Genomic DNA, 48,224 nt, shown 5'->3' with positions numbered 1-48,224 from the left:
CGCGAGCAAGCTCGCTCCTACAGGGGCTGCCGTGCAAAAAGCCGCGCCCAGGCTCTGCAACGGGCCCTGCGCGTGACCGGGCGGTCCATCCCCGATAAATTCAGGTAGTCCGTTCACAGAAGCACTACCAAGGTCGCTTGGCCCCACGGACATGCTGCGTTACCATCCGCCCGCTATTGCACCAGCCTGCCAACAAGAGCCGACCAGGACGCCGCGATGAATCGAGTGTTGTACCCGGGTACCTTCGACCCCATCACCAAAGGCCATGCCGATCTGGTGGAACGCGCCTCGCGACTGTTCGACCAGGTGATCATTGCCGTCGCCGCCAGCCCCAAGAAGAACCCCCTGTTCCCGCTGGAACAGCGCGTAGAGCTGGCCCGCCAGGTCACCTCGCACCTGCCCAACGTGGAAGTCGTCGGCTTCTCGACGCTGCTCGCCCATTTCGCCAAGGAACAGAACGCCAACATCCTGCTGCGCGGCCTGCGCGCGGTGTCGGACTTCGAATACGAGTTCCAGCTGGCCAACATGAACCGCCAGCTCGCACCTGATCTGGAAAGCATGTTCCTCACGCCGTCGGAGAAGTACTCCTTCATCTCCTCGACCCTGGTGCGCGAGATCGCGGCGCTGGGCGGCGACATCACCAAGTTCGTCCATCCCGCGGTGGCCGGCGCCCTGGCCGAACGCTTCAAGCGCTGATTGCCGAGCCGCCAGGGAAGGCGGTTTCCGTCCACTGACTCCCCCTTCGCGTGCACTAAACGCGCCGATGCGGCACAATTTCACTATTGTGCTACCGATCGCCATGGCTGCCGCCCTGGTTGGAGTTGTTCGATGTCCCTGAAAATCACTGACGATTGCATCAACTGCGACGTCTGCGAACCCGAGTGCCCCAACGCCGCGATCTCCCAGGGCGAGGAGATCTACGTCATCGACCCGAACCTGTGCACCGAGTGCGTCGGTCATTACGACGAACCGCAGTGCCAGCAGGTCTGCCCGGTCGACTGCATCCCCCTCGACGAAAGCAACGTCGAGAGCAAGGATCAGCTAATGGAAAAGTACAAGAAGCTCACCGGCAAAGCCTGACTTAGCGCGTTTCGACACTTTTTCATTGAGTTCTCACAAACCCCGGGCGTTGTGGATTGTCTATCCTCCACCTTCGCCCCATTCGGTTTTCCAGCCGGCCCAGCCGGCGGTTCGTGAGATGCCATGTCCCTGTTGAACTCCCGCTCCCGCGCCTCCCTGCTCGGCTTCTGCAGCTTGCTCCTGCTGAGCTTCGCCCTGCACGCCGCGGAACATCCGGCCCAGGCCAGCGTCGCCACGGCGCATCCATCGGCCACCGTGGCCGGCCTGGAGACCCTCGCCGACGGCGGCAATGCCTTCGACGCGGCGGTGGCCATCGCCGCCGCGCTCGCGGTGGCCGAGCCCTATGGCTCGGGCCTGGGCGGTGGTGGCTTCTTCCTGCTGCGCAAGGCCGGCAGCCCACCGACCTACCACTTCATCGACGCCCGCGAGCGTGCCCCGCTGGCGGCGCACGCGCGGATGTACGAGCGCAACGGCAAGGTTGACCCGCAGCTCTCGCTCAACGGCCCGCTGGCCGCCGGCATTCCCGGCCTGCCCGCTGCCCTGGCGGACATCACCAGCCGCTACGGCCGCAAGACCCTGGCGAGCAACCTCGTACCGGCGATCCGCCTGGCCACCGATGGCGTGTCGATCGACCGCGTCTACATCGACCGCGCCTCCTGGCGCCTCGACGCAATGCGCAAGGACAACGAGACCGCCCGCATCTTCCTCGACCAGGGCAACCTGCCCGAGGAATACAGCCTGATGCGCCAGCCGCAACTGGCCAATACCCTGGAGAAGCTGGCGCGCTACGGCCGCATCGGCTTCTACGAAGGCGATACCGCGCAGAAACTGGTGGAAGGCGTGCGCGCCGCCGGCGGTGTGTGGAGCCTGGAAGACCTCGCCAGCTACCGCACCGTTGAACGCCAGGCGCTGCGCTACCCGCTGACAGACGGCCGCGAACTGATCTCTGCGCCACCGCCCTCCGCCGGCGGCGTGGCACTGGCGCAAAGCCTGGGCATCTTGCAGCAACTGCCCTGGCAAAAGGCCGAGCCGGTGCAGCGCGCGCATTACGTGGTGGAAGCCCTGCGCCGCGCCTACCGCGACCGCGGTCTGCTGGGCGACCCGGACCGCGTCGCCAATCCGGTCAACCAGTTGCTCGCGCCGGACTACCTGAAGCGTCTGGCCACCGGCATCGATCCGCAGCGCGCCACGCCCAGCTCCGCCCTGCCGCCTGCCCCCGCCTGGCGCGAGGGCGACCACACCACCCACTTCGTGGTGATGGACGCCGACGGCAACGCCGTGGCGGCCACCCTGTCGGTCAACCTGCCGTTCGGTGCGGCTTTCACCGTGCCCGGCACCGGCGTGCTGCTCAATGACGAGATGGACGACTTCGCCACCGATGTCAGCGGCGCCAACGCCTACCAGTTGGCCGGCAGCCAGGCCAACGCGGTGGCCGCTGGCAAGCGCCCGCTGTCGAGCATGAGCCCGAGCTTCATCGAAAGCCCCACCGAACTGGCCGCCTTCGGCACGCCGGGCGGCAGCCGGATTCCCAGCATGGTGCTGCTGGCGATGCTGGACTACCTGGACGGCAAGCCGGTGCAGCGCTGGGTGTCCTCGCCACGCTACCACCACCAGTTCCTGCCCGACGTGATCGAGCATGAACCGCGCGCCTTCAGCGCCGCCGAAATGGCCGACCTGCAGCGCCGTGGCTACACGCTCAAGGACGTGGGGCGCGCCTATGGCAACCAGCAGGTGCTGCTGTGGAACAAGAAGTCCGGCGAAGTGCAGTCTGCCAGCGACCCGCGCGGCATCGGCCTCGCCACCGAGCTGGCCGCGCCGCTGCGCTGATCAGGGCAGGATAAGAGCCGGCTCGTCTGCTTCGCGGGTATCGAACAGGCCGTGTTCGGTGCCTAGTTGCAGCACGTTGCGCAGGCTCTGGATGATCCGGCTGACATAGCCCAGGTCATTCATCAGCGAACTCATCTGCAGGCCGTCCAGCTCCTGCCGGCGCACCGCCGCGAACAGACGCTGGCGGAACGCCGTATCGAACTCGGCAGCGCTCTCGTCAAGCAATTGCAGGCGCGCCACCAAAGCCTCTTCCGGCAGCTCGCCACCGAGCAGCGAGCCCAGCGCACGCACTTCGCGCAGCATGCCGATCAGGTGCCGACGCAGTTCGACATAGGTATCGCGTAGCGCCGAAGGCTCGCCGTGCAGGGCGTGGCCGAGATTCTTCTGCAGGTGCTTGGCGTCCTTCACCGCGTCCACCAGTTGCAACGCCACCACCTGGCAGGACAGCCAGAAGCGCTGGCGCTCCTCGTCCAGCGGCACCTCCAGGCGGCTCATGAAGCTCAGCAAATCGCCGTACACCCCCTTGATATGGCGCTGGTAAAGCACTTCCGCGGCCAGCGCATGGCGATCCGGCGCAGCCTGCAACTGGCTTTCGTCCACCCGCGGCTGGTTGAGCATCTCCACCGGCAGGTAAAGCGCGTGGCAGATCACCTCGATGCTCAGGCGGCCCAGGTGCCGCAGCTCCTGCAGCACCGCGCTGGCGGCGGCGTCGGCGGAATCCAGCGCGCGTTCGTTCAAGTAGCGCGCATGGGTGCGCTCGATGGTCGGCATGGCGGGCGCCATGTCGGTGATCAGCACCGCCGGCTCCTCGACGTCCGGCAGCCAGCGCACCAGCGCATTGGCCAGTGCGCCCTGGATCGGCCAGAACAAGGCCACGCCCATGCCGTTGAACAGGGTGTGGAACAGCGCCAACTGGATCATCGGGTTGTCCGCCAGCCCCAGCGGCGTCACCAGCCAGTGCACCAGCCAGGTCAGCGGCGCGAGCAGCAGGAATGCCAGGATGCCGGTCACCACGTTGAACAGCACATGCGCCAGCGCCAGTCGCTGCCCGCTGCGGTTACCGCCCAGGGAGCCGACGAAGGCGGTGGTCACGCTGCTGCCGACGTTGGAGCCGATGGCAATCGCCAGACTCTGGCCCAGCTCCAGCTGACCGCCGGCCAGGGCGGCGAGCGTCAGCATCAGGGTTGCGTGGCTGGACTGCAGCACCACGGTGACAAGGATGCCGAAGGTGGTGAACAGCAGCGCGCCGAGCATGCCTTCCGAGCGCAGCTCGCTCATGTCCATGGCGTCGCCGAAACTGCCGAAGCCGTCCTTGATCTGGTCGATGCCCAGGAAGATGAAGGCGATGCCCAGCAGGATGCGTCCGGCGGCCTTGCTCTTGGCACCGTTGAAACCCATCAGCACGCCGAACACCAGCAGCGGCAATGCCAGGGGGCTCAGGCTGAGGTTCTGCCCGGCCAGCGCCAGCAGCCAGATGCCGCTGGTGGCGCCCAGGTTGGCGCCGAAGAGGATCGCGATGCCGCCAGCGAGCTGGATCAGCCCAGTGCTGATGAAGGCGATGGTGAGCAGGGAAACCAGGGTCGAGGATTGCAGCAGGAAGGTGCCGAACAGGCCGAACAGCAGGCTCTTGCCGCGGGTCGCGGTGCTTTTTTCCAGCCAGCGCTCCAGCTGGCTGCCGGCGAGGTCGCGCAGCCCCTCTTCCAGGCACTGCATGCCGAACAGGAACAACGCCAGGCCCGCTCCCAACTGCAGCAGGCCTGCGCTGGACCAGAAGGTGTAGCCCAGGATGACGGCGACCAACAGCAGAAGCAGCGGACGCAGGTGCTTCTTCAGGCCGCTCAGGTTCATGGGCTACCCACAGGACTTACCCGGCAAGCCGGGCTGGCGGGGCGACCACGTCGCCCCGGAAAGGGACGATGGATCAGTCCTTCTTGTAGCCGCTGGTGGTGCAGCCCAGGCAGCGCACGAAGGCAGCCTTGCCCGGCTCGACGACCAGGGCCTTGCCCGCTTCGCCGATGTTGCCGCCGGCGGCGCTGAACGGCAGGGTCACCACGAAGGCCGCGGCGCCCACCACGGTGGCAGCGATCAGCAACGGGCGGGCGAAGATCAGGTCGCCCATCATCGCGTAGGCCGGCGGGGCCTCGACGGTGTAGGTCGGGTCACCGCTGACGTTGCTCACCGCGTCCTGGGCAACAGCCGGCAGCACCGAGAATGCACAGACCAATGCCATTGCAGTGGCGGTGGTGCGGAACAGGGTCATGGAAGGAAGTCCTTTTTTGTTTAGTTGGGCAGGCAGACTGCCATAACTATAACAGCGCTCAATGACTTGTCGCGTGACAGCCTTCAATCGCCGAAGAAAGCGTACTGAGGCTTTTTCGGTACAAAAGGCCGGTAGAAATCCAGCATGCGGCGCAGGTCGGCAGCCTCGTCGCCAGTGGGCCAGAATGGCTCGCCGATGACGATGCGCCGGCCCGGGTAGTCCAGTGCCGCCAGGACGATGGGCACGCCCGCGCCACGGGCGATGTGGTAGAAGCCCATTTTCCAGCGCTCGACCTTCCTGCGCGTGCCCTCCGGGGAGAGGATCAGCATCATCTCGCGGTTGTCGCGGAACGCCTGTATCGCCTGGTCCACGGTATTCAGCTTGAGGTGGCGCTGGATCGGGATGCCGCCCCAGCGGCGCAGCAGACCGCCGAAAGGTGCACGGAAAATGGTGTGTTTGCCGAACCAGCGGGCATTCAGGCGCAGCACGAACTTGGCCGCCAGAAAGAGGACGAAATCCCAGTTGGACGTGTGGTGCGCGCCGATCACCACGAACTTGTCGAGTTTGGGCAGGGCGCCCTCGATACGCCAGCCGGCGATGCGCAGCATGCTGTGACCGAGTGCCTCGGCGAACGGGTTGCGGGGCAGATAGTTGCCGGACATGAATCACCTGGAGGCCCCTCTGCGGGGGCCGTTGTTGTTATGGCAGGAGGTGGAACAGGCAGATCGCGGAAGCTTAGCGGCCGCCGCGCGCCTTCAGCGTTGGCAGCGCGGACAGTAGACGCTGGCGCGCTGGCCGAGGCGCACGTCGCGCAGGGTCGTGCCACAGACCTTGCATGGCTCGCCGCCGCGTCCGTAGGCGAAGAGTTCCTGCTGGAAGTAGCCGGGTTGGCCATCGCCGCCGACGAAGTCGCGTAGCGTGGTGCCGCCACGTTCGATGGCGGTGGCGAGGATCCGCTTGATCTCCTGGGCGAGTTTCACGTAGCGCGCCCGCGAGATGGTCCCGGCCTCGCGGCGGGGGTCGATGCCGGCCGCGAACAACGCCTCGGTGGCGTAGATGTTGCCCACCCCGACCACCACCGCGTTGTCCATGATGAACGGCTTCACCGCCATGCTGCGGTTACGCGACAGTTGGAACAGGCGCTCACCTTCGAAGGCGTCGGTCAGCGGTTCCGGGCCGAGGTGGCGCAGCAGTTCGTGCTCCAGCGGTGTCAGGCTCCAGAGCAGCGCGCCGAAGCGTCGCGGATCGGTATAGCGCAGCGCCATGCCCGACTCCAGCTCGATATCCACATGCTCGTGGCGCGCGGCGGGCGTGCCGCTTTCCACCAGGCGCAGGCTGCCGGACATGCCCAGGTGGCTGATCAGCGTGCCCACCTCGGCATTGAGCAGCAGGTACTTGGCGCGCCGCTCCACCTGCACGATGCGCTGCCCGGACAGACGCACATCCAGATCCTCGGGGATCGGCCAGCGCAACCGGCGCTCACGGACAACCACGCGGCTGACGCGCTGGCCTTCGAGGTGGGGCGCAATGCCCCGGCGGGTGGTTTCGACTTCAGGTAATTCAGGCATCGATCACAACTGCATGGGAGCGTTCTGTAGGAGCGAGCTTGCTCGCGAACGAATTGACCGGCAACCCCGGCATCAAGCGCGCTCCGACAATGGGAAGGAGCCCTCAGTCCAGGGCACGGGCCAGCTGGATCAGGTCCTCACGCCAGGGCGCCGCCTTGGGCAGCGCAAGGAAAGACGTGTTGAGGAAGCCTTCGCGCGCTTCGTAGGTGAAGGGCTCGCCGCGCACGTTCAGCACTTCGCCACCAGCGCCTTCCAGCACGCCCTGGGCGGCCGCCGTGTCCCACTGGCTGGTCGGCGCCAGGCGCGGATAGCAGTCCGCCGAGCCTTCGGCGAGCAGGCAGAACTTCAGCGAGCTGCCGATGTTGGCCAGGTCCAGCTTGCCAAAGCGCTGGGCGAGGCCGGACAGCAGGCTTTCCTGCTGAGCGCTGGAGTGGCGCTTGCTGGCCACCACGGTGAAGATATCGTCCGGCTCGGTGCGCACCTCGATGGCCTCGGGCTCGCCGTCGCGCTCCTCGCGCCAGGCACCCAGGCCGGTGCCGCCGTAATAGCAGCGGCCGCTGGCAGGAATGCCGACCACGCCGAAGACCACGCGGCCATGCTCGATGAGCGCCACGTTGACAGTGAATTCGTCACTGCCGGCAATGAATTCCTTGGTGCCATCCAGCGGGTCCACCAGCCACCAGCGGCTCCACTGCGCACGCTGCTCCAGCGGGATGTCGCAGTCTTCCTCGGACAGCACCGGAACGTCCGGCGCCAGCGTGCGCAGGCCGTCGGCCAGGACGCGATGGGCGGCAAGGTCAGCGGCGGTCACCGGCGACTCGTCGGATTTGTTCTGGACATCCAGGTCGCCCTGCCAGAACGGCAGGATCACATCGCCCGCCTTGTGCACCAGGTCGATCACGGCCGGCAGAAAAGCATTCATCACGGTTGGAATTCCCCTCGTTGGGTCAACAGGTCGCGCACCAGGTAGAGCGCCGCCAGGGCCCTTCCTTCACTGAACTGGGCATTCTGCGCAAGGCTGGAAAGCTCGCGCAGGCTGATCCTGTCCACGCCCATTGGCTCCGGCTCGTCACCGGGCAGCGATTCCTCGTAGAGGTCGCGGGCGAGCACCACCTGGATACGCTGGCTCATGTAGCCGGGCGACAGCGACAGCTCGGTGATGTACTCGAGCTGACGGGCGCCATAGCCGGCCTCCTCCTTGAGCTCGCGGTTGGCGGCGTCGAGGATGTCCTCGCCCGGCTCCACCAGGCCCTTGGGCAGCGACAACTGGTACTCGTCGACCCCGGCGCAGTATTCCTCGACCAGCACGGCGTGTTCGGCATCGAGCATGGCGATCACCATCACCGCGCCGTAGCCCTGCCCCTTGCCCACCAGGCGTTCGTAGGTACGCTCGACGCCATTGGAGAAGCGCAGTTGCAGCTCCTCGACGGCAAAAAGCCGACTTCTGGCAACGATCTCTCGGGCGAGGACCGTGGGTTTCTGACGCATGGGGCGACTCCTGGGGGTGGCCGGGTCGGCTATGATAACCCGCCTTTTCCGATTCTCCGTGTCAGATATCGCGCCGATTCCGTCCGCCGGCGGCGCAATTGCGACACTCTTTTGCGAAAGCCCAGCATGCCAAGCCTGCCCTGGAACCAGATCGACACCGTCCTGCTGGACATGGACGGCACCCTGCTCGATCTGCATTTCGACAACCATTTCTGGCTCGAACACCTGCCACAACGCTATGCCGAGCACCACGGAATCAGCCGTGCCCAGGCGGACGCCGAGCTGCTGCCGCTGTTCCGCGACAACGCAGGCCTGCTCAACTGGTACTGCCTGGACTTCTGGAGTCGCGAGCTGAAGCTGTCGATGCTGGACCTCAAGCACGAAGTTGCCGACCTCATCGCCCTGCGCGAGGACGCCGACCTGTTCCTCGCCGAACTGCGCCGCCACGGCAAGCGCGCTGTGCTGATCACCAATGCGCACCGCGATTCGCTGTCCCTGAAGATGCAGCGGGTGGAGCTGTCGCCCTGGTTCGAGCGCCTGATCAGCTCCCACGACTACGGCTTCCCGAAGGAAGACCAGCAGTTCTGGCAGGCGCTGCATGCGGACGTCGGCTTCGACCCGGCGCGCAGCCTGTTCATTGACGACAGCCTGCCGATCCTGCGCGCTGCGCGGACCTTCGGCGTCGCCCACCTGCTGGCGGTGCGCCAGCCGGATAGCCGCCAGGGGCCGAAGGACACCGAGGAATTCGACGCCCAGGAAGACTATCGGGCGCTACTCGAGGGGTTGTGAAACGCGAGCTGCAAAAACAGCGAGCCCGGCGCTGGGCCGGGCTCGTCGAGGTCATTCCGGAATCCGCAGCACCTGGCCGGGATAGATCTTGTCCGGATGGCTGAGCATCGGCTTGTTCGCCTCGAAGATCTTGTTGTAGAGGTTGGCGTTGCCGTACTCCGCCTTGGCGATGGCGCTCAGGGTGTCGCCCTTCTTCACGGTGACGAAGCGTGCTTCGGGTGCCGGAGCGGCGGCGGCAGCGACGGTGATGTGGTCTTCCACACCCGATACGCCGGCGACGTTGCCCAACGCGAGCAGAATCTTCTCCTTCTCCTCCTGGCTGGCTACTTCACCGGTGGCAATCACCTTGTCGCCCTCGACGCTGACCTGGATATTCGGATTACCCAGGCCAACCTTGGCGATGTGGTCCTTGAGCGACTCGGCGGCCTGCGCCTCCTGGCCCACAATGCTTTCCCACAGCTTTTCGCCGGCCTCCTTCACGAACGCAAAAATGCCCATTTCCAACCTCCCTACGGTTACAGTGATAGGCGGCCGGCATTGGGCAGACCGCGCGCCCCTGGAGTCTAGACGGCGACTTCCATGACGCCTGACGGAAAACTCCTAATCGCCTCCCGACCCGACAGAACGCCCCGGAGCCTTCCCGCCGATGGACATCAAGCAGCTGAAATTCCTCTGCGCCCTGGACGAGACGCGGCATTTCGGCCAGGCAGCGGCGCGCTGCCATGTCACCCAGCCGACGCTATCCATGCGCCTGCGCAACCTGGAGGAAGAACTCGGCCTGGAACTGGTGCGCCGTGGGCAGCGCTTCGAGGGCTTCACCGAAGCCGGCGAGCGGGTGTTGGCCTGGGCCCGCAGCCTGCTGGCGGCCCATGACGGGCTGTACGCCGAAGCGGCCGCCTGCCGCGGCCAGTTGGTCGGTACCCTGCGCCTGGGCCTGGTGCCACTGGCGGGGTTCGATCCCATGCGGCTGATCGAGCTGTTCGCCCAGCGCCATCCGGAGCTGCGCTTCCAGCTGTTCGCCCTGAGCTCGGAAAACATCCTCGAAGGCCTGGGCCGCAACCAGTTGGACCTTGGCCTGTCCTACCTCGACCGCCTCGACCGCGAGCACTTCGACAGCCTCGAACTGGCCGCCACGCGCATGGGCCTGCTGCACGACCGCCGCCACTTCCAGATCGACCACCCAACGCTGAGCTGGGACGCCCTCGCGGAGCTGCCGCTGGGCCTGCTTTCCTCCGGCATGCACTTCCGCCAGTCCATCGACCACGGCTTCCGCAGCCGCGGCCTGACCCCCCAGGCACGCCTGGAAACCGACGCCGTGCACCAACTGGTGCAGGCGGTGGAGCGCGGGCTTTGCTGCGCAATCATGCCGCTGGGCAGCGGGTTGGACACCCAGGGGGAGCATTTCGCGCTCACCCCGATAGACGACGCGCGCACCCTGTCGCCACTGGGCCTGATCCTGCGCCGCAGCGAACCGCGCTCGGCATTGGCCGAAGCCTGCTTTCGCGAAGCAGCGGCCCTCCGGGACGATTCCTGGAGCGACTGATAGAGCGCGTCGATCATTACATCGACAGCAGCCATTAGACGCTATGCCGGCATCGGCATAGGCTGGTCGCATTACTAGAACCACAGGGCTCTGCCCATGCCTTGCCTGATCACCCGCCCGGCCAGCGCCGCGGTCCGGGACGCCGCCGCGCCTGCCGACGGCTACAGCTACGCCGAACTCACCCCGGAGCACGCCACCGGTCACGCCGTGCTGGCCGGAGAAATCGCCCTGGCGATTGCCTACAACGGGCTGAACCAGGCGGTCATGATGGTCTCGCCGAACGACCTGGAAGACTTCGTCTACGGTTTCAGCCTCGGCGCCGGCCTCATCGAATCCATCGACGACATCTATGACGTGAACCTGACGCCCCACGACGATGCCATCGCCGCCGAGGTACAAGTCAGCAACCGCGCCTTCTGGGCCCTCAAGGACCAGCGCCGGCAACTGGCCGGCAATACCGGTTGCGGCCTGTGCGGCGTCGAGGCATTGGACCAGGCGCTGCCCGACCTGCCTGTGCTGCAGGGAGCGCCGTTGCCGTCTGCCGCGCATCTGGAACATCTGCGCGAGCGAGTCAACGCAGTGCAGGAGATCGGCCGCCGCAGCGGCGCCCTGCATGCTGCGCTGTTCGTCGATGCCGCCGGGGAAATCCGCCTTTGCCGCGAGGACATTGGCCGCCACAACGCGCTCGACAAGCTGGTCGGCGCACTCAAGCGCCAGCGCCTGGAACTGACAGGCGGCTTCGCCGTGGTCACCAGTCGCTGCAGCCTGGAACTTATCCACAAGGCCGTGCGCGGCGGGCTCTCGACCCTGGTCAGCCTCTCCGCGCCCACTGCGCTCACCGTGCAGTGGGCGCGCGAGCACAACCTGAACCTGGTCCACCTGCCCCACCGCAGCGCGCCGCGCATCTACAGCCCTGCCCCGCCAGCCGCCTGAACGCCCGCTTTCGAATAAAGAGACCCCATGAGCCTGCAGCAAGAGAATCCCCGTTACCAACCCTACAAGGGCGCCGCCGCCGGCTGGGGCGCGCTGATCAGCGTCACGCGCTTCTGGCTGGACAGCAAACAGCCGTTCAAGAACCTGCGCGCGCTGCTCAAGACCAACCAGAACGGCGGCTTCGACTGCCCCGGTTGCGCCTGGGGCGACTCGCCCGAAGACGGGCGGGTGAAGTTCTGCGAGAACGGCGCCAAGGCAGTGAACTGGGAAGCCACGAAGCGCCGAGTGGACCCGGCCTTCTTCGCCCGCCATAGCGTGAGCTCGCTGCGCGAGCAGAGCGACTACTGGCTCGAGTACCAGGGCCGCCTGACCGAACCGATGCGCTACGACCCGGCCACCGACCGCTACCGGCCGATCGCCTGGGACGACGCCTTCGCCTTGATCGCGCGGCACCTGAATGCGCTGGAAAGCCCGAATCAGGCCGAGTTCTACACCTCGGGCCGGGCCAGCAACGAAGCCGCCTTCCTTTACCAGCTGTTCGTCCGCGCCTTTGGCACCAACAACTTTCCCGACTGCTCGAACATGTGCCACGAGGCCAGCGGCGTCGCCCTGGGCCAGAGTGTCGGTATCGGCAAGGGGACGGTCACTTTCGATGACTTCGAGCACGCCGACGCGATCTTCGTCTTCGGCCAGAACCCGGGCACCAACCACCCGCGCATGCTCGAGCCGCTGCGCGAGGCGGTGAAGCGCGGCGCCCAGGTCGTCGCCTTCAACCCGCTGAAGGAGCGCGGCCTGGAACGCTTCCAGCATCCGCAGCACGCCCTGGAAATGCTCACCAACGGCTCCGAGCCGCTCAACACCGCGTTCTTCCGCCCGGCGCTGGGCGGCGACATGGCCGCCGTGCGCGGCATCGCCAAGTTCCTTCTGCAATGGGAACGCGAAGCCCGGGCCAAGGGCGAGCCGGCGGTGTTCGATCATGAATTCATCGCCGAGCACACCCAGGGCGTCGACGCCTACCTCGCCGCCGTGGACGACACCCGCTGGGACCACATCGTCCAGCAGTCGGGCCTGAGTCTCGAGGAGATCGAGCAGGCCGCGATCATGTACCGCCGCGCCGAGCGGGTGATCGTCTGCTGGGCCATGGGCATCACCCAGCACCACCATTCGGTGCCGACCATCCAGGAACTGGTCAGCCTGCAGCTGCTGCGCGGCAACGTCGGCCGCCCCGGCGCCGGCCTGTGCCCGGTGCGCGGCCACAGCAACGTACAGGGTGACCGCACCATGGGCATCAACGACCGCCCGCCGGCCGCGTTGCTCGACGCCATCGAACGGCGCTTCCAGTTCAAGGTGCCGCGCGAGAACGGCCACAACACCGTCGAGGCGATCAACGCCATGCTCGATGGCACGTCCAAGGTGTTCATCGGCCTGGGCGGTAACTTCGCCCAGGCGACCCCGGACAGCCCGCGCACCCACCAATCCCTGCGCAATTGCGCGTTGACCGTGCAGATCAGCACCAAGCTCAACCGCAGCCACCTCACCGTCGGCGGCGATGCGCTGATCCTGCCGTGCCTGGGCCGCACCGACATCGACCGCCAGGCCGGAGGCCCGCAGGCGGTGACCGTGGAAGATTCCTTCAGCATGATCCACGCCTCCTTCGGCCAACTGGAGCCATCGTCGACGCAGATGCGCTCAGAGCCCGCCATCATCGCCGGCATCGCCAAGGCCACCCTGGGCAACCATCCGGTGGACTGGGACGCGCTCATCGCCAACTACGACCGCATCCGCGACCTGATTGCCGACACCATCCCCGGCTTCACCGACTTCAACCGGCGGGTGGCCAACCCGGGCGGCTTCCACCTGGGCAACTCGGCCGGTTCGCGGCGCTGGAATACGGCCAGCGGCAAGGCCAATTTCCACCCTCATCCGCTGCCGGCGGACCTGGTCCACGCGAAGATCCGCGAGACCGGCCAGGAACCGCACCTGATCCTGCAGACGCTGCGCTCCCACGACCAGTACAACACCACCATCTACGGCCTGGACGATCGCTACCGCGGCGTGCGCGGGCATCGCGAGGTGGTGTTCGCCAACGAGGCCGACATCCGCCGCCTGGGCTTCGAGCCCGGCGAGAAGGTCGACATGGTCTCGCTCTGGTCCGACGGCGTGGACCGTCGCGTCAGCGGCTTTACCCTGCTGGCCTATGACGTTCCTGCCGGGCAGGCCGCGGCCTACTACCCCGAAACCAATCCACTGGTGCCGCTGGACAGCCACGGCGTGGGCAGCCACACGCCGACGTCCAAGTTCGTGGCCATCCGTTTCGAGAAGGCGCGGCCTAGTCAGCGCATCGCGTAATGCCGTTCACGGCGCTCCCACCGGAGCGCCGTCCCCGTTCGCGAGCTAGCTCGCTCCTGCAGAAAGCTCTCGTGCCTTTGTAGGAGCGAGCTTGCTCACGAAGCTTCTTGCGGACGCAACGCGACCACGTCCCGAAAAAAGTCTGCGGAATCTGCGCAACAGAAAGGGATGAAGGATAAACTCGGAAGGGCCAGGCCACTTTCGTGAAAAGCCATCATTTCAATGGCATTTTGTGATAAAAACACATCAAAAGCGGAACCCTGGAATAACACTCAGACCGCCCGAAATCGAAAAAGTTCTGACCACAAATCAAATACTTGCAATATTTGATGAAAGTCGTGTTACTCGTCGGAAGCCCCTTGTCAGAGCCTTCGCACGAACCGAGGATCGCTCCCAACATCCCCACAGAGAGATCCTCTCTATGAAGTACTCCTCGATGCTCCTGTTGTCCTTTGCGCTGGTCGGTGGCACCGCCTACGCGGACGGCGACACCCGTGCCGGCGTCGGTGGCGCCCTGGGCGGGGTATTGGGTTCGGTCATCGGCCAATCGGTCGGTGGCAGCACCGGCGCCGCTATCGGTAGTGGTATTGGCGGTGCGGCCGGTGGCGCGGTCGGTGCCCGCCGCGGCAACAAGACTGAAGCTGCCATCGGCGGCGGCCTGGGCGCAGCCGGCGGCCAGGTAATCGGCAACAAGGTTGGCGGCACTACGGGCGGCCTGATCGGCGCGGCCCTGGGTGGCGGTGCCGGCGGCGCGCTAGGCAACCACTATGCCGACAACAACCGCGACGACGATGACGACGATTACCGCCACGGCTACCGTCGCGCCCGCTACGACGATCGCTATGACCGCCACTGGCACGACAACGGTCGTCACCGCGGCTGGTACAAGCACAAGCACCACCGTCGCGACTGGGATTGATCTGCGGCATTGCTGACCGCGATCAGTCCACGGAAACGACGACTGACAGCCGGGCCTGATTGCCCGGCTGTTTTGTGTGCGGGACAATTCTCCCGATAATTCCTAAATTCAGGTTCGCAACATGCGTAAGACTCTTTCGGTTCTGGCATTGGCCCTGCTGGCCAGCCACGCAGTGGCCGACGACACCAAGACCGCCATTGGCGGCGGTGTCGGTGGCGCGCTGGGCAACGTGGTCGGCGGCGCCCTGGGCGGCTCCACCGGTGCGGCCATTGGTGCTGGCGTAGGCGGCGCCGCAGGCGGCGCGATGGGCGCGAAGAACGGCAACAAGACCGAGGCGGCCATCGGCGGCGGCCTGGGTGCGGCCGGCGGTTCGGTCATCGGCAACAAGGTCGGCGGCTCGACCGGCAGCGCCATCGGCGCGGGCCTGGGCGGCGCAGCCGGCGGCGCGTTGGGCAACCACATGGCCGACGACAACGACGATGACCACCACAGCAGCGGCCGCAGCCACAACAAGGGCAAAGGCCACTACAAGCACAAACACAAGCATCACGACGACTGACGGATGCCCGTGTGAAAAAGCCCGCCTATTGGCGGGCTTTTTGGTTCAGGCCTGCAGCCTGGCCACCGACGGCAATACCGAGAGCAGCGCACTCAGCTCGGCGGGTGGACGCCGCTCGATGCGCCAGTACTCCCCGCCGTCATCGGTGCGTGCGAGCCAGCCGCCATCCACCAGCGCTCTTCGCAGCAGCAGGTGGTCGCCCAGGCATTCCTGGGGGCGCAGCCGTTCGTTGAGCTCGCGCTCGCTCCAGCGCTGTCGGGCCGGCAATCGCGACCACAGCACCCAGAGGCAGGCCTCGCGGTGGCTGTGCTTCTTCGGCCAGCGCTGCAGGCAACCGGCGTCATCGAAATAGCATCGCCATTGCTCGACGCGGCGAAAATCCACCACCGTCTCGGGTTCGACCCCACGCGCCAAGCGCGTTTCGGCCTGATGGCTGGCGCGCAGCGCCTGGTAGTTGCGAAAGCCCACCGCGCGGGCGAGCAGGTTGAGCAGTTCGACATGACCGGGACGCTCGGGCGAGTCGTCCAGCTGGCGCGCCAGCGATCTGGCGAGGGCGGAGATATCGGGGGCGTGATAGGGCAAGCGTTGCCTGGACACAGTGCAATCCTCGTTGCGTGCCAAGACCTCGCGCGGGAGGTTATCGGGGGTCGCCATTCCGATGCGGCACGGGGAAGTGTGTCGGATCGTCAAAGTGCGGGGAACCGCGCGGCAGGTTTAGCGCTCTCCATACGGAGGCGGCGACGCCTGGGTGAACTGCCGACCGGCGGCCAGCATAGGCCGGACGCGTCATCCGGGACAAGCCCCCGTGTCATCCCGTCGGCCTGGTATAGGCTTGTGCGGAAGGGATCACTGGCTACAAGGAGTTATTCGTGAAAGCGCTTGCTGCCGCCGGACTGCTGCTGACGCTCTGCGCCGCACAGACCGCGCACGCCGGGGACTGGCAGGTCTGCCAGCTGGAAGTGGAAATCACCGGAGCGCTCAAGCCGCCCGTGCGCGGCCTGGAAGGCCGGGTCGAATCGGCCAGGCCGCGCTCGGCGGGCACCGAGTGTCCGAAATCGGGGGCGCTGATCGCCTTCGAACCGGAAAGCGCCGACTGGCAGAGCCGTATCCCGCGCAAGCATTGGCCACAGCCAGGGCAACGGGTCTGGATGCGCTATCAGTACCTGGACGGCATCTGCAAGGGCGACGGCAACAGCCGGCCGTGCCGGATCGAGCATTACCCGATGGGCTGGTGACGGGCACCCAGGCGAATCAGCCCCGCACCAGGGCTTCCATCGCCTCACGCAGCGGCGGCGGAATCGACACCGGCCGGTTGCTCGACCGATCCACGAACACGTGCACGAACTTGCCGGCCGCGCAGGCCAGTTCCTCACCCTCGCGGAAGATCGCCAGCTCGTACTGCACCGAGCTGTTGCCCAGCTTGCCGACCCGCAGGCCGACCTCGATGCGCTCGGGGAAGGCCACCGGCGCGAAATAGTCGCAGCTGGAGCTCACCACGAAGCCCACCACGTCGCCGTCGTGGATATCCAGGCCGCCGCGTTCGATCAGGTAGGTGTTCACCGCCGTGTCGAAGAAGCCGTAGTAGGTCACGTTGTTCACGTGGCCGTAGATGTCATTGTCGTGCCAGCGGGTGGTGATCGGCTGGAAGTGCGCGTAGTCGGTGCGGCTGGGGTGCTGTTCGCTCATCGGGGTCTCAGAAGGCAGCTCGGTAGATGGCCAGCGCGTCGCTCTCGCTGACTTCGCGGGGATTATTCACCAGCAGGCGCTGCTGCAACATGGCATCAGCGGCCAGGCGCGGCAGGCTGTCTTCCGGTACGCCGGCGTCGCGCAGGCGCGAGGGCAGGCCGCTGCGGGGGCTGAGGTCGGCCAGTTCGGCGATGAACTGCTCGGTGCGGTCGGTATCGCTGCGCAGGCGCTGGCCCAGCAGCAGCGGCGCCAGTTCGGCGTAGAGCGGGCTGGCATTGGGCGCATTGAAGCGGATCACCTCGGGCAGCACCAGCGCATTGCTCAGGCCGTGGGGAATGTGGAAGTGCCCGCCCAGCGGGTAGGCCAGCGCATGCACGGCGGCCACCGGAGCGTTGGCGAAGGCCTGCCCGGCCAGGCAGGCACCCAGTAGCATGGCCTGGCGCGCCTCGCGGTTGCGGCCGTTGTGCACCGCTTCGTCGAGGTTCAATGCCAGCAGGCGCAGCGCTTCGCGGGCCAGCAGGTCGGACAGCGGGTTCTTCTTCAGCTTGCTGGTGTAAGCCTCGATGGCGTGGACCATGGCGTCGATGCCGGTGGCGGCGGTGACCGCCGGCGGCAGACCGAGGGTGAGTTCGGCGTCGAGCACGGCCAGGTCTGGCAGCAAGTGCGGGCTGACCACGCCCATCTTGGTGGTCTCGCCGGTGGTGACGATGGCGATGGGTGTGACTTCCGAGCCGGTACCGGCGGTGGTCGGCACCTGGATCAGCGGCAGGCGCGGGCCGCGGGCGTTGCCGACACCGAAGACATCCTTCAGCCCTTGTGTCGCCTGCGGATGGGCCAGCAGCGCGACCAACTTGGCGACGTCCATCGAGCTGCCGCCGCCGAAGCCTACCACCAGTTGCGCGGCCATCCGCCGGGCCTGCTCGGCGGCATCCCGCACGATGCTTTCCGGCGGGTCCGCCAGCACCTGGTCGAAGACTTCCACCGCCACGCCGGCCATGCTGAAGCCCGGCAGCACACCGTCGAGCATGTTCAGGCGGGTAATGCCCGGGTCGGTGACGATGAGCACGCGCTGGGCGCCGCGCTCGCGGCAAAGTTCGCCCAGGCGGGCGGCGGAACCACTTTCGCAGAGGATCTGCGCAGTGGTGGCGAAGCTGAAAGGCTGCATGACGGTCCCCGGTCTTGTCGTTGTAGGGCGGAAAATCCGTAGGCCGCTGCGGCGGCCAGCCCGGGGAGCATAGCAATGCGACGCAGGATCATGAAACCTCGTACCGCCAGGCGAAACGGTTATTCACAGGATGAATGCCAAGGGCATGGCGCGCTGTTCGTGGGGCCAGGGGTGCATCTGTGCCCGGGCCACCCTCTCCGTGAAGGGACAGAGAGGTGTACGGAGCGTTCGGGCAGCTCTGCGATGGCTGGAAACGCAGAAAGGCACGCCGGCTGCGGATATCCCCTCCCCCTTCAGGGAGAGGGTTAGGGAGAGGGAGCACGGACGGCCAGAGGAAGACCATAGCCGGCGATATCAGCCGCCCAGAAACATAAAAGGCCGACATTGCGCCGGCCTTTTTTTCAACGAGGACAGGTCACACAGCGACCGGCGCCTTGATGTGCGGGTGAGCTTCATAGCCGACCAGTTCGAAGTCCTCGAAGCGGAAGTCGAACAGGTCCTTCACCTCGGGGTTGATCTTCATGGTCGGCAGCGGCAGCGGCTGGCGGGTCAGTTGCAGGTCGGCCTGTTCCAGGTGGTTGGCGTACAGGTGGCAGTCACCGCCGGTCCAGATGAACTCGCCCGGTTGCAGCCCGGCGACCTGCGCGACCATCAGGGTCAGCAGGGCGTAGCTGGCGATGTTGAAGGGCACGCCGAGGAAGATATCGGCCGAGCGCTGGTACAACTGGCAGCTGAGCTTGCCATCGGCCACGTAGAACTGGAACAGCGCGTGGCACGGCGGCAGGGCCATCTCGTCGATCAGCGCAGGGTTCCACGCGGAGACGATCAGCCGGCGCGAGTCCGGGTTCTTCTTCAGCATCTCCATCAGGTTGGCGATCTGGTCGATGTGGCGGCCGTCCGGCGCCGGCCACGAGCGCCACTGGTAGCCATAGACCGGGCCCAGGTCGCCGTTCTCGTCAGCCCATTCGTCCCAGATCGAGACGCCGTTTTCCTTCAGGTAAGCGATGTTGGTCGAACCTTTGAGGAACCACAGCAGCTCATGGACGATCGACTTGAGGTGGCACTTCTTGGTGGTCACCAGCGGGAAGCCTTCGGCGAGGTCGAAACGCATTTGGTGGCCGAACACACTATAGGTGCCGGTACCGGTGCGGTCGCTCTTGAAGGTGCCGTGTTCGCGCACGTGGCGCATGAGGTCGAGGTACTGTTTCATCGCTGCGGTTCCACCCGAAAGCCGGTCGGTGGGCTCTGCGGCGCGGCTCCCAGGTGGGCCGCCGGCAGGACCAATCGCCCGGCAGAATCTGAACAAGCGGCAATACTAAGGGCCTGGGCACGCTATCGCCAGTCCGACCGACGGACCGGCCGCGTGGCCGATGGAAACACCCAGCATCACGATTCAAGCGGCGACAGACCGCCCCCCAACCGTTCGCCTGTTGCAAGAGAGGTCGTCATGTCCGAGGCACAGTTGCCCGCCTTTCCCCTTTCCCGCCGCCACCTGCTGGCGGTGGCCTGCGCCAGCGCTGCCCTCGGCGGTGTGCTGCTCAGCCCCGCCGCGCGTACCTGGGCCGCGCTGTCGCCCCAGGCCGAGAAGGAGCTGGAAGGCTTCATGACGCTTTCCCAGCGCCTCACGGGGCGCAGCAACCTCGACCCGCGAATCGGCCAGCGCCTGTTCCAGGCTCTCGCGCAGCGCGACACCGCGCTCAAGCAAAGCCTGGCCGAGCTGCTCGGGCACCTGGGCGACGCCCCGGACAGCTGGAACGAACGCCAGCAATGGCTGGCCCGGCAGATCCTCGGCGGCTGGTACCTGGGGCAGATCGGCGATGACATCAGCGCCACGGTCGTCACCTACGAACAGGCACTGATGTTCCGCGCGGTGGACGACGTGCTGGTGATCCGCAGCTATTGCCCGAACAAGCCGGGCTTCTGGGCGGCACAGCCCAGCGAACGGGGGGTGTGAAGATGGCGCAGACACAACGTGCGGATTTCGTGGTGGTCGGCTCCGGCGTGGCCGGCGCACTGGTCGCTCACCAGTTGGCCCTGGCCGGCAAGGACGTGCTCATTCTCGAAGCCGGGCCGCGCATGGGCCGCTGGGAGATCGTCGAGCGCTTTCGCAACCAGGCGGACAAATCCGACAACCAGGCGCCCTATCCGTCCAGCCCGCATGCGCCGCACCCGCAGTTCAAGCCGGACAACCACTACCTGATCCAGAAGGGCGAACACCCCTACGACGTACAGTACATCCGTGCCGTGGGCGGCACCACCTGGCACTGGGCGGCATCCGCCTGGCGCTTTTTGCCCAACGACTTCAAGCTGCGCAGCCTCTACGGCGTGGGGCGCGACTGGCCCATCGAATATGGCGAGCTGGAGCCCTGGTACCAGCGCGCCGAGGAGGAGCTGGGCGTCTGGGGGCCGGGCGATGAGGAACTCGACTCGCCGCGCAGCCAGCCCTACCCGATGCCGCCGCTGCCGCTGTCGTGGAACGAGCAGCGCATCAAGACGCTGCTGAACGCCAACGGCTACCGCGTGGTCACCGAACCAGTGGCGCGCAACAGCCGCCCCTACGATGGCCGCCCGACCTGCTGCGGCAACAACAACTGCATGCCGATCTGCCCCATCGGCGCCATGTACAACGGCATCGTCCACGTCGAGAAGGCCGAAGCCGCCGGCGCGCGGCTGATCGACAACGCCGTGGTGTTCAAGCTGGAGAAAGGCGAGGCCGGCAAGATAGTCGCGGCGCTGTACAAGGACCCGCAGGGTAATGAAGTCAGGGTCGAGGGCGACACCTTCATCCTCGCCGCCAACGGCATCGAAACGCCCAAGCTGATGCTGATGTCCGAGGTCGGCAACAGCTCCGACATGGTCGGCCGCAACCTCATGGATCACCCCGGTACCGCCGTGCAGTTCTACGCCGACGAGAAGCTCTGGCCGGGGCGCGGCCCGCAGGAGATGACCTCCATGGTGAGTTTCCGCGATGGCGCTTTCCGCAGCGAGTACGCGTCGAAGAAGATCCACCTGTCCAACCTCTCGCGCACCGACCAGGTCGCCGCCGAGTTGATCCGTCACGGGCCGCTGCTGCTGGGCCACGACCTGGAGGCGAAAATCCGCGACCGCGCGGCACGTTTCGTGCGCTTCGACAGTTTTCACGAGATCCTCCCGCACCCGGAGAACCGTATCGTCCCCAGCGCCACCGAGCGCGACGCGGTGGGCATTCCCAAGCCCGAATTCACCTATGCGATGGACGACTACGTGCGCAAGAGCGCGGTACACACCCGCGAGGTCTACGCCCACGCCGCGAAGCTCCTGGGCGGGGAGGACATCCAGTTCGTCGACAACTTCGCCAACAACAACCACATCACCGGCACCGTACTGATGGGCGCCGACCCGAAGGACTCGGTGGTGGACACCCAGTGCCGCAGCCACGATCACCCCAACCTGTTCATCGCCAGCAGTGGCGTGATGCCCACCGTCGGTTCGGTGAATTGCACCCTGACCATCGCCGCCCTGGCCCTGCGCCTGGCCGAGCACCTGAAGCGGGAGGCCCAGGCATGAAACGATTCCTGCTGCTCGCCCTGCTGGCCGCGCCGCTGGCCTCCCACGCCGCCAAGGCGCTGGACCCGGCGCCGGCGGAGCTGCTGCAACGCGGCGAATACCTGGCCCGCGCGGGCGACTGCGCGGCCTGCCACACCGCGCCGGGCGGCAAGCCCTTCGCCGGCGGCCTGCCACTGGCCACGCCGCTGGGCGCGGTGTACTCCACCAACATCACGCCCGATCCGAAGACCGGCATTGGCAGCTACAGCTACGACGACTTCGCCCGCGCCGTGCGCGAAGGCGTAGCCAAGGGCGGCACCCGGCTATACCCGGCCATGCCCTACACCGCCTACGCGAAAATCAACGACGAGGACATGAAGGCGCTCTACGCCTGGTTCCTCGAAGGCGGCGTGCAAGCCGTGGCACAACCCAACCAGGATTCCGACATTGCCTGGCCGCTGGACATGCGCTGGCCGCTGGCGATCTGGAACCTGCTGTTCCACGACGACTCGGTGTACCAGCCGAACCCGAAACAGAGTCCGGCCTGGAACCGTGGCGCCTACCTCGCCCAGGGCCTGGCCCACTGCGGCTCCTGCCACACCCCACGCGGCATGGCGTTCCAGGAAAAGGCCACGGACGAGCGAGGCACCGGCTTCCTCGCCGGCGCCGCGCTGGGCGGCTGGTACGCCTTCAACATCACACCCGACACCCACAGCGGCATCGGCGGCTGGAGCGACGCGGAGATCGTCCAGTACCTCAAGACCGGCCGCGTACCGGGCAAGGCACAGGCCGCCGGGCCCATGGCGGAAGCGGTGGAACACAGCTTCCAGTACATGACCGACGCCGACCTCCAGGCCATCGCCAGCTACCTGCGCAGTGTCCCGGAGGTCAGCGATGGCGAACGCAAGGCACGCTTTGCCTGGGGCCAGCCAGCGGAGGACGTGGTCACCCTGCGCGGCCAGGACTTCGCGGCGCAAAAGAAAGACGACGGCGCGCGTCTCTACCTGGGTAATTGCGCCAGCTGCCATTCATGGAGCGGCGAAGGGGTGAAGGATGGCTACTACCCGATGCTGCTGAAGAACAGCGCCGTCGGCGCCCTGCAGCCGGACAACCTGGTACAGGTGGTACTCGGCGGGGTGCACCGCAAGGTGGGCAACGAAGACGTGTTCATGCCCGGCTTCGCCGGCACACTCAACGACGAACAGATCGCCACCCTGGTGAACTACCTCACCGCGCAGTTCGGCAATCCCGAAGTGAAGATCGACAGCGCAAGGGTCGCGGAGATTCGCCAACCCTAGCCCTGGCCCGGCAGCGGGCCCTCCGTCTACGAGGAGGCGGAAGGTCCGCGTTGACAGCCTTCGCCTGCTCGCGGAAGCTCCGTTACCCACGGAGTCGCCGCACAACGGATGTCCATGCCCGCCAAGCCCCGGAAGCCTCGCCCCTCCGCCGCCGCTCGACCGACCGGCCTGCGTCGTGCGTGGCTTGCGGCCGTCGCCGGGCTATTGCTGGCAATCATCGCGGTGTGGATCTGGGTCGAACAGGACGGCGGCGTGCAACTGCCCAGCGGCCATCCACCGATCCCGGTCACCGCCCCTAAGCCTTCGGCGCCGGCAGCACAACCTGCGCAGCTGGTCGATGAATCCACCTGCAGCGGCTGTCACCAGACGCAGCTCAAGGATTGGCAAGGTTCCCATCACCAGCAGGCGATGAGGCCAGCCACCGAGGGCAATGTGCTGGGCGACTTCGAAAACGTCACCTTCAAGGGTGAAACCGAGACCAGCCGCTTCTTCCGCAAGGACGGCGAGTACTGGGTCAACACCCCCGGCGCCGACGGCAAACCGGCGGACTTCAAGGTGGCCTACACCTTCGGTTTCGAACCGCTGCAGCAATACCTGCTCGAGTATCCCGGCGGCCGCCTGCAGGCCCTCGGCGTCGCCTGGGATAGCCGCAAGCACCAGTGGTTCCAGTTGATGCCCGGCCAGCGCATCGACTTCAAGGACGAACTGCACTGGACCCGGCCCGCACAGAACGCCAACTTCATGTGCATCGAGTGCCACACCACCGGCTTCAAGCGCAATTACGACGCGAAGACCGACAGCTTCGCCAGCCACTGGAACAGCCTCGGCGTCGGCTGCCAGGCCTGTCACGGGCCGGCGTCGAAGCATCTGGAGTGGGCGCACAAGCCCGACCGCAACGCCGCCAAGGGCTTCGAGGTACCGCTGCAGAACGCCAGCCAGAGCACCGTCGTCGAGACCTGCGCACGCTGCCACGCCCGCCGCACGCCGCTGGCCGACGGCTACCAGAACCAGCACCGCTTCATGGACGACTACTTGCCCAGCGCCCTGACCCGCGAGCTCTACGAGATCGACGGCAAGATCAAGGGCGAGGTCTTCGAGTGGGGCGCCTTCACCCAGAGCAAGATGTTCGCCAAGGGCGTGCAGTGCACCGACTGCCACAACCCCCACAGCGGCGAGCTGAAGGCGCCGGGCAACGGCGTCTGCCTGCAATGCCACAACACCTCCGCCAAGCCGGTGCGCCCGCAGATCGACGGCAAAGGCCTGCAGGCGAAGAACTACGACTCGCCCGAGCACACCCATCACCCACCCGGCACGCCCGGTGCGCAGTGCACCTCGTGCCACATGCCGGGACGCTACTACAGGGTCAACGACTACCGTCACGACCACGGCTTCACCCTGCCCGACCCCGTCCATGCCCGCCGCATTGGCACCCCGGATGCCTGCCAGGCCTGCCACCGCGACATGCCGGCCAAGCAGTTGGGCGCGAGGTTCCGCGAATGGTTCGCCAGCGAGTTGCCGGCCAAGCCCAACGCCTCCAGCAACCCGGCGCCGCGCTACGACGACACCCTGTGGAAAGCGCGCAACGGCAAGCCCGGCGCTTCCCGCGCGCTGCACCTGCTGCTGGCCGACGCGAACCTTCCGGCGATCCGCCGCGCCACCCTCCTTGCCGAGCTGCCCAGCTACCCCAGCCCACGCTCAGCGGAGCTGGCCACACTGGCTCTGAAGGATGCCGATCCGCTGGTGCGACACAGCGCCATCCAGGCCCTGTCCGCGCTGGCTGCACCGCAGCAACAGCTGCCGTTGCTCGCGCCGCTGCTCGGCGATCCGATCCGCGCCGTGCGCAGCGCCGCCGCCTGGCAACTGGCGCAACTGCCCCCGCAGCTGCTGGCCGCCATCCAGCCCGAGCTGAGCAAGGGTCTTGGGGAGTACGAAACGATCCAGAAGGACCTCGCCGAGCGCGCTGAGGCCCACTTCAACCTCGCCCTGCTCTACGAGCGCACCGGCCGGCCGGAGCAGGTGGAGCCTGCCCTGCGCGCGGCACTGGCGCGCAACGACGACTACCTCCCCGCCCGTGTCGCGCTGTTCCAATGGCTGGAAGCCAACGGCCGCGACGCCGACGCACGCCAGTTGCTCAGCGACAGTCTGCGTCGGCAACCCGCTTCGGGTCTGCTGCACCACGTCTACGGGCTGGCTCTGGTGCGCCAGGGCCAGCCCGCGCAGGCGCTGAAGGAGCTTCGCGAAGCCGTCCGGCTTGCCCCGGAGGACGACCAGTTCCGCTACGTACTGGCGATCGCCCTGCACGACGGTGGCGACGTCGACGGCGCCTGCCACGAACTGGAGGCGCTGCTGCAGAAGCACCCCGCCAACCGCGCGGCGCGCCTGGTACTGATCGATTACCTGCGCGAATCCGGGCAGTTCCAGAAGGTGCAGCAGTTCACGGCGGAGCTGGAGCAGCAGAATCCGGACGATCCGTCGCTAAAGCGTGAGTGACATTTCCGACGACGGGATGGAACCGCGGCATTTTCCGACGCTCTGAGAGGCGCAAAATCACTCAAGGATCCATCATGCGTCGCCGTTCTGCTTCCGTAGTCGTAGCCCTCACCCTGCTCCCCCTCGCCTCTGCCATGGCCGAAGACCGTGACTTCTGGCGCGGCGTCCTGACCTCCGGCGCCACCACCGCCTCGAGCTACCTGACCAGCCGGGACGATCACAAGCTGATCGGCCCGGCCCAGGACGATGCCGCCAGCTTCATCGCCACCGACGGCGCCATTCGCGGTCCCTATCTGGAAGCCACACTGCAACAGATGCGCAGCGCCGACCCGAGCCTTGCGCACGCCAGCGACGCCGAGCTGGCCTCGGCCATCCTCGCCGCCCAGCGTTGACCCCAAGCGGTGCGTGGGCGACCGCTCGCGCACCGCGTCTGTAAAATTGCGGAACTCCCGCCAGCCGCAGCGCCTCTCACCTGTACACGGACCTTCAGAAAGGTGTACCCGATGCGTACCGCGAAACTGGCCACTGCCTTTGCCCTGATTGCCCTGCCCGCCGCCTCGGCCATGGCCGACGGCGACTTCTGGCGTGACGTGATCTCGTCTGGCGCCACCACAGCGTCGACCTACCTGACGTTCAAGCACGATAAGCTGATCGTCGCCGCCCAGGACGACGCGAGCGCCTTCGTCGCCAGTGACGGCGCGATCCGCGGCCCCTACCTGGAAGCCGCACTCACCCGCCTGCGCAGCGACGATGCTGCCCTGCAGGACCGCAGCGACATGGAGCTGGCCAACGCCATCCTGACCCGCCCCGATGACGCACCCGCCCAGTGATACCCACCGGCGTGGCCCGTGGCGCGCGCCGCGGGTCCGCGAACTGCTCCGGCTGCGCCGCGCGGTGAAGCCGATCGCGGATGAAATCCGCTCCTACGCCGCCGGCGCATTGAGCACGCCCCTGTAGGAGCGGACTCTGTCCGCGATGGGCAGCCGGTTAATGGGGTTTCCCTGTAGGAGCGAGCTTGCTCGCGAACCCGCCCAGCGCCGGCACCGCCGGAGAATCCCTTCGCGAGCAAGCTCGCGCCTACGAAGAGCTCCAATGAAAAAGCCGCCCGAAGGCGGCTTTTCAGTTCAGCGCATTCACTTCAACGCCCAGCTCACTCGCGGTAATCGTCCACCGGCACGCAGGCGCAGAACAGGTTGCGGTCGCCGTAGACGTTGTCCACGCGGTTCACCGCCGGCCAGTACTTGAAAGCGCGGGTGTGCTCGGTCGGAGTGACCGCTTCGGCGATCTGATACGGACGGTCCCACAGCCCGGTGACGTCCGCCAGGGTATGCGGCGCACGCTTGAGCGGGTTGTCCTCGGCCGGCCACTCGCCAGTCTCGACCTTGGCGATCTCCGCGCGGATCGACAGCATGGCCTCGATGAAGCGATCCAGCTCGTGCTTGGACTCGCTCTCGGTGGGCTCCACCATCAGCGTGCCGGGCACCGGGAAGGACATGGTCGGCGCGTGGAAGCCGTAGTCCATCAGGCGCTTGGCCACGTCTTCCTCGCTGATCCCGGTCTGCGCCTTGAGCGGACGCAGGTCGAGGATGCATTCGTGGGCGACGCGCTCGTTGCGACCGCGGTAGAGCACCGGGAAGGCGCCATCGAGCTGCTGGGCCAGGTAGTTGGCGTTGAGGATCGCCACTTCCGTGGCGTCCGCCAGCTGCGGGCCCATCATGGCGATGTACATCCAGCTGATCGGCAGGATGCTGGCGCTGCCCCAGGGCGCGGCGCTCACCGCGCCGTTGAGCGGGTTCGGGCCTTCGATGCGGATCACCGGGTGGTTGGCGACGAAGGGTGCAAGGTGCTTCTTCACGCCAATCGGGCCCATGCCCGGGCCACCACCGCCGTGGGGAATGCAGAAGGTCTTGTGCAGGTTCATGTGCGACACGTCGGCGCCGATGTCCGCCGGACGCGCGAGGCCGACCTGGGCGTTGAGGTTGGCGCCGTCCATGTAGACCTGGCCGCCGTGGCTGTGGATGACCTCGCAGATCTCGCGAATGCCTTCCTCGTACACCCCGTGGGTCGACGGGTAGGTGATCATCAGGCAGGACAGCTGCGGACCGGCTTCCTCGGCCTTGCGCTTGAGGTCTTCCAGGTCGACGTTGCCGCCCTTGTCGCACTCGACGATGACCACGCGCATGCTCGCCATGATCGCCGAGGCCGGGTTGGTACCGTGGGCCGAGGACGGGATCAGGCAGATGTTGCGGTGCGCATCGCCCCGGCTCTCGTGGTACTTGCGGATCGCCAGCAGGCCGGCGTATTCGCCCTGGGCGCCGGAGTTGGGCTGCATGCAGATGGCGTCGAAGCCGGTGATCGCGCAGAGCCAGCGCTCCAGCTCCTCGATCATCAGGCGGTACCCCTCGGCCTGCTCGCGCGGCACGAAGGGGTGCAGGCTGGCGAATTCCGGCCAGGTGATGGGGATCATCTCGCTGGTGGCGTTGAGCTTCATGGTGCAGGAGCCCAGCGGGATCATCGCCTGGTTCAGCGCCAGGTCCTTGCCTTCGAGCTGGCGCAGGTAGCGCAGCATCTCGGTTTCGCTGTGATGGCGATTGAAGACCGGGTGGGTCAGGTAGTCGCTGCTGCGTTGCAGGGCGGCGGGAATGCCATCGGCGACCTTACCGGCGTCGAGCTGGGCGACGTCCAGGCCGTGGCCGGCACCGAGGAGGATGTCGAACAGGCTGGCGAGGGTCTCGACGCTGGTGGTTTCGTCCAGGCTCACGCCCAGGCGGTCCTCGCCGACGATGCGCAGGTTCACGCGGGCGGCGCGGGCGCGTTCGACGATGGCCTGCTGCTGTGCGCCGACGTCCAGGGTCAGGGTGTCGAAGAAGTGTTGGTTCACGACCTTCACACCCTTGGCAGTCAGGCCGGCGGCGAGCACGGCAGTCAGGCGGTGCACGCGCTGGGCAATGCGCTTGAGGCCCTGCGGGCCGTGGTAGACGGCGTACAGGCTGGCGATGTTGGCCAGCAGCACCTGCGAGGTGCAGACGTTGGAGTTGGCCTTCTCGCGGCGGATGTGCTGCTCGCGGGTCTGCAGCGCCATGCGCAGCGCGGTATTGCCACGAGCGTCCTTGGACACGCCGATAATGCGGCCGGGCATGGCGCGCTTGTAGTCGTCACGGCAGGCGAAGAAGGCTGCGTGCGGGCCGCCGTACCCCATCGGCACGCCGAAGCGCTGGGCGCTGCCCAGCACCACGTCGGCACCCAGCTCGCCCGGCGGGGTGAGCAGCAGCAGCGCGAGCAGGTCGCTGGCCACGCAGGCGATGGCCTGCTGGGCGTGCAGCGCGTCGATCACCGAGCGCAGGTCGCGGATTTCGCCACGGGTATCCGGATATTGCAGCAGCGCGCCGAACACTGCGTGCTGGCCGAGGTTGTCCACCTCGTCGACTACCACGTCGAAGCCGAAGGCCTCGGCGCGGGTCTGCACCACGGAGATGGTCTGCGGGTGGCAGTGCGCATCGACGAAGAACAGGTTGCTCTTCGCCTTGGCCACGCGCTTGGCCAGAGCCATGGCTTCGGCGGCAGCGGTGGCTTCATCGAGCAGCGAGGCGCTGGCAAGGTCGAGGCCGGTGAGGTCGATGGTCATCTGCTGGAAGTTCAGCAGCGATTCGAGACGGCCCTGGGCGATTTCCGGCTGGTACGGGGTGTAGGCGGTGTACCAGCCCGGATTCTCCAGCACGTTGCGCAGGATGACGGTCGGGGTCAGGGTGCCGTAGTAGCCGGTGCCGATCAGGCTGGTCCACAGCTCGTTCTTCTGCGCGTACCCCTTCAGCTTGGCCAGCGCGCCCTGTTCGTCGAGGGCGGCCGGCAGGTCCAGCGGCCGGTTCAGGCGGATCGCCGGCGGCACCGTCTGCACGATCAGGTCGTCGCGGTTGCCGAGCCCGAGGGTGTCGAGCATGGCTTGCTGCTCGGCGGAGTCGGGGCCCAGGTGGCGGGCGAGGAAGGCATCAGGCTGGTGCAGCTGGGAAAGCGAAGGGGTGTTCGACATGGCCACGGTCTCGAAAAGTCGGTCCGTTATCGGTCCGTAAAAAGAACAGGCCCCGACGAGTCGAGGCCTGTGTGTACAGCAGTGTCTTACGCGTCGGCGTCGCTGGCAGCGCGGTAGCCGGCGGCGTCGAGGAGCTTGTCCAGCTCGGCCGGGTTGCTCGGCTTGAGCTTGAAGAACCAGGAACCGTACGGGTCGTTGTTCACTTCTTCGGGGGTATCGGCCAGCACGTCGTTGACGGCGATGACTTCGCCGCCCACCGGCGCGTAGATGTCCGAGGCGGCTTTCACCGACTCGACCACACCGGCTTCCTGGCCGGCGGCGAGGGTTTTGCCCACCTCCGGCAGTTCGACGAAGACCACGTCGCCCAGGGCCTCCTGGGCATGGTCGGAGATGCCCACGGTCACGCTACCGTCGGCTTCCAGGCGCGCCCACTCGTGGCTGGCGGCATAACGCAGGTCGGCGGGGATATTGCTCATCTTGTTGTTCCTCGGGGACTGGGCGAGGGGCGGCGGTACCGCCCTCTTCTAAGTTAGATCATGCAATTTAGATCAGGGCTTTGCCATGACGCACGAAATTCGGCTGAACGACGCGCACCGGGTACCACTTGCCACGGATTTCCACTTCGGCGCGGTCGCCGGTGGCCGCCGGCACGCGGGCCAGGGCGATGGATTTGCCGAGCGTCGGGGAGAAGCTGCCGCTGGTGATCTCGCCTTCGCCGACACCGGCGACGCGGACCACCTGGTGGGCGCGCAGCACGCCGCGCTCTTCCAGCACCAGGCCGACCAGCTTGGGCGCATCGCCGGCGGCTTTCTGCGCTTGCAGCGCCGCGCGGCCGATGAAGTCGCGGCCTTCGGGCTCCCAGGCGATGGTCCAACCCATGTTGGCGGCCAGCGGGGTGACGTCCTCGTCCATGTCCTGGCCGTAGAGGTTCATCCCGGCTTCCAGGCGCAGGGTATCGCGCGCGCCCAGGCCCGCGGGGGCGATGCCGGCGCCGACCAGGTCGTTGAGGAAACCTTGCGCCTCGACGGCCGGCAGCATGATCTCCAGGCCGTCCTCGCCGGTATAGCCGGTGCGGGCAATGAACCAGTCGCCGTCGGCCTTGCCCTGGAAGGGCTTGAGTTCACGGATCAGTGCGGCGCGCGAAGGCGTGACCAGTTCGGCGGTCTTCTCGCGGGCGTTCGGCCCCTGCACGGCCAGCATCGCGAGGTCCGCGCGCTCGGTCAGGGTGACGTCGAAGCCTTCGGTGTGGGCCTGCATCCAGGCCATGTCCTTGTCGCGGGTGGAGGCATTGACCACCACGCGGTAGCCGTATACGCCGAGGTAGACGATCAGGTCGTCGACGACACCGCCGCGTTCGTTGAGCATGCCGCTGTACAGCGCCTTGCCCGGAACCTGCAGTCGTTCGACATCGTTGGCCAGGAGTCGCTGCAGGTATTCCTTGGCCTGCGGACCGGTGACGTCGACCACGGTCATGTGGGAAACGTCGAACACGCCGCAATCGCGGCGTACCTGGTGGTGCTCTTCGACTTGCGAACCGTAGTGCAACGGCATGTCCCAACCGCCGAAGTCGACGATCTTGGCGCCGAGGGCGACGTGCAAATCATAGAGCGGCGTGCGCTGTCCCATGGGTGTTCTCCTTCCGGGCGAGGCGGGTGCGGAGCGCGAGTACGGCCCGCACGAAACGCGCGCATTGTAGTCGCATGACAGGACTCTGGACAGCTTGTCCGACGGCCGATTCTCAGGGCCGCGAAGAACCGCTCTGGCGCGCGGATCGACGGATCAGGCCGATTACCGGGAACAGCCCCACCAGCACCAGCGTCAGCGCCGGCAATGCGGCGCGTGCCCATTCGCCTTCGCTGGTCATCTCGAAGACGCGCACGGCCAGGGTGTCCCAGCCGAACGGGCGCATCAGCAAGGTCGCCGGCATCTCCTTGAGCACATCGACGAAAACCAGCAGCGCAGCGCTCAGCGCACCCGGCAGCAGCAACGGCAGGTAGACTCGGAAGAACAGGCCGGCACCGCCGACACCCAGGCTGCGGGAAGCTTCCGGCAGCGACGGACGAATCCTCGCCAGCGCGCCTTCCAGCGGGTTGTAGGCCACCGCCATGAAACGGATCAGGTAGGCCACCAGCAACGCCCCGAGGCTGCCCAGCAGCAGCGGCTTGCCGGCGCCGCCCAGGGCGCTGGAGACCGGGATCACCGCGTGATTGTCCAGCCAACTGAAGGCCAGCATGATCGCCACCGCCAGCACCGAGCCGGGTAGCGCATAGCCGAGGTTGGAGATACCCACGGCCGAGCGTACCGCCGGCGTGGGCGACAGGCGCCGCGCGAAGGCCAGCAGCAGCGCCACCGCCACCGTCAGCACAGCCGCGAAGCCGCCAAGGTAGAGGCTGTGCAGGATCAGGCCCCAGTAGCGCTCGTCGAGGTCGAAGCGGCCCTTCTGCCAGACCCAGACCAGCAGTTGCAGCACAGGGATGACGAAGGCGCAGGCGAACACCAGCAGGCACCAGGCGCTGGCGGCGAATGCCTTCCAGCCGCGCAGCCGGTATAGCGCAGCGCCGCGCGGGCGCTCGTTGGGCACCCCGCTGCGGCCGCGGCTGTAGCGCTCGCCCAGCAGCACCAGCATGACGAACAGCAGCAGCAGGCTGGCCAGTTGAGTGGCGCTGGAGAGGCTGTAGAAGCCGTACCAGGTCTTGTAGACGGCGGTGGTGAAGGTATCGAAGTTGAACACCGAGACGGTGCCGAAATCCGCCAGTGTCTCCATGACCGCCAGCGCCAGCCCGGCGCCGATGGCCGGCCGAGCCATGGGCAGGGCAACGCGCCAGAAAGCCGCTAGCGGCGACAGCCCGAGCACCCGCGCCGCTTCCATGAGACCGCGTCCCTGCGCCAGGAAGGCGGTGCGCGCGAGCAGGTAGACGTACGGATAGAAGACCAGGACCAGCACCGTGATCACGCCGCCGGTGGAGCGCACGCGTGGCAGCCGCAGGCCGCTGCCGAACCATTCGCGCAGCAGCGTCTGCACGGGGCCGGAGAAGTCCAGCAGGCCGACGAAGACGAACGCCAGCACATAGGCCGGCACCGCGAAGGGCAGCATCAGCGCCCAGTCCAGCCAGCGTCGACCGGGGAACTCGCAGAGGCTGGTAAGCCAGGCGAGGCTGACACCCAGTAGGGTCACGCCGACGCCCACGCCCGCCACCAGCACCAGGGTATTTCCCAACAGCCTGGTCATCTGGGTTTCCCACAGGTGCGACCAGATCTCGCGGTCGATTTCCGCCCAGCTCAGCAGCAGGACGCTGATGGGCAGCAGGACGAGGGCAGCGACGGCGAATGTAACGGGGTACCAGCGATTGGCGCGCATGGAGTGCGTGTTTCCAGAAAACCAGGGAATGCTCGTGGGAAATGTCGCCGCATGGCTAACGGAACTATCCCTTGTTGAAATCAAATTCGCCCGATCTTCACGCGATAGGGATAAAGCGCAAGGTACAGCGGTCGAATCGGCCACTCTGCCATTCATCCCTGCCAAGGAAAAAGCCCATGTACTCCCCTCGCGCGCTCTGCGGGCTGCTACTACTGCCACTCAGCGGTTTCGCACTGGCCGACGACCAGACACCCATGGAGTCCTGCCTGGATCTCGCCATGCATATGCTGGCCGAAAACCCGCAACTGCAGGAGCGCTGGCAGCAAACCTGGGTGGAACCAACGTCCATCCGCGAAGAAGCCTACGACGGCGAAGTGGACGGGCAGCGCGCCAGCAAGCGGGTAACCGCCCAACTGCGCCGCGGCGATCGGTCCGACGGCCAGTTCATCTGCCTGCTGGCGGAGAACGGCAAGGCGCTCTCCGTCGACCACAAGGACGACGCCGCCACCCAGTGAGGCGGCGACACGTTCATCAATTCCAGCCGGCGCGATCCATCAGCTTGATCGCCTCGGCCTGGCGCTTGCCGGCGATTTCCACCGGAATGCTATCGGCCTTGAATTCACCCCAGGCCGCGACTTCCTGGGACGGCGCCACCTTCGGGTTGGCCGGGAATTCCTGGTTGATGCCGGCGAACAGCGCCTGAGCATCCGCACCGGTCATCCACTCCACCAGCTTCTTCGCCGCTTCCGGATGAGGTGCGTACTTGGTCAGGCCGATACCCGACAGGTTGACATGCACGCCGCGGTCGCCCTGGTTCGGCCAGAACAGCTTCACCGGCAGCTGCGGATTGTCCTTGTGCATGCGGCCGTAGTAGTAGGTGTTGACGATGCCGACGTCGCACTGGCCGGCGGCAATGGCCTGCAGCAGCGCGTTGTCGTCGGAGAACACGTCGGTCGCCAGGTTGTTCACCCAGCCCTTGAGGATTTCCTCGGTCTTTTCGGCGCCATGGGTCTCGATCAGGGTGGCGGTCAGCGACTGGTTGTAGACCTTCTTCGCGGCGCGCAGGCACAGGCGGCCTTCCCACTTCGCATCGGCCAGCGCTTCGTAGGTCGACAGTTCCTCGGGCTTCACCCGCTGGGTCGAATAGGCGATGGTGCGCGCGCGCAGCGACAGGCCGGTCCAGCTGTCGGTGCCGGAGCGGTACTGCGGCGGGATGTTGGCATCCAGGGTCGGAGAATCGAAGGGCTGCAGGATGCCCATCTTCTCGGCCTGCCAGAGGTTGCCGGCATCGACGGTGAGCAGCAGGTCGGCCGGGGTGTTGGCGCCTTCGGCCTTGATCCGCGCCATCAGCGGCGCTTCCTTGTCGGTGATGAACTTGATCTTCACCCCGGTGGCCTGGGTGTAAGCGTCGAACACCGGCTTGATCAGCTCGTCGATGCGCGAGGAATAGACCACCACCTCGTCGGCGGCCTGGGCGGTACCAGCGACGGCGACCAGCAGGAGGGTGGCGAGAAGACCTTTGCGCGCGAGCATGAGCGTGTCCTTTGCGGGGTAAATATCCCGCAAATGATAAGGAACCTCATTTGCTAACGAGCCGCGCGTTTGTGTCGGGGTGTTTCGGGAGGGTGTGGTTTAGGGTCGCGGGATAGCGTGGGGCGGAACAAGAGCCCCTCTCCCCCGCCCTCTCCTTGAAGGGAGAGGGAGCCGTTCGGCGTGAGTGGGGATCATGGAGCCAGCCGGGTAGTCTGGATTATCAGTTCGCTCCGACCAGTCCCCTCTCCCTTCGGAGCGGGGCGCGCAGCCAGGGGTAGGGAGAGGGCAATCCGCCGCGCGAACTACCCAGTCAAACCCGCGCCAACTCCGGCAAATCCCCGGATAGCCCCAGTGCCTGGCGCACGAACACGCCCTTGGCCTCGTGGTGCTTGTCCACCAGCCGCAGCCCGGCGTTGCGCAGCCAGCGCACCGCCAGCGGGTCGGCCTGGAACAGGCGCTGGAAGCCCTCCATCGCTGCCATCATCGCCAGGTTGTGCGGCATGCGCCGACGTTCGTAGCGGCTCAGCACGCGCTCCTCGGCGATATTCTCGCCACGGGCGTGGGCGTGTTCGATCACTTCGGCGAGCACCGCCGCATCCAGGAAGCCCAGGTTCACACCCTGCCCGGCCAGCGGGTGGATGGTGTGCGCGGCGTCGCCGATCAATACCAGCCCCGGCTCCACATAGCGCTTGGCATGACGCTGGCGCAGCGGGATGCACAGGCGGCGGTCGGCGTGCTCGATGGCGCCCAGACGGTGCTCGAAGGCGAGGCCCAGGGCCTTGCAGAAACCGTCGTCGTCCAGCGCCATGAGCTTCTCGGCCTGCTCGGGAGTGGTCGACCAGACGATCGAGCACCACTGCGCATCGCCTTCCTTTGCCAGCGGCAGGAAGGCCAGCGGGCCGTCGTCGGTGAAACGCTGCCAGGCGGTAGCCTGGTGCGGCTTCTCGCAGCGCACGCTGGTGACGATGGCGTGGTGCAGGTAATCCCACTCGCGGGTGGCGCAGCCAGCCAGGCGGCGCACCGCGGAGTTGGCGCCGTCGGCGGCGACCACCAGCGGCGTGCGGACCTCGCGGCCGTCGGAGAGGGTCAGCAGCCAGTCGTCGCCGGAGTGGCGCAGCTGCTCCAGGCGAGCGTTGGGCAGCAGGCCTAGGGCGGAGTCGTGCAGGCGCTCCAGCAGGGCATCCTGTACCACGCGGTTCTCGACGATATGACCGAGCATCTCGGCATGCACGCTGGCAGCACTGAAGTGGATCTGCCCGGTACCGGAGCCGTCCCACACCCGCATCTCGCGGTAGGGCTCGGCACGACGCGCGGCGATGCCGTCCCACGCATGCAGGCGCTGGAGGATGCGCCGGCTGGCCTCGGACAGCGCACTGACGCGCGGCTCGAACGGTGCTTCGCGGTCGAACGGCGAGACGCTCAGCGGCGAGCCGTCCAGCAGCAGGATGTCCAGCCCGCTGCCTTCCAGGGCCAGGGCCAGCGCGCTGCCGACCATTCCCGCCCCGACGATTACCAGATCCGCGTGCATCGAATTTCCTTTTGGCTGAGGCGTGTTAAACCGGGCGGGCGCCCAGGCCCATGGCCTGGCGGGCGAACCAGCGCTTGGCCGGCGGCAACAGGTCGAGCCCGAGCAAGCCGATGTTGCGGCCGGTGGCGAGCAGCGGCTGGGCATTGGAGAACAGGCGGGTGACGCGGTCGGAGAAACCGACGGTCATCTGCTGGTCCAGGCGCTGGCCGTCCAGGTAGCGCTGCAGCACGGCGAAATCGCCCGGCGCGGCGTCTTCCTGCAACAGGCGGTCACCGAGAGCCTTGGCATCGCGCAGCGACAGGTTGAAGCCCTGCCCGGCAATCGGGTGCAGGCTGTGGGCGGCGTTGCCAAGCACCACGAGGTGCGGGCGAATCTGTTCGTCGGCCTCGCTGAGGCTCAGCGGGTAACCGTAACGCACACCAACCTGGCGCAGGGTGCCCAGGCGATAGCCGAAGGCCTCCTGCAGCTGGGCAAGGAAGGCCGCGTCGGGCAGCTCGCGCAGGCGCTCGGCGTCGCGGCCGTTGCGGGTCCAGACCAGCGCGCAGCGGTTTTCCGGCAGCGGCAGCAGGGCCAGCGGGCCGTTCTCGGTGAAGCGCTCGAAGGCCTGTCCGCGATGGGCCTCGGACGGGCTGATGTTGGCGATCAGCGCGGTCTGTCCGTAGGACGAGGAGCGCACGTTGATGCCCAGTTGCTCGCGCAGACCGGAACGGCCGCCGTCGGCCAGCACGGCGAGGTCGCAGTCCAGTTGCGAGTCGTCGTCCAGGGTCAGGCGGTAGCCGTCGCCCAGCGCGTCCATCCGGCGCACTTCGGCCGGGCAACGCCAGCTCACCACGTCCGGGTCGAGCGCATGCCACAGGCACTGGCCGAGCCAGGCGTTCTCCACCACATAGCCCAGGGCGGGAACGCCCTCTTCCACTGCCGTCAGGCGTGCAGCGCCAAAGCGGCCGCGGTCGGAGACGTGGATCTGGGTGATGGGCTCGGCGCGCTGGGAAATCTGCTGCCAGAGTCCCAGGCGTTCGTAGATCTGCCGGCTGCCGAAGGACAGCGCCGAGGAGCGCGCGTCATAGCTGGGCTGGTAGGCATCGCCGGGGGCGAAGGGCTCGATCAGCACGATCTGCCAGCCGCGCTCGCGGGCGCCGGCCTGGAGAATCAGCGCAAGGCTGGCGCCGACGAGTCCGCCACCGATGATTGCCAGTTGCGTACGTTGCATGTCAGGCGGCCTGGGCCTTGGCCTGCGCCATCAGCGCTTCGATCTCGGCGACGGTTTTCGGCACGCCATTGGTCAGCACTTCGCAACCGGTCCTGGTCACCACCACATCGTCCTCGATGCGTACGCCGATGCCGCGCCACTTCTTCGGCACGTCGGTGTTGTCCGGGGCGATGTAGATGCCGGGTTCGACGGTCATCGCCATGCCCGGTTCGAGCACGCGCCATTCGCCGCCGACGCGGTATTCACCGACGTCGTGCACGTCCATGCCCAGCCAGTGACCGGCACGGTGCATGTAGAAGGCCTTGTAGGCCTCGCGCTCGATCAGTGCGTCGACATCGCCCTTGAGCAGGCCCAGTTCCACCAGGCCGGCGGTGATGACCCGCACGGTGGCCTCGTGGGCTTCATTCCAGTGGCGGCCTGGCGCGATGTAGTCGAAGGCCGCCATGTTGGCGTCCAGAACCAGCTGGTAGATGGCCTTCTGCTCGGGGCTGAAGGTGCCGCTGGCGGGGAAGGTGCGGGTGATGTCGCTGGCGTAGCAATCGATCTCGCAGCCGGCGTCGATCAGGATCAGGTCGCCGTCCTTGATCTGCGCGTCGTTCTCGCGGTAATGCAGGATGCAGGCGTTGCGGCCGGTGGCAACGATCGAGCCGTAGGCCGGCATCTTCGCACCGCCCTGACGGAAAGCGTATTCCAGCTCGGCTTCCAGATGGTATTCGTAGAGCCCCGGACGGCACGCCTGCATGGCGCGGATGTGCGCGCCGGCGGAAACTTCCGCGGCATAGCGCATCACCTTCACCTCGCCGGCGCTCTTGTACAGGCGCTGGTCGTGCAGCAGGTGGTCGAGGGCGACGAATTCGTTCGGCGGCTGCGCACCCTGGCGCGCCTTGGAGCGGATCACGTTGATCCAGTCCATCAGCCGGCGGTCGAACTCCTGGTTGGCACCCAGCGCGTAGTACACGCGGTCGCGACCCTCGATCAGTCCGGGGAGGATGTCGTCGATATCGCCGATGGGGAAGGCGTCATCGGCGCCGAAGGTAGCGATGGCGCCGTCCTGGCCGGCGCGCAGGCCATCCCAGAGTTCACGCTCCGGATCGCGTTCGCGGCAGAACAGCACGTATTCGCCATGCTCGCGGCCGGGGATCAGCGCCATCACCGCTTCCGGCTCGGGAAAGCCGGTGAGGTACTGGAAGTCGCTGTCCTGGCGGTAGACGTGCTCGACGTCGCGGTTGCGGATGTACATCGGCGCCGCCGGGAGAATGGCGATGCTGTTGGGTTCCATCTGCGCCATCAGCGCCTTGCGACGACGGGCGTATTCCGACTTGGCGATACGGATCATGCGCGACCTCAATGCAGGGAGGGTTTCTCGGCCGGTGCCGGCACCTTGCCGAATTCGGAAAACAGCAGCAGCGGGGCGACGCGCAGGTATTCCTGCACTTCCATATAGTCGGCCTCGCCGTCTTCGGATTCTTCCAGCTGGCCGCCGACCTGGGCGATGGCGGCGATGTCCTGCAGCACTTCGTCGGCTTCGTCCGACAGGCTGGGGGAACGCAGCGCCAGGCCGAAGCCGGCGAGGAAGCCCTGGCACCACTGACCCAGGGCAGTGGCGCGCGCGGCCAGCGGCTCGTCGTCGTTGGGCAGCATCAGCACCACGGCCATCTCGCCCTGGCTGAAGTCCTGCTGGACCATGCCCAGCAGGCCGCCCAGGGCTGCACCCAGGCGCTCGCCCGGCTCGCCGCCGAGCAGTTCACCAGCGGCCTGCAGCCATTCGCCCTGGTCGAAGCCGGAGCCGGCGCAGACGCGGCCGAGCAGGTGGCCGTGCAGTTCGGCGGGGGAAATCGGCAGGGCGGCCTCGGCGAGCAGGGCGGCGAAGGCGGTGTAGGCGGAGCTGGAAGTGGACATGATCGAACCCGGGTGAAGGCTAGGCGCCATCAGGCGCCGCGCAATAGAATAGGGTCCGTTATCCTAGCACCGGCGCACACCGCAAGACCATGTGACGACGCGCCGGGCAGCCGTGCGTTGACCCACCCCCACGGCAGTCCTATATAGTTCTCGATTACTTAAGCAACTCCCAAGCGAGAGCCCATGGAAGACGCCGACCTGCACGCGCTGATCGCCAAGTTCGACCTGCTGCTCCAGCGCCTGGAACAGCTCAAGGCCGAGAACCGGCTGCTGCGGGCGAACGAGAAAAGCTGGCGGGAAGAACGTGCCCATCTGATCGAGAAGAACGATTTGGCTCGGCAGAAGGTCGAAGCGATGATTTTGCGTCTTAAAGCCCTGGAGCAGGACTCATGAGCCAGTCGAATACCCTGAACGTCCAAATCCTCGACAAGGAGTACTGCATCGCATGCCCTGCGGACGAGCGCGTCAACCTGGAGAGCGCCGCGCGCTATCTGGACAGCAAGATGCGCGAGATCCGCTCCAGCGGCAAAGTGATCGGTGCCGACCGCGTCGCGGTAATGGCCGCCCTTAACATCACCCACGACCTGCTGCACAAGCAGGAACGCGTGGAGCAGGACAGCGGCTCCACCCGCGAGCGCGTGCGCGAACTGCTCGAGCGCGTGGACCGCGCCCTGGCGACCGATACCCTTACCACTGATAAGGACCAGGGTGAAGTCTGACCAGGGAAATTTCCTTGGGGTATAATCAGCCTCGCTCCCTGGTGTGTTGGCCAGTCGGTGATGTCCCTGAGCCGATAATTGCAACAACGGGGGTTGCCAGTTGGGCTGGTGTGCATGTCCGCACGACGGAAAGCCTTAAAGCCTACTGCAACCACCACCTTGAACTCTCGGGTTCAAGGGCTAACCCGACAGCGGCATGTCCGGGGAGCTTTACCCTTCCATGATCCATTCCGACGGTCTTTCCCGCCCTGCCCTGCGCCGCCAGTTGCGCCAGGCCAGACGCGCGCTGACGCCCCTCCAGCAACGTCTCGCCGCCCAATCCCTGTATCGTCAGCTCGCGCAGCATCCGCTGTTCCGCCGGGCGAAACACATTGCCCTGTACCTGCCGGCTGACGGCGAGATCGACCCGCGCCCGCTCATGAAGGCGGCGCAGAAGCGCGGCAAGGCGACCTACCTGCCGGTGCTCTCGGATTGGCCGCGCACGCACATGACCTTCCAGCAGGTCGGCATTGGCGAGCGCTGGGTGCGCAACCGTTACAACATCGCCGAGCCGCAAGCCGACCGACGGCGCCAGCGCCCGGCCTGGACCCTGGACCTGCTGTTGCTGCCGCTGGTGGGCTTCGACCCCCAGGGCGGCCGCCTGGGAATGGGCAAGGGCTTCTATGACCGGACCCTGGCCTATCTGGGCATGCGCAAAAATTGGCAGAAACCGACGTTGCTGGGCCTGGCGCACGAATGCCAGAAGGTCGATCAGCTGGAGCTGGCGAGCTGGGATGTGCCGCTGATGGGCATAGTGACGGACGGCGGCTGGTATGGCCGTCTCGCGACGGAATCGCGTTCCTTGCGATAACCGTGGCGATGGCAGCGCTGGATCGAGATGGCTGAATCAGGGCTGCTGGGTGACCTGCACCGGGGCGTTGCCCTGGCGTTGCTCCCAAAGGCTCTGGGTGTAACCGGTCGTGACGACACCCAGACCGAAAAGTATTACCAACACCCACAAAATATCTGGCTTGCGTTTCATCGATTGCCTCCCCCTTCCAGGCAAACTGTCAACGATGACCGGCGGTGGTTTTTTATCCGTCCGGCGGGCCAAGCTGAAAACGGCGGCATTCTCCGACAATGAAAAGCTTCTCGCAATTCTGACGCCAACCGATCGTCGGAGGAGCTACCGCCCCCAAAACTTCCGGCACTTTCAGGCAATGTTCATGCCGGTATTCCTACATCCTCTTCCTACAATTGATTTCCGGCGAGCCGGCAACTTGTCGCAGGGAAACCTCTACCCGCCTACCCTTGGTACAACCATTACGACCCGCACAAGGAGACCCTCGCGGATGGCACGTGCTTACTGGCTGATGAAATCCGAGCCCGACGAACTCTCGATCCACGACCTGCAGCGCCTGAAGACGGCGCGCTGGGACGGCGTGCGCAATTACCAGGCGCGTAACTTCATGCGCAGCATGCAGCCGGGCGACCTGTTCTTCTTCTACCACTCCAGCTGTCCCGAGCCCGGCATTGCCGGCATCGCGCGAATCGACGGCGCCCCCTACCCGGACCCGACCGCGCTCGACCCGCAGAGCCACTACCACGACCCCAAGGCCAGCGACGAGAAGAATCCCTGGACAGCCCGCGACGTGAGCTTTGTCGAAGCCTTCCGCGCGGTGCTCCCGCTGGGCACGCTCAAGGCGCAGGCCGGACTGGAAGAGATGCCCCTGGTACAGAAAGGCAGCCGCCTGTCGGTGATGCCGGTGACCGCCGAACAGTGGGCGATCGTCGTCGGCCTGGCGCACAAGTAAAGGCATTGTGCTATTAGGTTACTGAAGCCCCCGGAATTCGCCGTATGCACCGCCTTCAGTCCTCATTAGCTACTTACCTCGGGCTCGGCGGCCTGCTCTGCGTGCTCCTGCTCGCCAGCACCTGGCTGAGCGAGGAGCTGGCGCGCAGCGAACGGCAGCGCGTGGAGGAACGCCTGACCTACCAGGGGCGCAGCCTGGCGCACCAGCTGGAAGCCAATCTCCATGAGCAGGTCCAGGGCCTGGATCTGCTCGCCCAGCTGTGGACCCACCACGGCCGCATGCCCCGCGCCGAATGGGAGCTGGATGCGCGCTTCTACGTCCGCAGCTTTCCCGGCTACCAATCGATCCAATGGGCCGATCCGGACCTGCGCATCCGCTGGCTGGAACCGCTGCAGGGCAATGAGGCGGCGCTGAACTTCCGTCTCTCTGCGCAGCACCCCAACTACGCCACGGCGATGGCCGCCCGCGAAAGCGGCACGGCACACCTGAGCGACAGTGTCGAACTGCTCCAGGGCGGACGCGGTTTCGTGCTCTATACGCCGGTGTACATCCACGACATCGACAACCAGCTGCGCTTCGATGGCTTCATGCAGGGCGTCTTCCGCGTCGGCCCGCTGATGGACAACCTGCTCAAGCAGGCCGACAACCACCTGTTCAGCGTGAGCCTGCTCGAACATGGCAGGCCGATCTACGTGCGCGACCAGCCCGGCAGCGATGCCGAGAAACAGCTGCGGGTGCCGCTGCGCCTGCTCGACAACCGCAGCTTCGAGCTGGAACTGCGCCCCACAGCCACGCTGGTGCAATCGCTGTCCACCCCCCTGCCGACGGTGGTATTCAGCGGCGGCATGGCCATCAGCCTGCTGCTGGTAGCAGCGCTGTTCCTCGCCCGCGAGAACGCCCGCCGCGCCACCGCGCTGAGCGCAAGCAACCAGTTGCTCAACCAGGAAGCCGAGCAGCGCCAATCGGTGGAGGCAAACCTGCGTGAAAGCCGCGAACGCCTGCAACTGGCGCTGGACCTGACTGACTCCTGCCGCGACGCGCTGTTCATCTTCGACCTGCAACAGCGCGAACTGCTGCACATGAACCGCGCGACCTACAACGGCCTGGGATACAGCGCCGAGGAGTTCCGCCACCTGCTGCGCGACGATCCCGAGCGACTCATCCCCGGCTTCCACGCCTGGATCCAGCTGGTGCAGCAGGCGCACCGGCTCAACCTGTCGATGATCTTCCAACGCGAGATGCTTCGCCGCGACGGCAGCCTGCAACCGGCGGAGATCAACACCCAGCTTATTCACCAGGGCGACCACGACTACCTGATCGCCGTGGCCCGCGACAACAGCGAGCGCCTGCAACTGGAGGCGCAGCTGCACAAGCTGTCGCAGCAGGACGGCCTAACCGGCCTGTTCAATCGCCGCTACTTCGACCGCCAGTTTCAGAGCGAGTGGCGCCGCCTGCGCCGGGCCGATGCGCCGCTGGCGGTACTGATGCTCGACGTCGACCACTTCAAGCGCTTCAACGACTGCCTCGGCCACCTGGCCGGCGACGACGCGCTGCGGCGCCTCGCCAGCTGCCTGCAGGAAAGCCTGCAACGCGAAGGCGATGTGGCGTGCCGTTATGGCGGCGAGGAGTTCGTCATCATCCTCACCGACACCGGCATTGGAGGCGCCAGCCATGTGGCCGCGCGCATCCACCAGCGCGTGGCCGAGATGGGCATCGCACATCCCGCCGGGGAACTGGGACGACTGACGGTGAGCATCGGCCTGGCCATCGCCACGCCAGGGCAGGACGCCGCGCCGGATCAACTGATCGCCCAGGCCGACCAAGCGCTGTATGCGGCCAAGCACAAGGGCAGGAACCAGACCTGTGTGTGGCCGACGGATATGGCCGAGCGCACGCTTACCTGAAATTTCGTGCGAGGCATGCCCTCTCCCCCGCCCTCTCCCTGAAGGGAGAGGGAGCTGAACATGCCGGCTGACACTTCGGTTTACGCCGGCACCAAACCAGTCCCCTCTCCCTTCGGAGCGAGGCGCGCGGTCAGGGCGAGGGTCTCTGTAGGAGCGAGCTTGCTCGCGAACCCGCCTGGCGTCAGCGCTGCCGGATAGTCCGTTCGCGAGCTCGCTCCTACAGAATGGGCGAAGCGTCAGGCCATCTGCCCGATGGTCCGGCGGAAGCGCCACAGCGCGCCACTGAAGAACGCCGCGCCGATACCGACGATGGCCAGCAGCTGTGGCCAGACGATGGACAGGTCGGCCCCACGATAAAGAATCGCCTGGGCCAGGCTGACGAAGTGGGTGGTCGGCGCCGCCAGCATGATGGTTTGCACCAGCTCCGGCATGCTCTCGCGCGGCGTGGTGCCGCCGGAGAGTATCTGCAGCGGCATCAGGGTGAGGATCACCAGCAGCCCCAGCTGCGGCATCGAGCGCGCCACGGTGCCGAGGAAGATGCCCATGGACGTGGTGGCGAACAGGTGCAGCGCCGCGCCCAGCAGGAACAGCCCCACCGAGCCGCTGATCGGCACGTCCAGCCAGCCGCGCACCACCAGCTGCAACGAGATGGCCGCCGCCACCAGCACCACGGTGCCCATGGACCAGACCTTGGCCATCATGATCTCGAAGGCGGTCAGCGGCATCACCAGCAGGTGCTCCACCGTGCCGTGCTCGCGCTCGCGGATCAGCGCGGCGCCGGTGAGGATGATCGACAGCATGGTGATCTGGTTGATCACTTCCATCACCGCGCCGAACCAGGCCTGGGTCAGGTTCGGGTTGAACTCTATGCGCACCGCCAGCTCGGCCGGCATCGCCGCTTCGGCGCGGTAGCGGCTGACGAACTCGCGCACCTCGGTGCCGATGATGTTCTGGATGTAGCCCGCACCAGAGAATGCTTGTCCGGTCTGGGTAGCGTCGACGTTGACCTGGATCGCCGGCTGCCGCCCGGCCAGCACGTCGCGCTGGAAGTCCGGCGGGATGTCCAGGGTGAAGGTGTACAAACCCACATCCATGCCGCGGTCCATCTGCGCGTGGCCAATCATTTCTGGCGGTCGGAAGTACGGTGGCTGGAAGGCGTTGATGATGCGCGTGGAGAGCTGCGACTGGTCCTCGTCGACGATGGCGATGGGCGCGTGGTGCAGGGTTTCCGGCACGCCGGTGGCCGAGCTGTAGACCCCCAGGGTGAAGGCCCAGGCGATCAGGATCAGCATCGCGTAATCGCGGCCCAGGCTGCGGAATTCCTTGATGCCGAGGTTGAAGATGTTCGCCAGCTTCCTCATGGCTCAGTCCTCCTGCTTCTTCAAGCAGGCCACGCTGAGCAGTGTCAGCACCACGATCATCACCGCCAGCGGCAGGTAGTAGACCCATAGGTCGGGGAGGCCCAGCGCCTTGGAGAAGGCGCCGCGGCTGATGATGAGGAAATGCGAGGTCGGGTAGAGCTGGCCAATGAACGCCGCGGCACCTTCCAGCGACGACACCGGGTGGATCAGCCCGGAGAACTGGATGGCCGGGATCATGGTGGCGATGGCGGTGCCGAACACGGCAGCGATCTGGCTCTTCATGAAGGTCGAGAGCAGCAGCCCCAGACCGGTGCTGGTCACCACGTAGAGGAACGCACCGACCAGCAGCGCGAGAAAGCTGCCCTTGAGCGGCACCTGGAACAGCAGCACCGCCATGGCCAGCATGAGCACGAAGTTGATCATGCCCATGCCGATGTAGGGCAATTGCTTGCCCAACAGGAACTCCAGACGCGTGACCGGCGTGACGTAGAGGTTGGTGATCGAGCCCAGCTCCTTCTCGCGCACCACGCCCAGGGCGGTGAGCATCGCCGGGATCATGATCAGCAGCAGCGGGATCACCGCCGGCACCATCGCCTTGAGGCTCTCCACGTCCGGGTTGTAGCGGTAGCGCACTTCAGTGCTGGCCGCCGCGCTGGCGGCGGCGTTGCCGCTCTGCCGGGCGAGGTCGGCAAGGTAGCTGGCGTGCAGCCCCTGGACGTAGCCGAGCACGGTGTTGGCGCGGGTCGGCATGGCGCCGTCGATCCACACGCCGATCTGCGGATCGGCGCCGCGCTTGAGGTCACGGCCGAAGTTCGGCGGGATTTCCACTGCCAGGCTGATCTCGCCGCTGCGCAGGCGCCGCTCCAGGTCGTCCGGGTCCTGGATCGGGTCCTTCTCGATGAAGTAGCGCGAGCCGGCGATGTTCAGCGCGTAGGCCTGACTGGTGGTGGTCTGGTCACGGTCGAGCACCGCGTAGGTGAGGTCCTCGACGTCCATATTGATGCCGTAGCCGATGATGAACATCAGCAGCGCGGTGCCCACCAGCGCCAGGGTCAGGCGGATCGGGTCGCGGCGCAGTTCCATGGCCTCGCGGCGCGCGTAGCTGAACAGGCGCAGCCAGCTGAAACGGTCGCTGCCCTTGTAGCGGGTCGGCTCGGCGGGCGCTTCCGGCGCAGGCGCGGCGTCCGGCACCGGCGCACTGCCGGCGGCCTCTTCCAGATAGGCAATGAAGGTGGCTTCCAGGGTCGGCAGGCCGCGCTTGTCGATCAAGCCCTGCGGGGTGTCGCTGTCGAGCACCTTGCCGGCATGCATCAGCGAGATGCGGTCGCAACGCTCGGCCTCGTTCATGAAGTGGGTGGAAATGAAGATGGTCACGCCGTCGTTGCGCGACAGCTCCACCATCAGCTCCCAGAAGCCGTCGCGGGCCACCGGGTCGACGCCCGAGGTGGGCTCGTCGAGGATCAGGATTTCCGGCTTGTGGATCACCGCCACGGCCAGCGACAGGCGCTGGCGAATGCCCAGCGGCAGGCTGTCCGGCAACTCGTTGCGGACCTTGCCGAGGTCGAAGCGCTGGAGCATTTCCTCCACGCGCGGGCCGATCTGGTCGGTTGGCAGGTGGAACAGCTTGGCGTGCAGTTCGAGGTTCTGCAGCACCGTCAGTTCGGCATACAGCGAAAAGGCCTGGGACATGTAGCCCACGCGCCGGCGGGTCTGCATGTCGTTGGCGTTCACCGGCTGGCCGAACAACGCACAGGTGCCTTCGCTGGCGGGCAGCAGGCCGGTGAGCATCTTCATGGTGGTGGACTTGCCGCAGCCGTTGGAGCCGAGGAAACCGAAGATTTCCCCACGCTCGATGCGGAAGCTGACGTGGTCGACCGCGACGAAATCCCCGAAGCGGCACGTCAGCCCTTCGGCTTCGATGGCGATCTGAGCGGCGCCCTCGCCCAGCGTGCGTGGCGGGATCACCAGCGCGTGGTGCCCGGCGCGCTTGGCCTCGGGCAGCAGCGCGATGAACGCCTCTTCGAGGGTCGGCGTCGCGGTCTGCTCGCGCAGCTCGGCAGGCGTACCAGTGGAAAGCACCTTGCCTTCGTCCATCGCCACCAGATGGTCGAAGCGCTCGGCCTCCTCCATGTAGGCGGTGGCCACCAGCACGCTCATGCCCTCGCGGCCTGCGCGGATGCGCGCGATCAGCTCCCAGAACTGGTTGCGCGACAGCGGATCGACGCCGGTGGTGGGTTCGTCGAGGATCAGCAGGTCGGGGTCGTGGATCAGCGCGCAGCACAGCCCGAGCTTCTGCTTCATGCCGCCGGAGAGCTTGCCCGCCGGGCGCTCGGCGAAGGGCGCCAGCCCCGTGCTGTGCAGCAGGTCGGCGATGCGCCGCTCGCGCTCGGCCTTGTCGTGGCCGAACAGGCGGCCGAAGAAGTCGACGTTCTCGAACACCGAGAGCGTCGGGTAGAGGTTCTTGCCCAGGCCCTGGGGCATGTAGGCGATGCGCGGGCAAACGGCGCGGCGATGGCGCACGTCGCGCATGTCGCCGCCGAGCACCTGGATTTCGCCCTCCTGCATCTTCCGCGCGCCCGCCAGCAGCGCCAGCAGGCTGGACTTGCCGACGCCGTCCGGGCCGATCAGGCCGACCATGCGGTTGGCCGGGATTTCCAGGGTGACGTCGTCCACTGCGCGGGTCTGCCCATAGCGCAGCGAGACGCCAGCCAGACGGGCCACGCAGTCGGCGGCGTTCATTGCGGGACCTTGATCTGCAGGTCAGCCGGCCATTCCACCTGCGGGTCGAGGCGCATATAGGCCATGCCCGGCACGCCGGTTTTCACGTAGGTGATGTATTTTTCCAACAGGCCCGGATCGAGGCGCGCCTTGACGCGGAACATCAGCTTCTCGCGCTCGTTGGCGGTCTCCACGGTCTTGGGCGTGAACTGCGCGACGCTGGCGACGTAGGAGACTTTCGCCGGGATCACGTACTCCGGCACCGCGTCGATCACCAGGTGAACTTCCTGGCCCAGCTCGACCTTGCCGGCCTGCCCCGAGGGCAGGAAGAAGGTCATGTAGACGTCAGCCAGGTCGACCATGTTGAGCAGCTTGCCGCCAGCGGAAAGGACTTCGCCCGGCTGCGCCACGCGGTACTGCACGCGGCCGTTGCGCGGGGCCTTGAGGTCGCTGTCGTCGATATCGGCCTGCAGGCGCACGGTGCTGGCGGTGGCGGCCTCGATGGCCGATTGCGCCTCGATCACCTGGGAACTGGCGGCAGCGATGCTGGCCTGCGCCGAGATGACCTGCGAGCGTGCGGCGGCCAGCGCTGCCTGGGAGCTCTGCAGCGCCGCGCGGTCGTCGTCGAGCTGTTGCTGCGGCAGAGCGTTGCGCTTGACCAGTTGCTCGGTGCGGGTGAAGCGCTTATGCGCGGC

At 66.6% G+C, this 48,224-nt stretch carries 46 protein-coding genes and 1 other RNA gene (1 of these 47 running past the window's edge); 23 read left to right on the top strand and 24 right to left on the bottom strand.

Annotation, left to right across the window (positions count from 1 at the left end):
- The first annotated feature begins 216 nt into the window (after positions 1-216).
- The 3 genes from coaD (at position 217) to ggt (ending at position 2,907) form a co-directional block, all read left to right on the top strand.
- Positions 217-696, top strand: coding sequence for a pantetheine-phosphate adenylyltransferase (gene coaD / locus C167_RS0126930; RefSeq protein WP_017521428.1), 480 nt, complete (start codon positions 217-219; stop codon positions 694-696).
- Positions 697-828: 132 nt separating this feature from the next.
- Complete coding sequence (locus C167_RS0126925) at positions 829-1,080, top strand: YfhL family 4Fe-4S dicluster ferredoxin (RefSeq protein ID WP_017521427.1); 252 nt, start codon at positions 829-831, stop codon at positions 1,078-1,080.
- 123 nt (positions 1,081-1,203) lie between these two features.
- Positions 1,204-2,907 (top strand): gamma-glutamyltransferase, encoded by a 1,704-nt coding sequence (gene ggt / locus C167_RS0126920; RefSeq protein WP_017521426.1) that lies wholly within the window; start codon positions 1,204-1,206, stop codon positions 2,905-2,907.
- Here ggt and C167_RS0126915 read toward each other — a convergent pair whose 3' ends face one another.
- The 6 genes from C167_RS0126915 to nudE form a co-directional block, all read right to left on the bottom strand.
- On the bottom strand, positions 2,908-4,755 hold the full coding sequence (locus C167_RS0126915) for a Na/Pi cotransporter family protein (RefSeq protein WP_017521425.1): 1,848 nt from the start codon (positions 4,753-4,755) through the stop codon (positions 2,908-2,910).
- Positions 4,756-4,828: 73 nt separating this feature from the next.
- Positions 4,829-5,167: a hypothetical protein gene (locus tag C167_RS0126910; RefSeq protein ID WP_017521424.1), complete on the bottom strand. Its 339-nt coding sequence runs from the start codon at positions 5,165-5,167 to the stop codon at positions 4,829-4,831.
- Between the two features lie 83 nt (positions 5,168-5,250).
- Positions 5,251-5,829 carry a lysophospholipid acyltransferase family protein gene (locus C167_RS0126905; protein WP_017521423.1) on the bottom strand — a complete coding sequence of 193 codons (579 nt, stop codon included), beginning with the start codon at positions 5,827-5,829 and terminating at the stop codon, positions 5,251-5,253.
- A 93-nt stretch (positions 5,830-5,922) separates the two neighbouring features.
- Positions 5,923-6,735 (bottom strand): bifunctional DNA-formamidopyrimidine glycosylase/DNA-(apurinic or apyrimidinic site) lyase, encoded by an 813-nt coding sequence (mutM, locus tag C167_RS0126900; RefSeq protein ID WP_017521422.1) that lies wholly within the window; start codon positions 6,733-6,735, stop codon positions 5,923-5,925.
- 103 nt (positions 6,736-6,838) lie between these two features.
- Positions 6,839-7,657, bottom strand: a complete 819-nt coding sequence (gene cysQ, locus C167_RS0126895; protein WP_017521421.1) for a 3'(2'),5'-bisphosphate nucleotidase CysQ — start codon at positions 7,655-7,657, stop codon at positions 6,839-6,841.
- Positions 7,657-8,223 (bottom strand): ADP compounds hydrolase NudE, encoded by a 567-nt coding sequence (gene nudE, locus C167_RS0126890; protein ID WP_017521420.1) that lies wholly within the window; start codon positions 8,221-8,223, stop codon positions 7,657-7,659. The genes cysQ and nudE overlap by 1 nt, the downstream gene beginning before the upstream one ends.
- A gap of 126 nt (positions 8,224-8,349) precedes the next feature.
- Here nudE and yrfG point away from each other — a divergent pair, with 126 nt between their 5' ends.
- Complete coding sequence (gene yrfG / locus C167_RS0126885; protein ID WP_017521419.1) at positions 8,350-9,012, top strand: GMP/IMP nucleotidase; 663 nt, start codon at positions 8,350-8,352, stop codon at positions 9,010-9,012.
- 51 nt (positions 9,013-9,063) lie between these two features.
- On the opposite strand, the gene lysM is transcribed toward yrfG, so the two are convergent.
- Positions 9,064-9,510, bottom strand: a complete 447-nt coding sequence (gene lysM, locus C167_RS0126880; RefSeq protein ID WP_017521418.1) for a peptidoglycan-binding protein LysM — start codon at positions 9,508-9,510, stop codon at positions 9,064-9,066.
- Between the two features lie 148 nt (positions 9,511-9,658).
- Here lysM and C167_RS0126875 point away from each other — a divergent pair, with 148 nt between their 5' ends.
- From C167_RS0126875 to C167_RS0126855, 5 genes are all read left to right on the top strand, one after another.
- Entirely contained in the window at positions 9,659-10,555 is an 897-nt protein-coding gene (locus tag C167_RS0126875) for a LysR family transcriptional regulator (RefSeq protein ID WP_017521417.1), read from the top strand.
- Between the two features lie 96 nt (positions 10,556-10,651).
- Complete coding sequence (fdhD, locus tag C167_RS0126870) at positions 10,652-11,488, top strand: formate dehydrogenase accessory sulfurtransferase FdhD (protein WP_017521416.1); 837 nt, start codon at positions 10,652-10,654, stop codon at positions 11,486-11,488.
- A gap of 27 nt (positions 11,489-11,515) precedes the next feature.
- Entirely contained in the window at positions 11,516-13,837 is a 2,322-nt protein-coding gene (locus C167_RS0126865; protein ID WP_017521415.1) for an FdhF/YdeP family oxidoreductase, read from the top strand.
- 421 nt (positions 13,838-14,258) lie between these two features.
- Positions 14,259-14,756 (top strand): glycine zipper domain-containing protein, encoded by a 498-nt coding sequence (locus tag C167_RS0126860; protein ID WP_017521414.1) that lies wholly within the window; start codon positions 14,259-14,261, stop codon positions 14,754-14,756.
- Between the two features lie 121 nt (positions 14,757-14,877).
- Entirely contained in the window at positions 14,878-15,315 is a 438-nt protein-coding gene (locus C167_RS0126855) for a glycine zipper domain-containing protein (protein WP_017521413.1), read from the top strand.
- A gap of 45 nt (positions 15,316-15,360) precedes the next feature.
- Here C167_RS0126855 and C167_RS0126850 read toward each other — a convergent pair whose 3' ends face one another.
- On the bottom strand, positions 15,361-15,912 hold the full coding sequence (locus tag C167_RS0126850; RefSeq protein WP_026079309.1) for a DUF2087 domain-containing protein: 552 nt from the start codon (positions 15,910-15,912) through the stop codon (positions 15,361-15,363).
- A 272-nt stretch (positions 15,913-16,184) separates the two neighbouring features.
- On the opposite strand from C167_RS0126850, the gene C167_RS0126845 reads away from it, so the two are divergent.
- Positions 16,185-16,550: a hypothetical protein gene (locus C167_RS0126845; RefSeq protein ID WP_017521411.1), complete on the top strand. Its 366-nt coding sequence runs from the start codon at positions 16,185-16,187 to the stop codon at positions 16,548-16,550.
- A gap of 16 nt (positions 16,551-16,566) precedes the next feature.
- Here the strand turns inward: C167_RS0126845 and C167_RS0126840 are convergent, their stop codons facing one another.
- The 3 genes from C167_RS0126840 to C167_RS0126830 form a co-directional block, all read right to left on the bottom strand.
- Complete coding sequence (locus C167_RS0126840) at positions 16,567-17,001, bottom strand: acyl-CoA thioesterase (protein ID WP_017521410.1); 435 nt, start codon at positions 16,999-17,001, stop codon at positions 16,567-16,569.
- Positions 17,002-17,008: 7 nt separating this feature from the next.
- Positions 17,009-18,166 (bottom strand): iron-containing alcohol dehydrogenase, encoded by a 1,158-nt coding sequence (locus tag C167_RS0126835; protein ID WP_017521409.1) that lies wholly within the window; start codon positions 18,164-18,166, stop codon positions 17,009-17,011.
- A 415-nt stretch (positions 18,167-18,581) separates the two neighbouring features.
- Complete coding sequence (locus tag C167_RS0126830) at positions 18,582-19,376, bottom strand: thymidylate synthase (protein WP_017521408.1); 795 nt, start codon at positions 19,374-19,376, stop codon at positions 18,582-18,584.
- Positions 19,377-19,613: 237 nt separating this feature from the next.
- Between C167_RS0126830 and C167_RS0126825 the strand changes: the two genes are divergently transcribed.
- The 6 genes from C167_RS0126825 (at position 19,614) to C167_RS0126800 (ending at position 26,309) form a co-directional block, all read left to right on the top strand.
- On the top strand, positions 19,614-20,120 hold the full coding sequence (locus C167_RS0126825; RefSeq protein ID WP_017521407.1) for a sugar dehydrogenase complex small subunit: 507 nt from the start codon (positions 19,614-19,616) through the stop codon (positions 20,118-20,120).
- A 2-nt stretch (positions 20,121-20,122) separates the two neighbouring features.
- Positions 20,123-21,712 (top strand): GMC family oxidoreductase, encoded by a 1,590-nt coding sequence (locus tag C167_RS0126820; RefSeq protein ID WP_026079308.1) that lies wholly within the window; start codon positions 20,123-20,125, stop codon positions 21,710-21,712.
- On the top strand, positions 21,709-22,989 hold the full coding sequence (locus tag C167_RS0126815) for a c-type cytochrome (protein ID WP_017521405.1): 1,281 nt from the start codon (positions 21,709-21,711) through the stop codon (positions 22,987-22,989). Before C167_RS0126820 ends, C167_RS0126815 begins: the two co-directional genes overlap by 4 nt.
- Positions 22,990-23,097: 108 nt before the next feature.
- Complete coding sequence (locus tag C167_RS0126810; RefSeq protein WP_017521404.1) at positions 23,098-25,479, top strand: tetratricopeptide repeat protein; 2,382 nt, start codon at positions 23,098-23,100, stop codon at positions 25,477-25,479.
- Between the two features lie 74 nt (positions 25,480-25,553).
- Entirely contained in the window at positions 25,554-25,871 is a 318-nt protein-coding gene (locus tag C167_RS0126805; RefSeq protein WP_017521403.1) for a DUF2388 domain-containing protein, read from the top strand.
- A 111-nt stretch (positions 25,872-25,982) separates the two neighbouring features.
- Positions 25,983-26,309 carry a DUF2388 domain-containing protein gene (locus C167_RS0126800; RefSeq protein WP_017521402.1) on the top strand — a complete coding sequence of 109 codons (327 nt, stop codon included), beginning with the start codon at positions 25,983-25,985 and terminating at the stop codon, positions 26,307-26,309.
- Positions 26,310-26,629: 320 nt separating this feature from the next.
- Here the strand turns inward: C167_RS0126800 and gcvP are convergent, their stop codons facing one another.
- The 4 genes from gcvP to C167_RS0126775 all read right to left on the bottom strand — a co-directional run bounded on the left by gcvP (position 26,630) and on the right by C167_RS0126775 (position 32,864).
- Positions 26,630-29,506: an aminomethyl-transferring glycine dehydrogenase gene (gcvP, locus tag C167_RS0126790; protein ID WP_017521400.1), complete on the bottom strand. Its 2,877-nt coding sequence runs from the start codon at positions 29,504-29,506 to the stop codon at positions 26,630-26,632.
- Positions 29,507-29,592: 86 nt separating this feature from the next.
- The gene (gene gcvH, locus C167_RS0126785) at positions 29,593-29,982 is read right to left on the bottom strand and encodes a glycine cleavage system protein GcvH (protein ID WP_017521399.1); all 390 of its coding nucleotides are present in this window, start codon (positions 29,980-29,982) and stop codon (positions 29,593-29,595) included.
- A 67-nt stretch (positions 29,983-30,049) separates the two neighbouring features.
- A complete protein-coding gene (gcvT, locus tag C167_RS0126780) occupies positions 30,050-31,132 on the bottom strand; it encodes a glycine cleavage system aminomethyltransferase GcvT (RefSeq protein ID WP_017521398.1) in 1,083 nt (360 codons plus the stop codon).
- 112 nt (positions 31,133-31,244) lie between these two features.
- Positions 31,245-32,864, bottom strand: coding sequence for an ABC transporter permease (locus C167_RS0126775; RefSeq protein WP_017521397.1), 1,620 nt, complete (start codon positions 32,862-32,864; stop codon positions 31,245-31,247).
- Positions 32,865-33,040: 176 nt separating this feature from the next.
- On the opposite strand from C167_RS0126775, the gene C167_RS0126770 reads away from it, so the two are divergent.
- Positions 33,041-33,379, top strand: coding sequence for a hypothetical protein (locus C167_RS0126770; protein WP_017521396.1), 339 nt, complete (start codon positions 33,041-33,043; stop codon positions 33,377-33,379).
- 16 nt (positions 33,380-33,395) lie between these two features.
- Here C167_RS0126770 and C167_RS0126765 read toward each other — a convergent pair whose 3' ends face one another.
- From C167_RS0126765 to C167_RS0126745, 5 genes are all read right to left on the bottom strand, one after another.
- Positions 33,396-34,397, bottom strand: coding sequence for an extracellular solute-binding protein (locus tag C167_RS0126765; RefSeq protein WP_017521395.1), 1,002 nt, complete (start codon positions 34,395-34,397; stop codon positions 33,396-33,398).
- A 310-nt stretch (positions 34,398-34,707) separates the two neighbouring features.
- On the bottom strand, positions 34,708-35,925 hold the full coding sequence (locus tag C167_RS0126760) for a 2-octaprenyl-3-methyl-6-methoxy-1,4-benzoquinol hydroxylase (protein ID WP_017521394.1): 1,218 nt from the start codon (positions 35,923-35,925) through the stop codon (positions 34,708-34,710).
- A gap of 25 nt (positions 35,926-35,950) precedes the next feature.
- Complete coding sequence (gene ubiH, locus C167_RS0126755) at positions 35,951-37,135, bottom strand: 2-octaprenyl-6-methoxyphenyl hydroxylase (protein ID WP_017521393.1); 1,185 nt, start codon at positions 37,133-37,135, stop codon at positions 35,951-35,953.
- A gap of 1 nt (position 37,136) precedes the next feature.
- Positions 37,137-38,471 carry a Xaa-Pro aminopeptidase gene (pepP, locus tag C167_RS0126750; RefSeq protein ID WP_017521392.1) on the bottom strand — a complete coding sequence of 445 codons (1,335 nt, stop codon included), beginning with the start codon at positions 38,469-38,471 and terminating at the stop codon, positions 37,137-37,139.
- Positions 38,472-38,479: 8 nt separating this feature from the next.
- On the bottom strand, positions 38,480-39,034 hold the full coding sequence (locus C167_RS0126745) for a UPF0149 family protein (RefSeq protein ID WP_017521391.1): 555 nt from the start codon (positions 39,032-39,034) through the stop codon (positions 38,480-38,482).
- A gap of 183 nt (positions 39,035-39,217) precedes the next feature.
- Between C167_RS0126745 and C167_RS0126740 the strand changes: the two genes are divergently transcribed.
- The 4 genes from C167_RS0126740 to C167_RS0126730 all read left to right on the top strand — a co-directional run bounded on the left by C167_RS0126740 (position 39,218) and on the right by C167_RS0126730 (position 40,603).
- Positions 39,218-39,427, top strand: a complete 210-nt coding sequence (locus tag C167_RS0126740; protein WP_017521390.1) for a TIGR02449 family protein — start codon at positions 39,218-39,220, stop codon at positions 39,425-39,427.
- On the top strand, positions 39,424-39,753 hold the full coding sequence (locus tag C167_RS0126735; protein ID WP_017521389.1) for a cell division protein ZapA: 330 nt from the start codon (positions 39,424-39,426) through the stop codon (positions 39,751-39,753). The genes C167_RS0126740 and C167_RS0126735 overlap by 4 nt, the downstream gene beginning before the upstream one ends.
- A 32-nt stretch (positions 39,754-39,785) precedes the next feature.
- A non-coding RNA gene (gene ssrS / locus C167_RS33965) (6S RNA) lies at positions 39,786-39,964 on the top strand.
- A 9-nt stretch (positions 39,965-39,973) separates the two neighbouring features.
- Positions 39,974-40,603: a 5-formyltetrahydrofolate cyclo-ligase gene (locus tag C167_RS0126730; protein WP_017521388.1), complete on the top strand. Its 630-nt coding sequence runs from the start codon at positions 39,974-39,976 to the stop codon at positions 40,601-40,603.
- A gap of 36 nt (positions 40,604-40,639) precedes the next feature.
- On the opposite strand, the gene C167_RS35325 is transcribed toward C167_RS0126730, so the two are convergent.
- Positions 40,640-40,774: a hypothetical protein gene (locus tag C167_RS35325; protein WP_017521387.1), complete on the bottom strand. Its 135-nt coding sequence runs from the start codon at positions 40,772-40,774 to the stop codon at positions 40,640-40,642.
- 310 nt (positions 40,775-41,084) lie between these two features.
- On the opposite strand from C167_RS35325, the gene C167_RS0126720 reads away from it, so the two are divergent.
- Complete coding sequence (locus tag C167_RS0126720) at positions 41,085-41,546, top strand: EVE domain-containing protein (protein ID WP_017521386.1); 462 nt, start codon at positions 41,085-41,087, stop codon at positions 41,544-41,546.
- 44 nt (positions 41,547-41,590) lie between these two features.
- Positions 41,591-43,450, top strand: a complete 1,860-nt coding sequence (locus C167_RS0126715) for a diguanylate cyclase (RefSeq protein ID WP_017521385.1) — start codon at positions 41,591-41,593, stop codon at positions 43,448-43,450.
- Positions 43,451-43,686: 236 nt separating this feature from the next.
- On the opposite strand, the gene C167_RS0126710 is transcribed toward C167_RS0126715, so the two are convergent.
- The 3 genes in view from C167_RS0126710 to C167_RS0126700 are tightly spaced (at most 3 nt apart) and all read right to left on the bottom strand, a layout consistent with a single transcriptional unit that may run on beyond the window.
- Positions 43,687-44,811 (bottom strand): ABC transporter permease, encoded by a 1,125-nt coding sequence (locus tag C167_RS0126710; RefSeq protein ID WP_017521384.1) that lies wholly within the window; start codon positions 44,809-44,811, stop codon positions 43,687-43,689.
- Between the two features lie 3 nt (positions 44,812-44,814).
- Positions 44,815-47,550 carry a ribosome-associated ATPase/putative transporter RbbA gene (rbbA, locus tag C167_RS0126705; RefSeq protein WP_017521383.1) on the bottom strand — a complete coding sequence of 912 codons (2,736 nt, stop codon included), beginning with the start codon at positions 47,548-47,550 and terminating at the stop codon, positions 44,815-44,817.
- Positions 47,547-48,224, bottom strand: partial view of an HlyD family secretion protein gene (locus C167_RS0126700; RefSeq protein WP_026079306.1) — the 3' portion only. The gene runs 396 nt beyond the window's last position; the window shows 678 of its 1,074 coding nt (coding positions 397-1,074); the start codon falls outside the window, past its right edge — the gene reads right to left on this strand; the stop codon is at positions 47,547-47,549. Before C167_RS0126700 ends, rbbA begins: the two co-directional genes overlap by 4 nt.

This window comes from Pseudomonas nitroreducens TX1, assembly GCF_000313755.1.
In the GTDB taxonomy this organism is placed as follows: Bacteria; Pseudomonadota; Gammaproteobacteria; order Pseudomonadales; family Pseudomonadaceae; genus Pseudomonas; species Pseudomonas nitroreducens_A.
The sequence above is the reverse complement of the archived record's forward strand: the minus strand, read 5'-3'. Positions and strand labels throughout refer to the sequence as shown.

Coding starts and splice junctions, on each gene's coding strand:
- coaD (WP_017521428.1), top strand. CDS start 217: ATGAATCGAGTGTTGTACCCGGGTACCTTCGACCCCATCACCAAAGGC.
- C167_RS0126925 (WP_017521427.1), top strand. CDS start 829: ATGTCCCTGAAAATCACTGACGATTGCATCAACTGCGACGTCTGCGAA.
- ggt (WP_017521426.1), top strand. CDS start 1,204: ATGTCCCTGTTGAACTCCCGCTCCCGCGCCTCCCTGCTCGGCTTCTGC.
- C167_RS0126915 (WP_017521425.1), bottom strand. CDS start 4,755: ATGAACCTGAGCGGCCTGAAGAAGCACCTGCGTCCGCTGCTTCTGCTG.
- C167_RS0126910 (WP_017521424.1), bottom strand. CDS start 5,167: ATGACCCTGTTCCGCACCACCGCCACTGCAATGGCATTGGTCTGTGCA.
- C167_RS0126905 (WP_017521423.1), bottom strand. CDS start 5,829: ATGTCCGGCAACTATCTGCCCCGCAACCCGTTCGCCGAGGCACTCGGT.
- mutM (WP_017521422.1), bottom strand. CDS start 6,735: ATGCCTGAATTACCTGAAGTCGAAACCACCCGCCGGGGCATTGCGCCC.
- cysQ (WP_017521421.1), bottom strand. CDS start 7,657: ATGAATGCTTTTCTGCCGGCCGTGATCGACCTGGTGCACAAGGCGGGC.
- nudE (WP_017521420.1), bottom strand. CDS start 8,223: ATGCGTCAGAAACCCACGGTCCTCGCCCGAGAGATCGTTGCCAGAAGT.
- yrfG (WP_017521419.1), top strand. CDS start 8,350: ATGCCAAGCCTGCCCTGGAACCAGATCGACACCGTCCTGCTGGACATG.
- lysM (WP_017521418.1), bottom strand. CDS start 9,510: ATGGGCATTTTTGCGTTCGTGAAGGAGGCCGGCGAAAAGCTGTGGGAA.
- C167_RS0126875 (WP_017521417.1), top strand. CDS start 9,659: ATGGACATCAAGCAGCTGAAATTCCTCTGCGCCCTGGACGAGACGCGG.
- fdhD (WP_017521416.1), top strand. CDS start 10,652: ATGCCTTGCCTGATCACCCGCCCGGCCAGCGCCGCGGTCCGGGACGCC.
- C167_RS0126865 (WP_017521415.1), top strand. CDS start 11,516: ATGAGCCTGCAGCAAGAGAATCCCCGTTACCAACCCTACAAGGGCGCC.
- C167_RS0126860 (WP_017521414.1), top strand. CDS start 14,259: ATGAAGTACTCCTCGATGCTCCTGTTGTCCTTTGCGCTGGTCGGTGGC.
- C167_RS0126855 (WP_017521413.1), top strand. CDS start 14,878: ATGCGTAAGACTCTTTCGGTTCTGGCATTGGCCCTGCTGGCCAGCCAC.
- C167_RS0126840 (WP_017521410.1), bottom strand. CDS start 17,001: ATGAGCGAACAGCACCCCAGCCGCACCGACTACGCGCACTTCCAGCCG.
- C167_RS0126835 (WP_017521409.1), bottom strand. CDS start 18,166: ATGCAGCCTTTCAGCTTCGCCACCACTGCGCAGATCCTCTGCGAAAGT.
- C167_RS0126830 (WP_017521408.1), bottom strand. CDS start 19,376: ATGAAACAGTACCTCGACCTCATGCGCCACGTGCGCGAACACGGCACC.
- C167_RS0126825 (WP_017521407.1), top strand. CDS start 19,614: ATGTCCGAGGCACAGTTGCCCGCCTTTCCCCTTTCCCGCCGCCACCTG.
- C167_RS0126820 (WP_026079308.1), top strand. CDS start 20,123: ATGGCGCAGACACAACGTGCGGATTTCGTGGTGGTCGGCTCCGGCGTG.
- C167_RS0126815 (WP_017521405.1), top strand. CDS start 21,709: ATGAAACGATTCCTGCTGCTCGCCCTGCTGGCCGCGCCGCTGGCCTCC.
- C167_RS0126810 (WP_017521404.1), top strand. CDS start 23,098: ATGTCCATGCCCGCCAAGCCCCGGAAGCCTCGCCCCTCCGCCGCCGCT.
- C167_RS0126805 (WP_017521403.1), top strand. CDS start 25,554: ATGCGTCGCCGTTCTGCTTCCGTAGTCGTAGCCCTCACCCTGCTCCCC.
- C167_RS0126800 (WP_017521402.1), top strand. CDS start 25,983: ATGCGTACCGCGAAACTGGCCACTGCCTTTGCCCTGATTGCCCTGCCC.
- gcvP (WP_017521400.1), bottom strand. CDS start 29,506: ATGTCGAACACCCCTTCGCTTTCCCAGCTGCACCAGCCTGATGCCTTC.
- gcvH (WP_017521399.1), bottom strand. CDS start 29,982: ATGAGCAATATCCCCGCCGACCTGCGTTATGCCGCCAGCCACGAGTGG.
- gcvT (WP_017521398.1), bottom strand. CDS start 31,132: ATGGGACAGCGCACGCCGCTCTATGATTTGCACGTCGCCCTCGGCGCC.
- C167_RS0126775 (WP_017521397.1), bottom strand. CDS start 32,864: ATGCGCGCCAATCGCTGGTACCCCGTTACATTCGCCGTCGCTGCCCTC.
- C167_RS0126770 (WP_017521396.1), top strand. CDS start 33,041: ATGTACTCCCCTCGCGCGCTCTGCGGGCTGCTACTACTGCCACTCAGC.
- C167_RS0126765 (WP_017521395.1), bottom strand. CDS start 34,397: ATGCTCGCGCGCAAAGGTCTTCTCGCCACCCTCCTGCTGGTCGCCGTC.
- C167_RS0126760 (WP_017521394.1), bottom strand. CDS start 35,925: ATGCACGCGGATCTGGTAATCGTCGGGGCGGGAATGGTCGGCAGCGCG.
- ubiH (WP_017521393.1), bottom strand. CDS start 37,135: ATGCAACGTACGCAACTGGCAATCATCGGTGGCGGACTCGTCGGCGCC.
- pepP (WP_017521392.1), bottom strand. CDS start 38,471: ATGATCCGTATCGCCAAGTCGGAATACGCCCGTCGTCGCAAGGCGCTG.
- C167_RS0126745 (WP_017521391.1), bottom strand. CDS start 39,034: ATGTCCACTTCCAGCTCCGCCTACACCGCCTTCGCCGCCCTGCTCGCC.
- C167_RS0126740 (WP_017521390.1), top strand. CDS start 39,218: ATGGAAGACGCCGACCTGCACGCGCTGATCGCCAAGTTCGACCTGCTG.
- C167_RS0126735 (WP_017521389.1), top strand. CDS start 39,424: ATGAGCCAGTCGAATACCCTGAACGTCCAAATCCTCGACAAGGAGTAC.
- C167_RS0126730 (WP_017521388.1), top strand. CDS start 39,974: ATGATCCATTCCGACGGTCTTTCCCGCCCTGCCCTGCGCCGCCAGTTG.
- C167_RS35325 (WP_017521387.1), bottom strand. CDS start 40,774: ATGAAACGCAAGCCAGATATTTTGTGGGTGTTGGTAATACTTTTCGGT.
- C167_RS0126720 (WP_017521386.1), top strand. CDS start 41,085: ATGGCACGTGCTTACTGGCTGATGAAATCCGAGCCCGACGAACTCTCG.
- C167_RS0126715 (WP_017521385.1), top strand. CDS start 41,591: ATGCACCGCCTTCAGTCCTCATTAGCTACTTACCTCGGGCTCGGCGGC.
- C167_RS0126710 (WP_017521384.1), bottom strand. CDS start 44,811: ATGAGGAAGCTGGCGAACATCTTCAACCTCGGCATCAAGGAATTCCGC.
- rbbA (WP_017521383.1), bottom strand. CDS start 47,550: ATGAACGCCGCCGACTGCGTGGCCCGTCTGGCTGGCGTCTCGCTGCGC.